At 73.0% G+C, this 55,939-nt stretch carries 58 protein-coding genes (2 of these 58 cut by a window edge); 36 read left to right on the forward strand and 22 right to left on the reverse strand.

Annotation, left to right across the window (positions count from 1 at the left end; all coding sequences use genetic code 11):
- From KBX43_RS16370 to KBX43_RS16385, 4 genes are all read right to left on the reverse strand, one after another.
- On the reverse strand, positions 1 to 1,185 hold the 5' portion of the coding sequence (locus tag KBX43_RS16370; protein ID WP_064446105.1) for an ABC transporter permease. Its footprint begins 1,365 nt before the window's first position; 1,185 of the gene's 2,550 nt are visible here — the first part of the coding sequence; the start codon lies at positions 1,183 to 1,185; the stop codon falls past the left edge of the window.
- Positions 1,185 to 1,949, reverse strand: coding sequence for an ABC transporter ATP-binding protein (locus tag KBX43_RS16375; protein WP_043324396.1), 765 nt, complete (start codon positions 1,947 to 1,949; stop codon positions 1,185 to 1,187). The genes KBX43_RS16370 and KBX43_RS16375 overlap by 1 nt, the downstream gene beginning before the upstream one ends.
- Before the next feature lie 261 nt (positions 1,950 to 2,210).
- Positions 2,211 to 2,894, reverse strand: a complete 684-nt coding sequence (locus KBX43_RS16380) for a response regulator transcription factor (protein ID WP_064446104.1) — start codon at positions 2,892 to 2,894, stop codon at positions 2,211 to 2,213.
- A 338-nt stretch (positions 2,895 to 3,232) separates the two neighbouring features.
- Positions 3,233 to 4,147, reverse strand: coding sequence for a PD-(D/E)XK nuclease family protein (locus KBX43_RS16385; RefSeq protein WP_043324392.1), 915 nt, complete (start codon positions 4,145 to 4,147; stop codon positions 3,233 to 3,235).
- A 202-nt stretch (positions 4,148 to 4,349) separates the two neighbouring features.
- Between KBX43_RS16385 and KBX43_RS16390 the strand changes: the two genes are divergently transcribed.
- The 3 genes from KBX43_RS16390 (at position 4,350) to KBX43_RS16400 (ending at position 7,097) form a co-directional block, all read left to right on the forward strand.
- A complete protein-coding gene (locus KBX43_RS16390) occupies positions 4,350 to 5,408 on the forward strand; it encodes a site-2 protease family protein (RefSeq protein ID WP_231915491.1) in 1,059 nt (352 codons plus the stop codon).
- The gene (locus tag KBX43_RS16395) at positions 5,405 to 6,349 is read left to right on the forward strand and encodes a tRNA (adenine-N1)-methyltransferase (protein ID WP_043324388.1); all 945 of its coding nucleotides are present in this window, start codon (positions 5,405 to 5,407) and stop codon (positions 6,347 to 6,349) included. Before KBX43_RS16390 ends, KBX43_RS16395 begins: the two co-directional genes overlap by 4 nt.
- 175 nt (positions 6,350 to 6,524) lie before the next feature.
- On the forward strand, positions 6,525 to 7,097 hold the full coding sequence (locus KBX43_RS16400) for a hypothetical protein (RefSeq protein ID WP_043330176.1): 573 nt from the start codon (positions 6,525 to 6,527) through the stop codon (positions 7,095 to 7,097).
- 61 nt (positions 7,098 to 7,158) lie between these two features.
- On the opposite strand, the gene KBX43_RS16405 is transcribed toward KBX43_RS16400, so the two are convergent.
- A complete protein-coding gene (locus tag KBX43_RS16405) occupies positions 7,159 to 7,452 on the reverse strand; it encodes a ferredoxin (protein WP_043324386.1) in 294 nt (97 codons plus the stop codon).
- A 177-nt stretch (positions 7,453 to 7,629) separates the two neighbouring features.
- Between KBX43_RS16405 and arc the strand changes: the two genes are divergently transcribed.
- The 8 genes from arc to KBX43_RS16445 all read left to right on the forward strand — a co-directional run bounded on the left by arc (position 7,630) and on the right by KBX43_RS16445 (position 15,562).
- On the forward strand, positions 7,630 to 9,411 hold the full coding sequence (arc, locus tag KBX43_RS16410; RefSeq protein WP_043324384.1) for a proteasome ATPase: 1,782 nt from the start codon (positions 7,630 to 7,632) through the stop codon (positions 9,409 to 9,411).
- Between the two features lie 167 nt (positions 9,412 to 9,578).
- Positions 9,579 to 11,096: a depupylase/deamidase Dop gene (gene dop / locus KBX43_RS16415; RefSeq protein WP_036344014.1), complete on the forward strand. Its 1,518-nt coding sequence runs from the start codon at positions 9,579 to 9,581 to the stop codon at positions 11,094 to 11,096.
- A 107-nt stretch (positions 11,097 to 11,203) separates the two neighbouring features.
- Positions 11,204 to 11,410, forward strand: a complete 207-nt coding sequence (locus tag KBX43_RS16420) for a ubiquitin-like protein Pup (protein ID WP_030504127.1) — start codon at positions 11,204 to 11,206, stop codon at positions 11,408 to 11,410.
- 21 nt (positions 11,411 to 11,431) lie between these two features.
- On the forward strand, positions 11,432 to 12,118 hold the full coding sequence (locus KBX43_RS16425; RefSeq protein WP_210885255.1) for an endonuclease VII domain-containing protein: 687 nt from the start codon (positions 11,432 to 11,434) through the stop codon (positions 12,116 to 12,118).
- Entirely contained in the window at positions 12,037 to 12,876 is an 840-nt protein-coding gene (prcB, locus tag KBX43_RS16430; RefSeq protein WP_030504129.1) for a proteasome subunit beta, read from the forward strand. Before KBX43_RS16425 ends, prcB begins: the two co-directional genes overlap by 82 nt.
- Before the next feature lie 63 nt (positions 12,877 to 12,939).
- On the forward strand, positions 12,940 to 13,773 hold the full coding sequence (gene prcA / locus KBX43_RS16435; RefSeq protein WP_043324381.1) for a proteasome subunit alpha: 834 nt from the start codon (positions 12,940 to 12,942) through the stop codon (positions 13,771 to 13,773).
- Between the two features lie 149 nt (positions 13,774 to 13,922).
- A complete protein-coding gene (gene pafA, locus KBX43_RS16440; protein WP_030504131.1) occupies positions 13,923 to 15,281 on the forward strand; it encodes a Pup--protein ligase in 1,359 nt (452 codons plus the stop codon).
- Between the two features lie 62 nt (positions 15,282 to 15,343).
- The gene (locus tag KBX43_RS16445; protein ID WP_030504132.1) at positions 15,344 to 15,562 is read left to right on the forward strand and encodes a hypothetical protein; all 219 of its coding nucleotides are present in this window, start codon (positions 15,344 to 15,346) and stop codon (positions 15,560 to 15,562) included.
- A gap of 7 nt (positions 15,563 to 15,569) precedes the next feature.
- Here KBX43_RS16445 and KBX43_RS16450 read toward each other — a convergent pair whose 3' ends face one another.
- Positions 15,570 to 16,514 carry a hypothetical protein gene (locus tag KBX43_RS16450; RefSeq protein ID WP_166456048.1) on the reverse strand — a complete coding sequence of 315 codons (945 nt, stop codon included), beginning with the start codon at positions 16,512 to 16,514 and terminating at the stop codon, positions 15,570 to 15,572.
- A 239-nt stretch (positions 16,515 to 16,753) separates the two neighbouring features.
- Here KBX43_RS16450 and KBX43_RS16455 point away from each other — a divergent pair, with 239 nt between their 5' ends.
- Entirely contained in the window at positions 16,754 to 17,302 is a 549-nt protein-coding gene (locus tag KBX43_RS16455; RefSeq protein WP_064446506.1) for a carboxymuconolactone decarboxylase family protein, read from the forward strand.
- A gap of 12 nt (positions 17,303 to 17,314) precedes the next feature.
- Here KBX43_RS16455 and KBX43_RS16460 read toward each other — a convergent pair whose 3' ends face one another.
- Both KBX43_RS16460 and KBX43_RS16465 read right to left on the reverse strand, forming a co-directional pair.
- Positions 17,315 to 18,400 (reverse strand): DUF3866 family protein, encoded by a 1,086-nt coding sequence (locus KBX43_RS16460; RefSeq protein ID WP_043324377.1) that lies wholly within the window; start codon positions 18,398 to 18,400, stop codon positions 17,315 to 17,317.
- A 44-nt stretch (positions 18,401 to 18,444) separates the two neighbouring features.
- Positions 18,445 to 19,434, reverse strand: a complete 990-nt coding sequence (locus tag KBX43_RS16465; protein WP_043324375.1) for a cation diffusion facilitator family transporter — start codon at positions 19,432 to 19,434, stop codon at positions 18,445 to 18,447.
- Positions 19,435 to 19,538: 104 nt separating this feature from the next.
- Here KBX43_RS16465 and KBX43_RS16470 point away from each other — a divergent pair, with 104 nt between their 5' ends.
- The 5 genes from KBX43_RS16470 (at position 19,539) to tatC (ending at position 23,321) form a co-directional block, all read left to right on the forward strand.
- A complete protein-coding gene (locus tag KBX43_RS16470) occupies positions 19,539 to 20,537 on the forward strand; it encodes a YafY family protein (protein WP_069089790.1) in 999 nt (332 codons plus the stop codon).
- Complete coding sequence (locus tag KBX43_RS16475; RefSeq protein WP_043324373.1) at positions 20,534 to 21,541, forward strand: YafY family protein; 1,008 nt, start codon at positions 20,534 to 20,536, stop codon at positions 21,539 to 21,541. Before KBX43_RS16470 ends, KBX43_RS16475 begins: the two co-directional genes overlap by 4 nt.
- A 10-nt stretch (positions 21,542 to 21,551) precedes the next feature.
- On the forward strand, positions 21,552 to 21,800 hold the full coding sequence (locus KBX43_RS16480; RefSeq protein WP_043324371.1) for a hypothetical protein: 249 nt from the start codon (positions 21,552 to 21,554) through the stop codon (positions 21,798 to 21,800).
- Between the two features lie 216 nt (positions 21,801 to 22,016).
- The gene (tatA, locus tag KBX43_RS16485) at positions 22,017 to 22,346 is read left to right on the forward strand and encodes a Sec-independent protein translocase subunit TatA (RefSeq protein ID WP_104112471.1); all 330 of its coding nucleotides are present in this window, start codon (positions 22,017 to 22,019) and stop codon (positions 22,344 to 22,346) included.
- Positions 22,347 to 22,367: 21 nt separating this feature from the next.
- A complete protein-coding gene (gene tatC, locus KBX43_RS16490; RefSeq protein WP_187694586.1) occupies positions 22,368 to 23,321 on the forward strand; it encodes a twin-arginine translocase subunit TatC in 954 nt (317 codons plus the stop codon).
- 248 nt (positions 23,322 to 23,569) lie between these two features.
- Here tatC and KBX43_RS16495 read toward each other — a convergent pair whose 3' ends face one another.
- Positions 23,570 to 24,454 carry an ABC transporter substrate-binding protein gene (locus KBX43_RS16495; RefSeq protein WP_210885258.1) on the reverse strand — a complete coding sequence of 295 codons (885 nt, stop codon included), beginning with the start codon at positions 24,452 to 24,454 and terminating at the stop codon, positions 23,570 to 23,572.
- Positions 24,455 to 24,638: 184 nt separating this feature from the next.
- On the opposite strand from KBX43_RS16495, the gene KBX43_RS16500 reads away from it, so the two are divergent.
- The 3 genes from KBX43_RS16500 to KBX43_RS16510 all read left to right on the forward strand — a co-directional run bounded on the left by KBX43_RS16500 (position 24,639) and on the right by KBX43_RS16510 (position 27,133).
- A complete protein-coding gene (locus tag KBX43_RS16500) occupies positions 24,639 to 25,337 on the forward strand; it encodes a hypothetical protein (protein ID WP_064446096.1) in 699 nt (232 codons plus the stop codon).
- A gap of 111 nt (positions 25,338 to 25,448) precedes the next feature.
- A complete protein-coding gene (locus KBX43_RS16505; RefSeq protein WP_187694154.1) occupies positions 25,449 to 26,099 on the forward strand; it encodes a fasciclin domain-containing protein in 651 nt (216 codons plus the stop codon).
- Between the two features lie 116 nt (positions 26,100 to 26,215).
- Positions 26,216 to 27,133 carry a diacylglycerol kinase gene (locus KBX43_RS16510; protein WP_374226008.1) on the forward strand — a complete coding sequence of 306 codons (918 nt, stop codon included), beginning with the start codon at positions 26,216 to 26,218 and terminating at the stop codon, positions 27,131 to 27,133.
- On the opposite strand, the gene KBX43_RS16515 is transcribed toward KBX43_RS16510, so the two are convergent.
- Both KBX43_RS16515 and KBX43_RS16520 read right to left on the reverse strand, forming a co-directional pair.
- Positions 27,096 to 28,052 carry a DMT family transporter gene (locus KBX43_RS16515; protein ID WP_064446093.1) on the reverse strand — a complete coding sequence of 319 codons (957 nt, stop codon included), beginning with the start codon at positions 28,050 to 28,052 and terminating at the stop codon, positions 27,096 to 27,098. The genes KBX43_RS16510 and KBX43_RS16515 overlap by 38 nt on opposite strands.
- 57 nt (positions 28,053 to 28,109) lie before the next feature.
- Positions 28,110 to 28,874, reverse strand: a complete 765-nt coding sequence (locus KBX43_RS16520; protein ID WP_374226009.1) for an HAD family hydrolase — start codon at positions 28,872 to 28,874, stop codon at positions 28,110 to 28,112.
- Between the two features lie 86 nt (positions 28,875 to 28,960).
- Here KBX43_RS16520 and KBX43_RS16525 point away from each other — a divergent pair, with 86 nt between their 5' ends.
- Complete coding sequence (locus KBX43_RS16525; RefSeq protein ID WP_210885266.1) at positions 28,961 to 31,741, forward strand: RNA helicase; 2,781 nt, start codon at positions 28,961 to 28,963, stop codon at positions 31,739 to 31,741.
- Between the two features lie 166 nt (positions 31,742 to 31,907).
- The gene (locus KBX43_RS16530) at positions 31,908 to 32,795 is read left to right on the forward strand and encodes an MHYT domain-containing protein (RefSeq protein WP_064446091.1); all 888 of its coding nucleotides are present in this window, start codon (positions 31,908 to 31,910) and stop codon (positions 32,793 to 32,795) included.
- An 8-nt stretch (positions 32,796 to 32,803) separates the two neighbouring features.
- On the opposite strand, the gene KBX43_RS16535 is transcribed toward KBX43_RS16530, so the two are convergent.
- Complete coding sequence (locus KBX43_RS16535; protein ID WP_210885268.1) at positions 32,804 to 33,727, reverse strand: 5'-3' exonuclease; 924 nt, start codon at positions 33,725 to 33,727, stop codon at positions 32,804 to 32,806.
- 99 nt (positions 33,728 to 33,826) lie between these two features.
- Here KBX43_RS16535 and KBX43_RS16540 point away from each other — a divergent pair, with 99 nt between their 5' ends.
- The 4 genes from KBX43_RS16540 (at position 33,827) to KBX43_RS16555 (ending at position 37,461) form a co-directional block, all read left to right on the forward strand.
- Entirely contained in the window at positions 33,827 to 34,912 is a 1,086-nt protein-coding gene (locus KBX43_RS16540) for a DUF4037 domain-containing protein (protein ID WP_210885270.1), read from the forward strand.
- A 128-nt stretch (positions 34,913 to 35,040) separates the two neighbouring features.
- On the forward strand, positions 35,041 to 36,405 hold the full coding sequence (locus tag KBX43_RS16545) for a PHB depolymerase family esterase (protein WP_043324356.1): 1,365 nt from the start codon (positions 35,041 to 35,043) through the stop codon (positions 36,403 to 36,405).
- Positions 36,406 to 36,557: 152 nt separating this feature from the next.
- Complete coding sequence (locus KBX43_RS16550; protein ID WP_043324353.1) at positions 36,558 to 36,680, forward strand: ribosomal protein bL36; 123 nt, start codon at positions 36,558 to 36,560, stop codon at positions 36,678 to 36,680.
- 4 nt (positions 36,681 to 36,684) lie between these two features.
- A complete protein-coding gene (locus KBX43_RS16555; protein WP_210885279.1) occupies positions 36,685 to 37,461 on the forward strand; it encodes an SDR family oxidoreductase in 777 nt (258 codons plus the stop codon).
- Here the strand turns inward: KBX43_RS16555 and KBX43_RS16560 are convergent.
- From KBX43_RS16560 to KBX43_RS16575, 4 genes are all read right to left on the reverse strand, one after another.
- Positions 37,421 to 38,176, reverse strand: a complete 756-nt coding sequence (locus KBX43_RS16560) for a glycosyltransferase family 2 protein (protein ID WP_223201081.1) — start codon at positions 38,174 to 38,176, stop codon at positions 37,421 to 37,423. The genes KBX43_RS16555 and KBX43_RS16560 overlap by 41 nt on opposite strands.
- Positions 38,177 to 38,266: 90 nt before the next feature.
- Complete coding sequence (locus KBX43_RS16565) at positions 38,267 to 38,905, reverse strand: YdcF family protein (RefSeq protein ID WP_210885291.1); 639 nt, start codon at positions 38,903 to 38,905, stop codon at positions 38,267 to 38,269.
- Positions 38,906 to 38,921: 16 nt separating this feature from the next.
- On the reverse strand, positions 38,922 to 39,191 hold the full coding sequence (locus KBX43_RS16570; protein WP_069089782.1) for a DUF4873 domain-containing protein: 270 nt from the start codon (positions 39,189 to 39,191) through the stop codon (positions 38,922 to 38,924).
- Complete coding sequence (locus tag KBX43_RS16575) at positions 39,188 to 39,904, reverse strand: TetR family transcriptional regulator (RefSeq protein WP_030504073.1); 717 nt, start codon at positions 39,902 to 39,904, stop codon at positions 39,188 to 39,190. Before KBX43_RS16575 ends, KBX43_RS16570 begins: the two co-directional genes overlap by 4 nt.
- Before the next feature lie 48 nt (positions 39,905 to 39,952).
- Here KBX43_RS16575 and KBX43_RS16580 point away from each other — a divergent pair, with 48 nt between their 5' ends.
- Positions 39,953 to 40,843 carry a diiron oxygenase gene (locus KBX43_RS16580; RefSeq protein ID WP_043324341.1) on the forward strand — a complete coding sequence of 297 codons (891 nt, stop codon included), beginning with the start codon at positions 39,953 to 39,955 and terminating at the stop codon, positions 40,841 to 40,843.
- A 43-nt stretch (positions 40,844 to 40,886) separates the two neighbouring features.
- Here the strand turns inward: KBX43_RS16580 and KBX43_RS16585 are convergent, their stop codons facing one another.
- From KBX43_RS16585 to KBX43_RS16605, 5 genes are all read right to left on the reverse strand, one after another.
- A complete protein-coding gene (locus KBX43_RS16585; protein WP_199496085.1) occupies positions 40,887 to 42,338 on the reverse strand; it encodes a cellulase family glycosylhydrolase in 1,452 nt (483 codons plus the stop codon).
- Positions 42,339 to 42,476: 138 nt separating this feature from the next.
- Entirely contained in the window at positions 42,477 to 42,767 is a 291-nt protein-coding gene (locus KBX43_RS16590) for a BON domain-containing protein (protein WP_043324334.1), read from the reverse strand.
- Positions 42,761 to 43,327, reverse strand: coding sequence for an STAS domain-containing protein (locus tag KBX43_RS16595; protein ID WP_210885294.1), 567 nt, complete (start codon positions 43,325 to 43,327; stop codon positions 42,761 to 42,763). Before KBX43_RS16595 ends, KBX43_RS16590 begins: the two co-directional genes overlap by 7 nt.
- On the reverse strand, positions 43,324 to 43,635 hold the full coding sequence (locus tag KBX43_RS16600; protein ID WP_030504078.1) for a hypothetical protein: 312 nt from the start codon (positions 43,633 to 43,635) through the stop codon (positions 43,324 to 43,326). The genes KBX43_RS16595 and KBX43_RS16600 overlap by 4 nt, the downstream gene beginning before the upstream one ends.
- A gap of 9 nt (positions 43,636 to 43,644) precedes the next feature.
- Entirely contained in the window at positions 43,645 to 44,010 is a 366-nt protein-coding gene (locus KBX43_RS16605; RefSeq protein ID WP_043324327.1) for an STAS domain-containing protein, read from the reverse strand.
- 150 nt (positions 44,011 to 44,160) lie between these two features.
- Here KBX43_RS16605 and KBX43_RS16610 point away from each other — a divergent pair, with 150 nt between their 5' ends.
- The 4 genes from KBX43_RS16610 (at position 44,161) to KBX43_RS16625 (ending at position 47,693) form a co-directional block, all read left to right on the forward strand.
- Positions 44,161 to 44,835: a response regulator transcription factor gene (locus tag KBX43_RS16610; protein ID WP_043324324.1), complete on the forward strand. Its 675-nt coding sequence runs from the start codon at positions 44,161 to 44,163 to the stop codon at positions 44,833 to 44,835.
- Positions 44,832 to 46,181 (forward strand): HAMP domain-containing sensor histidine kinase, encoded by a 1,350-nt coding sequence (locus KBX43_RS16615; protein WP_043324322.1) that lies wholly within the window; start codon positions 44,832 to 44,834, stop codon positions 46,179 to 46,181. The genes KBX43_RS16610 and KBX43_RS16615 overlap by 4 nt, the downstream gene beginning before the upstream one ends.
- Positions 46,178 to 46,741, forward strand: coding sequence for a GerMN domain-containing protein (locus KBX43_RS16620; RefSeq protein ID WP_064446082.1), 564 nt, complete (start codon positions 46,178 to 46,180; stop codon positions 46,739 to 46,741). The genes KBX43_RS16615 and KBX43_RS16620 overlap by 4 nt, the downstream gene beginning before the upstream one ends.
- A gap of 142 nt (positions 46,742 to 46,883) precedes the next feature.
- Entirely contained in the window at positions 46,884 to 47,693 is an 810-nt protein-coding gene (locus KBX43_RS16625) for a SigB/SigF/SigG family RNA polymerase sigma factor (RefSeq protein WP_043324319.1), read from the forward strand.
- 56 nt (positions 47,694 to 47,749) lie between these two features.
- Here the strand turns inward: KBX43_RS16625 and KBX43_RS16630 are convergent, their stop codons facing one another.
- Positions 47,750 to 49,744, reverse strand: coding sequence for a glycosyl hydrolase family 28-related protein (locus tag KBX43_RS16630; protein ID WP_166456038.1), 1,995 nt, complete (start codon positions 49,742 to 49,744; stop codon positions 47,750 to 47,752).
- A gap of 199 nt (positions 49,745 to 49,943) precedes the next feature.
- On the opposite strand from KBX43_RS16630, the gene KBX43_RS16635 reads away from it, so the two are divergent.
- From KBX43_RS16635 to KBX43_RS16655, 5 genes are all read left to right on the forward strand, one after another.
- On the forward strand, positions 49,944 to 50,945 hold the full coding sequence (locus KBX43_RS16635; RefSeq protein ID WP_166456037.1) for a LacI family DNA-binding transcriptional regulator: 1,002 nt from the start codon (positions 49,944 to 49,946) through the stop codon (positions 50,943 to 50,945).
- A gap of 376 nt (positions 50,946 to 51,321) precedes the next feature.
- Complete coding sequence (locus KBX43_RS16640; RefSeq protein WP_043324313.1) at positions 51,322 to 52,698, forward strand: ABC transporter substrate-binding protein; 1,377 nt, start codon at positions 51,322 to 51,324, stop codon at positions 52,696 to 52,698.
- A gap of 60 nt (positions 52,699 to 52,758) precedes the next feature.
- Complete coding sequence (locus KBX43_RS16645; RefSeq protein ID WP_166456036.1) at positions 52,759 to 53,718, forward strand: carbohydrate ABC transporter permease; 960 nt, start codon at positions 52,759 to 52,761, stop codon at positions 53,716 to 53,718.
- 3 nt (positions 53,719 to 53,721) lie between these two features.
- Positions 53,722 to 54,609: a carbohydrate ABC transporter permease gene (locus KBX43_RS16650; RefSeq protein ID WP_210872286.1), complete on the forward strand. Its 888-nt coding sequence runs from the start codon at positions 53,722 to 53,724 to the stop codon at positions 54,607 to 54,609.
- A 75-nt stretch (positions 54,610 to 54,684) separates the two neighbouring features.
- Positions 54,685 to 55,939: the 5' portion of a glycoside hydrolase family 13 protein gene (locus KBX43_RS16655; protein WP_210885347.1), read on the forward strand. The gene runs 371 nt beyond the window's last position; only the first 1,255 of its 1,626 coding nucleotides appear in the window; its start codon is at positions 54,685 to 54,687; the stop codon falls past the right edge of the window.

Genomic DNA, 55,939 nt, shown 5'->3' on the forward strand with positions numbered 1-55,939 from the left:
GATCGGCGGGATGCGCGAGGCGCGCAGCGCCGGCAGCAGCGCGGCGACCACAGTGATCAGCATGCCGACCGCGAACGCGCCGATCACCGCCGAGGCGGGCACGCCCAGCCCGGCCAGGGTGAGACCCCCGGCGAGCTGACCGAACAGGTACGCCAGCAGCGCGCCCACGCCGATGCCGGCGGCGAGCCCCAGCACCGAGGCGATCAGGCCGACCGCGAGCGCCTCCAGCACCACCGAGCCGATGACCTGCTTGCCGCTGGCCCCGATCGCGCGCATCAGGGCCAGCTCACGGGTGCGCTGCGCCACGATGATCGAGAACGTGTTGAGGATCAGGAACGTGCCGACCAGCAGCGCCACCGCGGCGAACCCGAGGAGGATCTTGTTGAAGAACGACAGCCCTTCCTTGAGGCCGGCCGAGGCGTCGGCGGCGAGCTGCTCGCCGGTCTTGACCTGGTAGTCGGCGCCCAGCGTGCGGGCCAGCTCGTCGCGCAGCGCGGCCGGCGTGGTGCCGTCGGCGGCCTGGACGCTGATGTTGCTGAACACGTCCGGCTTGCCCAGCATCAGCTGCTGCGCCACCGGAGTCGTGAAGTAGACCTCGTTCGCGCCACCGATCGAGTCCCGGCCGCCGCTGTAGCCGAACACGCCGACGAGCGTGAACTCCTTCTTCGGTGCGAGGGTCAGCACGCCGACCCGGTCGCCGACCTTGACCTTGCCCGCCTCGGCCAGCGCGGCGTTGATCACGATCTCGTCGTCGGCCTGCGGGCCGCGGCCCTCGCGCAGCTCCAGCAGGTCGCTCTCACCGAGCCAGTTCTGGCCCAGCTGCGGCGGGCCGAACGAGGTGACCACCTTGCCGTTGCTGCCGATCATCCGGGCGCCCTCGGCGGCCACCACGCCCTCGGCGTCGGCGACGCCGGGCACCGCCTTGACCCGGTCCAGCACCGACGCCGGCATCGGGGTGCTCAGCGGCATCCCCTCCGCCGTGGAGACGTCGATCTTCGGCTTCGCCTCGACGCTCACGTCGACCTCGGCGTACGCGTCGGCGAAGACCGCGTCGAAGGAACGCCCGAGCGTGTCGGTGAGCACGAACGCGCCGGAGACGAACATGACGCCGAGCACCACCGCCAGCCCGGACAGCAGCAGGCGCAGCTTGCGCGCCAGCAGGCTCTTGAGCGTTGCCCGCAGCATCAGTTGCCCACCTCGACCGGAGCGTCCAGCTTCTTCATCGTGTCCAGCACCGTCTCGGCGGTCGGCTCGATCAACTCCGAGACGATCTGCCCGTCGGCGAGGAAGACCACCCGGTCGGCATACGCGGCGGCGGTCGGGTCGTGCGTGACCATGACGATGGTCTGGCCGTGCTCGCGTACCGAGTTGCGCAGGAACTTCAGCACCTCGGCGCCGGAGCGGGAGTCCAGGTTGCCGGTCGGCTCGTCCGCGAAGATCACCTCGGGGCGGGCCACGAGCGCCCGGGCGCACGCCACGCGCTGCTGCTGGCCACCGGAGAGCTGCGCCGGGCGGTGCCCGAGCCGCTCCCGCAGGCCGACCGTGTCGATCACGACGTCGTACCAGGCCGGGTCGGGCTTGCGCCCGGCGATCGACAGCGGCAGCAGGATGTTCTCCTGCGCGGTGAGCGTCGGCAGCAGGTTGAACTGCTGGAAGATGAAGCCGACCTTGTCCCGGCGCAGCTTCGTCAGACCGGCGTCGTTGAGACCGGTCACAGTGGTGTCGCCGATCATCACGGTGCCCTTGGTCACCGTGTCCAGACCCGCGAGGCAGTGCATCAGTGTGGACTTCCCGGAGCCCGACGGCCCCATGATCGCGGTGAACCGGCCGCGTTCGAACTCGGCGCTCACCCCCCGTAGCGCGGCGACCTGCGCCTCGCCGCTGCCGTACACCTTCCACACATCGTTCGCCCGGGCCGCGGCCTGCTCTTGGCCTACCGTCGCGGTCACGTCATGTACCTCTTCCGTCTGTCGTTCTCAATGCCGCACCGCCCCCGCTGGTCGGTGCGGCGGAATCCATCCTCGGGGTCGCGAGCCCGAAAGCCCTCCGACCTGGGGTGGAATCCGTGCCGATCTTCCGCTGAGGGTGGACCCCCATCCGGGCTCAGGGTGACCCCTGACCGGCCGGCGGCGCCGACGTTAGGCCCTTACCTGGCGTGATGGTCAACACATCAGCCCCGCCGCTGGTCACGGTAGGTGACCCGCACCACCTCACCGCCCTGGACGAACCAGACCCGTCTCGTACGCGAGCACGACCGCCTGAACCCGGTCGCGCAACCGTAGCTTCGTCAGCACGTGCCCGACATGGGTTTTCACAGTCGTCTCGCTGACCGACAGCACTCGGGCGATCTCCGCGTTGGACAGACCGCGCGCCATGTGGGTGAGCACCTCCCGCTCCCGGTCGGTCAGCGGGTCCAGCGCCCGCGCCGGCGCGGCGGCCGGATCGGGCAGCAGCTCGGCGAAGCGGTCCAGCAGCCGGCGCAGGATGCGCGGAGACATCGCCGCGTCCCCGGCCGCCACCGTGCGGATCGCCGCGACCAGGTCCTCAGCCGGCACATCCTTGGTCAGGAACCCGCTGGCGCCGGCCCGCAGCGCCCCGACGACGTGTTCGTCCTGCTCGAACGTGGTGAGCACCAGCACCCGAACCGGTAGCCGCGCGGACACGATCGCGCGCGTCGCGGTCACCCCGTCCATCCGCGGCATCCGGATGTCCATCAGCACCACGTCGGGCAGCAGCCGCCGCGCCAGGTCCACCGCCTCCGCGCCGTCGCCGGCCTCACCCACCACGTCCAGGTCGTCCTCCGCGCCCAGCACCATCCGGAATCCGGTACGCAGCAGCGGCTGGTCGTCGGCGAGCAGAACCCGCACCGGCCGGGACACGGCGCCGTCGGTCATGCGTCCCCCTCGTCGTCCGGGCGGCGGTCCGGCCGGGACCCGTCGGCGCCGGCACGCGCGCGATCCGCCCGGCGTGAGCCGGGCCGCGGTAACCACCGTAGAGGTCACCGGTCGCGCGGTCGCCGATCAGGCCGCCCCGATCCCGCAGGTTGGCCGGGCTCCGCGCGCTCAGGCCCGCGCGGGATCGCAGGCGCTCTGCGCGCCGCTCCGCGCGGGATAGCGGGCGGTCTGCGCGCCGGTCATGCGCGGAATGGCCCGCCGGTCCGGGGCGGTCCGGCCAGGCGTCAGCCCGGGTGCCCTCCGGCCAGCGCCGAATACTCGACGGCTGGGGCCGGAGGTTACTCGTCGGCGCCGGGCGCCACCGGGCGGGAGCGGGCGTCCACCAGCGGGTCGGGCGCGGCGGCGGCCACCGGGAACGGCGGCGGCGTGCCGCCGTAGCTCGGGCACAGCGCCTGGTGGCTGCACCAGTCGCACAGGCGGCTCGGGCGGGGCCGGAAGTCCTGCCGGGCGGTGGCCTGCTCGATCGCCCGCCACAGCGCCACCACTGTGCGCTCGAAGCGCACCAGCTCGTCGGCGTCGGGGGCGTAGTCGCAGACCTCGGCGTCCTTGAGGTAGAGCAGGCGCAGCACCCGCGGCACCACGCCCCGGGTGCGCCACAGCACCAGGGCGTAGAACTTGAGCTGGAACAGCGCCCGCGCCTCGAACGCCTCGCGCGGCGCGCCGCCGGTCTTGTAGTCGACCACTCGCAGCGCGCCGTCGGGCGCCACGTCGAGCCGGTCGAGGTAGCCCCGGATGAGCAGCTCGTCGTCCACCACCGCGGAGATCAGCGCCTCGCGCTCGGCCGGCTCCAGCCGGCGCGGGTCCTCCACCGCGAAGTAGCCGTCCAGCAGCGCCGTCGCCGACCGGAGGAACTCCTGCGGACCAGCGGTGTCGCCGTCGGCGAACAGCGAGGCCAGCTCCGGCTCCTCGGTGACCAGCCGGTCCCACTGCGGCGCGACCAGATCACCGGCCGACTCCGGGGTGCGCGCGGCGGCCGGAAGGTCGAACAGCCGCTCCAGCACGGCGTGCACGAGCGTGCCCCGGGCCTGCTCGACAGTCGGCCGCTCGGGCAGCCGGTCGATGCTGCGGAACCGGTAGAGCAGCGGGCAGGTCTTGAAGTCGGCCGCCCGGGACGGCGACAGCGACGCCCGCACCGTGACCGGCGCCGGTGCCGTCTGGTCGCCGTGGCTGTCGATCATCGGTTCCGCCGTCATGCCCGGAAGGTTAGGCCACGCCTGTGACACCGCCACCGTCGCCGCACCGGAGCATGATCGGATCTCCCTCTCAGTGACCGCGGCGGCCCGCCGCGCACGCTCACGTAGCATCGGGCCGGTGCAGCAGCGGAGCCGAGGATCCCGCCGGCCGGGGCTCAGCCTCGGCCGGGTGCTCGGGGTGCCGCTGCGCGTCGACGCCTCGATGCTGCTGCTCACCGTCGTCGTCACGGTGCTGTACGCGGCGCTGGCCCGCCGCCAGCTCGACCTCGGCCCGCTCGGCGGCTACCTGGTCGGGTTCGGCTTCGTGGTCTCGCTGCTCGGCTCGGTGCTGCTGCACGAGCTGGGGCACGCGCTGACCGCCCGCCGCTACGGCATCGGTGTGCGCGGGATCACGCTGGAACTGCTCGGCGGGTACACCGAGATGGACCGCGACGCACCCACGCCGCGGATCGAGCTGCTGATCTCGCTGGCCGGGCCGGCCGTGTCCGCCGTACTCGGCGCCGGCGCGGTCGCCGCCACCCTCGCGTTGCCCGCCGGCACTCTCGGCCACCAGCTCGCCTTCCAGCTCGCGGTCAGCAACGTCGTGGTGGCGATCTTCAACAGCCTGCCCGGTCTGCCGCTGGACGGCGGGCGGGCGCTGCGCGCCGCGGTGTGGGCGCTCACCCGCGACCGGCACCGCGGCACCGAGGTGGCCGGCTGGGTCGGCCGGGCCGTCGCGCTGGGCACGCTGGCGCTGGTCGTGGTGCTCACCATGCGCCGGGCGCTGGCCCCGCTGGCCCTGCCGCTGCTGCTGCTCGTCGCGCTGACGCTGTGGCGCGGCGCCGGCCAGTCCATCCGGCTGGCCCGTATCGGCCGCCGGCTGCACCTGGTCGACCTGGCCCGGCTGGCCCGCCCGCTGCTGCCGGTGCCCACCGGCACGCCGTTGGCCGAGGCCCAGCGCCGCCGCGACGAGGTGGCCACCCCGCACGCGGCGCTGGGCGTCGTCGACTCCGCCGGCCGTACCGTCGCCGTGGTCGACCCGGCGCGCGCCGCCGCCGTACCCCCGGAACGGAGGCCGTGGGTCGCGGTGGACGAGGTGGCCCGCGACCTGTCCGCGGTGCCGGCCCTGCCGGTCGGCGCGGACGGCGAGCGGGTCCTGGAGACCGTACGCACCCACCCGGGCGCGCAGTACGTCGTGACGGCAGGCGAAGATGTGGTCGGCGTGCTGCACATCGCGGATCTCGCCCAGCTCCTGGAACCCAAACGGAAGACGAACACGTGACCGTAGAGATCTCCACCGTCCCGGCGTTGCCCCCGGTCCACCGCGGGCCGTTCCGGCCGGGCGACCGGGTCCAGCTGACCGACCCCAAGGGCCGGATGCACACCGTGACGCTGGAGCCCGGCAAGGAGTTCCACACCCACCGGGGGATCCTCAAGCACGACACCCTGATCGGCCTGCCCGACGGCAGCGTGGTCACCACCGCCGGGGGCGGCACCGCGTTCCTGGCGCTGCGGCCGCTGCTGTCGGACTACGTGCTCTCCATGCCGCGCGGAGCCCAGGTGATCTACCCGAAGGACTCGGCGCAGATCGTCGCCATGGGCGACATCTTCCCCGGCGCCAAGGTGCTGGAGGCCGGCGCCGGGTCCGGCGCGCTGTCCTGCTCGCTGCTGCGGGCCGTCGGCACCGAGGGCGAGCTGCACTCGTTCGAGCTGCGCGACGACTTCGCGCAGATCGCCCGCCGCAACGTGGAGGCGTTCTTCAACGGCCCGCACCCGGCCTGGAACCTGCACGTCGGCGACGTCGCCGACTGCGCCGAGACCGGTTTCGACCGGATCATCCTGGACATGCTGACGCCGTGGGAGATGCTCGACATGGTCGAGCGGGCGCTGGTGCCCGGCGGCGTGCTGATCGGCTACGTGGCCACCACGCCGCAGCTGTCCGAGCTGGTCGAGGCGCTGCGCGAGCGTGGCGGCTGGACCGAGCCGCGCGCCTGGGAGTCGCTGGTGCGCGACTGGCACGCCGAAGGGCTGGCGGTCCGCCCGGACCACCGGATGATCGCCCACACCGCGTTCCTGGTCTCCGCCCGCAAACTCGCCCCCGGGGTCACCGCGCCGCCGCGCCGCCGCAAGCCCAGCAAGGGCGCCGAGGCGTACGCGCAGCGCCGCGACGCCCTGCGCGCCGCCGCCGCGGCCCGCGCGGAGCAGGAGCCGCAGGAGTCCTGACCCCCGACGCGCGGGCGCGCGCGTACGGGCGGATCATGTGTGCCGGTGGGCACGACACCTGAGCGGGTGGAGACGGTGGCATGAGCGAGCGGATCGGGGCGCGCGTCGGGCGGCGCGCCCGTGCCGGTGACCTGGACCGGTGGCAGCACGGCGGCGCGGCCCGGTGGGAGGCGGCGTGAGCAACCCCGGTTACGGCAACGGTGACCTGCCCGCCGTCTTCCCGGACTGGTCGCCCTACACCGACCTGGAGTCGGCCGCCCGCGCGTACCTGCGCGACCCGGACATCGCGCTGGAGGCGCTCGACGGCGTGCTGCGCGGCGCCTCCGTGCTCGGCTTCACGCTGGAACGGTTCGTCAACGAGGTGAACGGCGTGTGGCAGGAGGTCGTCGTCTGCGACGGCAGCCGGCTGGTGCTCTGGCACGGCGAGGACGTGCCACCGGGGGAGGGGCCGCCCGGCGCGATGACCTCGTCGCTGCGGGTGGTGCCGCTGTCCACCGTCACCGAGGTCGGCTGCCGGCGGCGGCTCATGCGGGCCGAGAACGGCACCGTACGGGTCGACAGCATCGACGTGTACCTGCTGCTCAGCTCCCTGGACGAGGCGCCGCCCAGCGACGAGGTGGCGGGCGCGCCCCGGCACGACGCGCTGCGTTTCGGCAAGACCCTCGACGACGGCGGGGCGGGGCAGATCGCCCGGCTGGAGGAGTTCGCCCGACTGGTCGCCTCGGTGGTCGGCCGGCCCCTGCTCTGAGGCGGACGAACGGCGGGCCGGGGACGTGTGGTCCCCGGCCCGCCGTGCAGCTGTCCGGGCCTCAGTCGTCGGCCTCCGGGCCGGCCACCTCCACGCCGTCGCTGCCGCGCACCACGTGGATGCACTCGCCCGGGCACTCCTTCGCCGAGTCGATCACCTCGAGGCGCAGGTGCTCCGGCACGTCCACCCGGGCGCCGGGGGCCTGCCGCAGCTCGCCGTCGGGGCCCTTGACGTACGCCAGGCCGTCGACGTCGAACTCGAAGACCTCCGGCGCGTACTGCACGCAGAGCCCGTCACCGGTGCAGAGGTCCTGGTCGACCCAGACCTGCAACTGGTCGGTCGCGACGTCGGTCACGAAGCACCCCCCATGTTCTCCCGTCCCACGCTCCGACGGTACCCGAACGCCCGTACCCACCCCGCGACCAGCCCTTCGCGATCAAGCTTCGGTGACGAGCGCGTTGCTGTGGACCGAATCGGGCTCATAGCGGCTAGTGTTAGGTCAGAACGTTCAAGCCCCCCGGGGAGGTGGGACGTGGCACGCAGCGACGACGCGGACTCGCGCGCCGCACGGTGGGAAAAGGAAGCCCACGATCTCTCCACGCAGGTCGCGTTCCTGCAAGAGGAACTCGCTCTGGTGCGGCGCAAGTTGACCGAAAGCCCTCGACACGTCCGGCAGCTCGAAGAGCGGCTGGCGGCCACCCAGGCCCAGTTGGCGCGGCTGACCGAGAACAACGAACGGCTCGTGAGCACCCTCAAGGAGGCTCGCGCGCAGATCGTGACGCTCAAGGAGGAGATCGACCGGCTCGCCCAGCCACCGAGTGGCTACGGCGTCTTCCTGGCCAAGCACGACGACGGCACGGTGGACGTGTTCACCGGCGGGCGCAAGCTCCGGGTGGCGGTCTCGCCGTCGCTGGAGGCCGACGAGCTGCGCCGTGGCCAGGAGGTCCTGCTCAACGACGCGCTCAACATCGTCGACGCGTTCGGTTTCGAGCGGGTCGGCGAGGTCGTGATGCTCAAGGAGATCCTGGCGGGCCCGGACGGCGCGCCGGGTGACCGGGCGCTCGTGGTGTCGCACTCCGACGAGGAGCGGATCGTGCACCTCGCCGAGACCCTGATCGGCAGCGCGATCCGGGCCGGCGACTCGCTCATGATCGAGCCCCGCTCGGCGTACGCCTACGAGCGGATCCCGAAGAGCGAGGTCGAGGAACTGGTCCTGGAGGAGGTGCCCGACGTCAACTACGAGGACATCGGTGGCCTCCAGGCGCAGATCGAGCAGATCCGCGACGCGGTGGAGCTGCCCTTCCTGCACTCCGACCTGTTCCGTGAGCACCAGCTCCGGCCGCCGAAGGGCATCCTGCTCTACGGTCCGCCCGGCTGCGGTAAGACGCTGATCGCCAAGGCGGTGGCCAACTCGCTGGCCAAGAAGATCGCCGAGCGGGAGGGCAAGGAGCGGCACACCAGCTTCTTCCTCAACATCAAGGGCCCGGAGCTGCTCAACAAGTACGTCGGCGAGACCGAGCGGCACATCCGGCTGATCTTCCAGCGGGCGCGGGAGAAGGCCGGTGAGGGCACTCCGGTGATCGTGTTCTTCGACGAGATGGACTCCGTGTTCCGCACCCGCGGCTCCGGCGTCTCCTCGGACGTGGAGAACACCATCGTCCCGCAGCTGCTCAGCGAGATCGACGGCGTGGAGGGCCTGGAGAACGTCATCGTCATCGGCGCCTCCAACCGGGAAGACATGATCGACCCGGCGATCCTGCGTCCCGGCCGGCTCGACGTGAAGATCAAGATCGAGCGGCCGGACGCCGAGGCGGCGAAGGACATCTTCTCCAAGTACATCCTCGCCGGCCTGCCGCTGCACGCCGACGACCTGGCCGAACACGGCGGCGACGCCCAGGCCACCGTCGCGGCGATGATCGACGCGGTGGTCCTGCGGATGTACTCCGAGACCGAGGAGAACCGCTTCCTCGAGGTCACCTACGCCAACGGCGACAAGGAAGTCCTCTACTTCAAGGACTTCAACTCCGGCGCGATGATCCAGAACATCGTCGACCGGGGCAAGAAGATGGCCATCAAGGAGTTCCTCACCTCCGGCCGCAAGGGGCTGCGCCTGCAGCACCTGCTCGACGCCTGCGTCGACGAGTTCCGGGAGAACGAGGACCTGCCCAACACCACCAACCCCGACGACTGGGCGCGCATCTCCGGCAAGAAGGGCGAGCGGATCGTCTACATCCGCACGCTCGTCTCCGGCGGCAAGGGCGCCGAGGCCGGACGGTCCATCGAGACCGCCAGCAACACCGGCCAGTACCTGTAGTCCGACCCTGCGACGAAGGCCCGCGGCGCACCCGCCACGGGCCTTCGCGCGTACGCAGGGAAGCCGCCACACCGGACCCGGCGCTGCCGCCACGCCCCCTCGGCGCGTCACGCCGACTACGCTCGACATGACGGGGACCGGGACGGCGAGCGGGAGCGGGCAGGTCGATGAGCGTCAGAAGGATCATGGGCACCGAGGTCGAGTACGGCATCTCCGTGCCCGGTCAGGCCGGAGCCAACCCGATGGTCACCTCCTCCCAGGTGGTAAACGCCTACGGGGCGCGGCCGGAACTCAACCGGGGCGGCCGGGCCCGCTGGGACTACGAGGAGGAGTCGCCACTGCGCGACGCGCGCGGGTTCACCTACTCCGGCGCCGCGTACGACCCGGCCGAGGCGCTCGCCGACGAGGACCTCGGCCTCGCCAACGTCATACTCACCAACGGCGCGCGGCTCTACGTCGACCACGCCCACCCGGAATACTCCACGCCCGAGGTGACCAACCCCCTCGACGTGGTCCGGTGGGACAAGGCGGGGGAGCGGGTGATGGCCGAGGCGGCCCGGCGGGCCGCGACCATCCCGGGCACCCAGCCGATCCACCTGTACAAGAACAACACCGACAACAAGGGCGCCAGCTACGGCGCGCACGAGAACTACCTGATGCGCCGGCAGACGCCGTTCGCCGACATCGTGGCGTACCTGACGCCGTTCTTCGTCACCCGGCAGATCGTCTGCGGCGCCGGGCGGGTCGGCATCGGCCAGGACGGCGGCCAGACCGGTTTCCAGATCTCCCAGCGGGCCGACTTCTTCGAGGTCGAGGTGGGGCTGGAGACGACGCTCAAGCGGCCCATCATCAACACCCGCGACGAGCCGCACGCCGACGCCGACAAGTACCGCCGGCTGCACGTCATCATCGGCGACGCCAACCTCTCCGAGATCTCCACGTTCCTCAAGGTCGGCACCACCGCGCTGATCCTCACCATGATCGAGGAGAAGGCGCTCGGCGCGGACCTGGGCATCGCCGACCCGGTGGGGGAGCTGCGCGCGGTCAGCCACGACCCGTCGCTGAAGCACCTGATGCGGATGCGCGACGGCCGCAAGCTCACCGCGCTGGACGTGCAGTGGGCGTACCTGGAACGGGTCAGCTCCTTCGTGGACGACCGCTACGGCAAGGACGTGGACGCGCAGACCGCCGACGTGCTGCGCCGCTGGGAGAGCGTGCTGGACCGGCTCGGCCGCGACGCGTTCGAGTGCGCAGACGAGCTGGACTGGGTGGCGAAGCTGCGGCTGCTGGAGGGCTACCGGGAGCGGGAGAAGCTCGGCTGGGGCTCGCACAAGCTGCAGCTGGTCGACCTGCAGTACTCCGACGTGCGGCCGGAGAAGGGCCTCTACCACCGCCTGGTGCAGCGTGGCTCGATGAAGACGATGCTCAGCGACGAGCAGACCCGCACCGCGATGACCGAGCCGCCGGAGGACACCCGGGCCTACTTCCGGGGCCGCTGCCTGGCGCAGTACGCCTCCGAGGTGGTCGCCGCGAGCTGGGACTCGGTCATCTTCGACGTGGGCCGGGAGTCGCTGGTGCGGGTGCCGATGATGGAACCCGAGCGGGGCACCCGGGCGCACGTCGGTGAGCTGTTCGACCGCTGCGAGAGCGCCAAGGATCTGCTGGAGACGCTCACCGGCGGGTGACCCGGATGCCGGAAGGCCCGTCGGGTGCCGGAACCGGGCGCGCGGCGGGCCTTTCGTCGCTCCCGCGAGGTAAGTTGATCGCAGGCGATCGTGGAGGAGGCACCACCATGGCGACCCAAGAGGGTGGGCAGACCCAGTCCGGCAAGTCCCGCGAGGAGGTCGACGAGGTCACCGCGGAGGCGAACCCCGAGGTGGCCGAGCGGCACGCCGAGATCACCGAGGACGTCGACGACCTGCTCGACGAGATCGACTCCGTCCTGGAGGAGAACGCAGAGGAGTTCGTGAGGGGATACGTACAAAAGGGAGGTCAGTGATCAAATAGGGCTGAAACGGACATGCCGGTTCCCCTTGACGATCAGGATGGCCGACGTTGTTGCCGCGACTGCGGTGACTGGAAGCCGCTCGATGAGTTCTGTGCGAGCAGCAAACGTCCCAGCGGCCGCGGCAGCTACTGCAAGCCCTGCTTCAACGCTCGCTCGAAGGCGAGCTATGCGAAGCGGGTGAAGCAGCGGTACGACCGTGAGGTGAAAACGCCGAGGGAAGTCCCGGACGGCCATCGCTTCTGCGCCGACTGCGGAACCGTCAAGCCCCTAGCCGACTTCCCTCGTAACCGCTCTGACAGCACGGGCTATGCGACCTACTGCAAGCCGTGCCACAACCTCCGGACTCGTGAGACCAAGCAGCGGCTCTACGGTGGCAATCGCGAGTACCACCTGCGCCGCCGCTACGGGGTCGGGGAGAAGGAGTTCCAGGAGCTCCTGGCCGAGCAGGGCGGCGTGTGCGCGATCTGTCGGCGCCCCGATCCGGAACATCTGGACCACGATCATCGCACCGGATGGGTGCGCGGGATACTCTGCTTCAACTGCAACGGTGGTCTTGGCCAGTTCAAGGACAACGCCGACGTCCTGGCCAGGGCGATCACGTACCTGAGAGGAACCACGTGGCAGCGGGTTTTGATCCATCCGGGCGTCTTCCAGATGTGTTCACCAACGCGGGGACGTCCTCCTTCACAGCGTTCCTGAGCAAGGTGGCCCCCGAGATGCTGCCCGGCCGTCGGCCGCTGCCGCCCGGCATGGCCGCCGACATGGCGCCGCACGCGACCACCATCGTGGCCATCTCGGCCGCCGGTGGCGTGGTCATGGCCGGCGACCGGCGCGCCACGATGGGCAACCTGATCGCCCAGCGCGACATCGAGAAGGTGCACCCGGCCGACGCGTACTCGCTGGTCGGCATCGCGGGCACCGCGGGCATCGGCATCGAGCTGATGCGACTGTTCCAGGTGGAGCTGGAGCACTACGAGAAGATCGAGGGCGCGATGCTCTCGCTCGACGGCAAGGCCAACCGGCTCGCCTCGATGATCCGCGGCAACCTGGGCGCGGCCATGCAGGGCCTGGCCGTGGTCCCGCTGTTCGCCGGTTTCGACCTGGCGGCGAGCGACCCGGCGCGGGCCGGGCGGATCTTCAGCTTCGACGTGACCGGCGGCCCGTACGAGGAGACCGGCTACGACGCGATCGGCTCCGGCTCGCTGTTCGCCAAGTCGGCGCTGAAGAAGCGGTTCCGGACCGGCCTGTCGGTCGAGGACGCGACGCGGCTGGCGGTCGAGGCGCTCTACGACGCGGCGGACGACGACACCGCCACCGGCGGTCCGGACCTGACCCGGCGGATCTACCCGGTCGTGATGACCGCTACCGCCGAGGGCACGCACCGGCTCACCGACGCCGAGACGGCGGCGATCGCGGAGAGCGTGGTGGCCGGCCGGATGGAGAACCCCGGCGGCTGATCCCGCTTCCCGTCCACCGACTCAGCAGTCCCGCACCATCAGGTCCGAAGGAGAACCGCCGCCGTGGCCATGCAGTTCTACGCCTCGCCCGAGCAGATCATGCGCGACCGCTCCGAGCTGGCCCGCAAGGGCATCGCCCGGGGCCGCAGCGCGGTGGTCCTGAGCTACGCCGGCGGGGTGCTCTTCGTCGCCGAGAACCTGTCCAGCACGCTGCACAAGGTCAGCGAGATCTACGACCGGATCGGCTTCGCCGCCGTCGGCCGGTACAACGAGTTCGAGAACCTGCGTCGCGCGGGCGTGCGGATGGCCGACCTCAACGGCCTGAGCTACGACCGGCGGGACGTGACCGGCCTGGCGCTCGCGAACGCGTACGCGCAGACGCTTGGCGCGATCTTCACCGAGCAGTCGAAGCCGTTCGAGGTGGAGATCTGCGTGGCCGAGGTGGGCGCCACGCCCGAGGACGACTCCCTCTACCGGGTGACCTACGACGGTTCGGTGAACGACGAGCCGGGCCGGATGGCGATGGGCGGCCAGGCCGAGGCGATCAGCGGGGTGCTGAAGAACGAGCACCGGCCGGAGATGTCGCTGTCGGAGGCGGTCCGCGCCGCCATGAAGGCGCTGAGCAGCGTCGGCGGCGAGGGCGGCGCGGCCCGCACGATCGCCGCGAACCAGCTGGAGGTTGCGGTCCTGGACCGGCGCCGGGTGGGGCGTACGTTCCGGCGGGTCACCGGCGCGGCGCTGACCGCGCTGCTGGACGGTGACGCGGAGGCCGACACCGCGCCCGCGCCGGGCCGGGCGAAGACGCCGACGGTGCCGACGGAGGAGGCGAAGAAGCCGACCACGTCGGCGGGCTCGGCCGATCTGGAGGGCAACGCGGAGGACAAGCCCGCCGAGTGACACCTGCGCGAAATACCCCGTCGCCGCGTCGCGGTGGCGGGGTATTTCGCGTACGGGAGGCCGCCGGCTTTGCGGTCCGCGTGGGGGAGATCGCAAGCGGTGAGCGTCGGCGATGCCCATCGGAGGCTCCGGGCGGCTAATGTCTCATCATGGAGCGGCGAATCTTCGGCCTCGAAACCGAGTACGGCGTCACCTGCACCTATCGCGGGCAACGCCGACTGTCCCCCGACGAGGTCGCGCGGTACCTGTTCCGGCGGGTGGTGTCGTGGGGCCGGTCGAGCAACGTGTTCCTGCGCAACGGCGCCCGTCTCTATCTGGACGTGGGCTCGCACCCGGAGTACGCGACTCCGGAGTGCGACTCGGTGACCGACCTGGTGGCGCACGACCGGGCCGGTGAGCGGATCCTGGAGGGGCTGCTCGTCGACGCGGAGAAGCGGCTGCACGACGAGGGCATCGCGGGTGAGATCTACCTGTTCAAGAACAACACCGACTCGGCCGGCAACTCGTACGGCTGCCACGAGAACTACCTGGTGTCCCGGCACGGCGAGTTCGGCCGGCTCGCCGACGTGCTCATCCCGTTCCTGGTCACCCGGCAGTTGATCTGCGGCGCGGGCAAGGTGCTGCAGACGCCGCGCGGCGCGGTCTACTGCCTGTCGCAGCGGGCCGAGCACATCTGGGAGGGCGTCTCGTCGGCGACCACCCGCAGCCGGCCGATCATCAACACCCGGGACGAGCCGCACGCGGACGCGGAGCGGTACCGCCGGCTGCACGTGATCGTCGGCGACTCGAACATGAACGAGGTCACCACGCTGCTGAAGGTCGGCACCGCCGACATCGTGCTGCGGATGATCGAGGCGGGCGTGGTGATGCGGGACCTCACGCTGGAGAACCCGATCCGGGCGATCCGCGAGGTGTCGCACGACATCACCGGCCGGCGCAAGGTGCGGCTGGCCGCCGGCAAGGAGGTCTCGGCGCTGGAGATCCAGCAGGAATACCTGGCCAAGGCGACGGAGTTCGTGGAGCGCCGGGGCGGTGACCAGACCGCGAAGCGGGTGGTCGACCTATGGGGGCGGGTGCTGCGCGCGGTCGAGACCGGCGACCTGGACCCGGTGGCCCGGGAGATCGACTGGGTCACGAAGCTGAAGCTGATCGAGCGGTACCAGCGCAAGCACGACCTGCCGCTGTCGCACCCGCGGGTGGCGCAGATGGATCTGGCGTACCACGACCTGCGGCGTGGGCGCGGCCTGTACGGGCTGCTGGAGCGTCGCCGCGAGGTGGACCGGGTGGCCACGGACCCGGAGATCTTCGAGGCGAAGGAGACGCCGCCGCAGACCACCCGGGCGCGGCTGCGCGGCGAGTTCATCCGGCACGCCCAGGAGAAGCGGCGTGACTTCACGGTGGACTGGGTGCACCTGAAGCTGAACGACCAGGCGCAGCGCACGGTGCTGTGCAAGGACCCGTTCCGGGCCTACGACGAGCGGGTGGAGCGCCTGATCGCCAGCATGTGACCGCCCACGGGCGGCCGGTGCCCGGCACCGGCCGCCCGTGGCACGGGTAGGCTGTCGTCGCGATGAACACTTCCGAATCCGCCGGTCGCCCCGACCGTGAGACGTCCTCCGGCCGCGACGGCGGCGAGAAGCTCAACTGGATCGATCGCCGCCGGGAGAAGATCCGGGCCGAGATCGAGCGCAACCGGCGCGGTGACTACACGGTCCCGACGTGGGTGCTGGCGGCGGCGCTGGTGCTGATCGTCGGCGGGTGGCTGGCGTTGATCCTGCTGCTCGGCTGAGTTCGGCTCAGTTGTACGGCATCCGGGGGAACCAGCCGAAGCCGAACATGGCCGGCACTCGGATGTCCCAGTAGATGACGGTGAAGACGCCGAGCGCGACGAGCAGCGCTCCGGTGACGGCGGCGGCGCGGCGGGGGTCCGCCATCCAGGCGAGGAAGCGTCCGCGGCTGATCGCCACGGCCAGGGCGAAGACGGCCGTGACGAGCAGGATGTTCCCGAGGGACTGCAGCGTGAACGCCAGCGCCCCGTAGAGCGGGTTGCCGGTGTCGACGGCCCAGTGGAACAGCTTGTTGAACATCGGGTAGGGGCGGCCGACGAGGAACCCGCCGACGAGCGCGCCGATGGTGATCACCCGGGCGACGGGCCGGTGCGCGAAGATGTCCGGCACGAGCTTGAGCGCGGCGAGCCCGAGGTAGGTGAGGGCGAGTCCGATGACGCCGAAGACGACCGAGGACTGGATGAGGCGTACCGGGACGGTGCCGACCGTCTCGGTGGACAGCTGGGGCAGCCGGTCGCCGAGCAGGACGCCGATGATGCCGTAGGCGGCCGAGACGACGACCATGCCGAGCGCGAGCCAGCCGACCGGGCGCAGCAGGGCGCGCAGCGCGGACCGGGTGCCGCCGGCGGGGTCGGCGCCGGAGACCTGGCTCATCGGCCCGACCGAGGCCGCCACGGCGATGTTGCAGGCGGTGAAGGTGCCGGCGAAGCCGGAGACGAAGGCGAAGAGCATCCCGGCGACGGCGCCGGTGATGGCGGTCTCCTTGGCGTCGTGGCCGAGCACGGTGTTGGCGACGTTGTCGCCGATGACCTTGTCGACGAGCTCGAAGGACCACAGGACGGCCAGCAGCACGCCGGCTGCCGCGCTGATCAGGGCGAGTCGGAGGGGATGCGGCGGGCGGTGGGTGGAGATCCTGGCGTCGGGGGCCGCGTTCGGGAGTTGTCGCAGTGCCATGGGGGGTCGCCTCCTAACGGCGGCCAGCCGCGTTTCCCGCGCGGCTGCCTGGCGCGGACGGCGGTGACGGGATGGCCGGAGTCGATTTCCCGGACAGTATGGGGAGGCCGCGTGGGGCCCTGGTTCTTCGATCATGCTGACCTGTCTCCGGTGTCTGGCCCGGGCGGCGGGGGTGGCGGCACTCTGGACGGCGGGCCGCCGGCGTGACCGGGCCGGCACGGACAGGGGAGCGTGACGTCATCGCACACATCGATCTCGGGCTGGACGAGAAGGCCTATCCGGGCATCCAGGGGCCGCTGCGGTTCCGTCCGGAGACGGCGAAGCCGCTGGGCGAGCTGGCGGAGGTGCTGTTGCGCGCTCCGCATCCCACCTTGACGCCGGGGGAGCGGGAGCTGATCGCGGCGTACGTCTCCGGCCTCAACGACTGCGACTTCTGCTGTTCGTCACACGCGGCGTTCGCCGCCGCGCAGCTGCCCACGGGGATGGAGTTCGTCGACCGGGTGCGCGCGGACGTGGCGACCGCGCCGGTCGGCGCGAAGCTGCGGGCGCTGCTGCACATCGCCGCCGCGGTCCGGCGCAGCGGCCGGGAGGTCACCACCGAGCTGGTGGAGGCGGCCCGCGCGGCGGGCGCCACCGACCTGGAGATCCACGACACGGTGCTGATCGCGGCGGCGTTCTGCATGTTCAACCGCTACGTCGACGGGCTGGGCACGTGGACGCCGCAGGATCCCGAGGTGTTCGCGCGGGCCGCCGACCACCTGGTCGCGAACGGCTATCTGGCGATCTGAGGGCGGCGGGGCTCAGCCCAGCAGGCGGGCCGCGTGGCGGCCGGCGGCAGCGGCGGCCAGGAAGTAGGCGTGGTCGGCGTCCAGGCCCCGGCCCATCGTGGACAGGCCGACCGGGCCGGCCCGCAGCGCCGCGTCGAGGCCGTCGGTGGGCACTGTGACGATCGTGTGCCGGTCGGCCAGCGGCGCGAGCGCCGCGGCGACCTCCGCCGCGAGGGCGGGGTCGAGGCCGTCCGGCACCACCAGCTCCGCGGGGGCCAGCGCGACCCGGCCGTACGCGGTCAGGCTGTGGTGGGAGACGCCACGGTGCCGGGGCCGGGCGTCGGCGTCGGAGATGCGCAGCGAGCCGACCGGGCGCCCGCCCAGCGTGGCGACCGCGTTGACGGCCTCGCCGACGGCGACGCCGGAGAAGCCCCAGCGGGTTCCGGTGCCGAGGTTGCCGGGGCCCTGGGCGACGATCGTCAGGTCCGCGCCGAGTACGTGCCGGGCGGCGAGCAGGCCGCTGTGCAGTGTGCTCGCCTCCAGGTCGCCGCCGAACGCCTGGCCCACGCTCACCGTGCCCACGAGGTGACCGGCCAGGCCGGCCAGGGTGCGGGAGAACCAGGCGGGCAGCGCCCCGCCGTCGGTGAGCACGTACGCGACCCGGGCGTCGGGCGCGTCGGCGCGTACCCCGGCCAGGATCGCCGGCAGCGCGGAGTGCAGGTCGGCGGTGACCACCGGCATGCCGTCGACCGACTCGGCGGCGGCGAGCAGTTCGTGGTGCGGCGACGCCTCCTCGTCCACGCCCAGCAGGATCGGCTGCAGCGGCGTGTAGCGGGCCTTGACCAGGTGGCCGGCGTCGCGGCTGTCGCCGGCCTGCGGCGGGTCGGCGGGCAGCCGGTCGGGCAGCGCGACGACCAGCGCGTAGCCGCCGGTGCCGAGGCCCATCAGCAGCGCCCCGGCGTTGAGCAGCACCCGGTCGCCGGGCTCGGGCTCGCCGACCAGCGCCGGGTAGGCCAGGGCGCGCATCCGGACGCCGTCGGGCAGGTCGACGTCGAGTTCGACGGCGCCGGACCACCGTCGCCGTACCGCCGTGACCGTGCCGGACCGCCATCGCACCATGCGGTGCACGGTATCGGCCGGGGTGCGGGCGGGCCGGGGGCGGGTCAGGTGTCGCCGTCGAGCGGGCGACCCGTCTCGTCCTGGGTGGTGCGGGCGGGCCGCCCGGCCGTGCGGGAGCGGGTGGGGTCGAGGAAGACGTACGCGATCTCCGGGAAGCGCCCGGTGAGCCGGCGTTCGGCCTCGTCGGCGGCGGCCTCGATGTCGGCGCCGGTGGCGTCGTCGTGGAAGTCGACCTTGGCGGCGACGAGGATGTCGTCGGGGCCGAGGAACATGGTCATCAGCGTGTCGATCCGGTCCACCGTCGGCACGTCCGCGAGCTCCCGTTCGATGCGCCGGTGCAGCCGGTCGGAGACCGAACGGCCGACCAGCAGCGAGATGTTGCTGCGGGCCAGCACGACGGCGACCACGAGCAGCAGCACGCCGATGAGGATCGAGGCGATCCCGTCGTACAACTCGTCGCCGGTGAGGTGGGACAGGGTGAGCCCGGCGGCGGCGATCAGCAGGCCGACCAGCGCGGCGCTGTCCTCCAGGAAGACCGCCTTGACCGTGGTGTCGGCGGTCAGGCGCAGGTAGCGGCGCGGGGTGGTGCCCCAGCGGCGCGACTCGCCGCGCACCTGCCGCACCGCCCGGGCCAGCGACACCGACTCGATCGCGAACGAGACCGCCAGCACCACGTACGCGACGAGGTACTCGCCGCTGTGCTCGTGCACCAGGATGGTGGTGACGCCGTGGGTGATGGCGAAGCCGGCCCCGGCGACGAAGGTGAACAGCGCGGCGAGGAACGCCCAGACGTAGCTCTCCTTGCCGTACCCGAAGGGGTGCCGGGTGTCGGCGGGCCGCGCGCCCCGGCGCAGCGCCAGATAGAGCAGCACCTCGGTGGTGGTGTCGGCGAGCGAGTGGGCGGCCTCGGAGAGCATCGCCGCGGAGCCGGAGATCAGGCCCGCGACCAGCTTGGCGACGGCGATGGCGAGGTTCGCCGCGCCGGCCACCACGACCGTGCCGACGCTCTCGGTCTTGACCTCCGCTTCCACCATGCGCTCACCCTATGACCGGTCGATGCCCGTCGCCGGTCGGGAAGACCTCCGCGCCGCGCCGCGCGGGTGCCCGCGCGCCATGCGCGGGCTGCTAGCGTTTGCACGTGTCCCGGACCCGTACCGAACGCCTGGTCAACCTGGTGATCTGCCTGCTGTCGACGCGACGCTTCCTGACCGCCGCGCAGATCGCCGCGACCGTGCCCGGCTACGAGCACGACCCGGACGACGCCAAGGACCACGAGGCGTTCCAGCGCAAGTTCGAGCGCGACAAGGCCGAGCTGCGTGAGCTGGGCGTGCCGTTGGAGACCGGCACGGCGAGCGTCTTCGACGCCGAGCCGGGTTACCGGATCGCGCCGCGCGCGTACGCGCTGCCCGACATTCCGCTCGAACCGGACGAGGCCGCGGCGGTGGGCATCGCCGCGCGGCTGTGGCAGCACGCCGGGCTGGCCGCCGCCGCGTCGTCCGGGCTGGCGAAGCTGCGCGCCGCCGGCATCGACGTGGACCCGCAGGCCACGCTCGGCCTGGAGCCCATGGTCACGGTCGACCCGGCGTTCGCGCCGCTGACCGCCGCCGCGCGGGACCGCCGCGAGGTCAGCTTCGACTACCGGGTGCCGGACCGGGACGCGCCGACCCGGCGCCGCCTCCAGCCGTGGGGTGTGGTCTGCTGGCGTGGCCGGTGGTACGTGGTCGGTCACGACCTGGACCGAGCGGCGACCCGCTGCTTCCGGCTGTCCCGGGTGGTCGGCACGGTCCGGGCGACCGGCGAGCCGGGCGCCTACGAGCCGCCCGTCGGCGTCGACCTGATCAGCCACGTGGCCCGCTGGTCCGGGCCGGTGGAGCGCACCGGCCGGGCCACGGTGCTGGCCACTCCGGGCCGCGCCGCCGGGCTGCGCCGCTGGGCGGTGGAGTGCCAGGCCGGCCCGGACGGCGACCGGCTGGTGCTGCCGTACGCCGACGCCGACTACCTGGCCGGCCAGATCGTCGGGTACGGCCCGGACGTGCGGGTCCTGGAGCCACCGGAGGTACGGGAGGCGGTCATCCAGCGGCTGAAGGAGGTCGCCGCCCGGCACGACGAGCTGGCGACCGCCGGGGGTGCCCGGTGACCCGCCCGGCGGCCCGCGCCGGCCGTGCCTCCGCCGACCGGCTGGCCCGGCTGCTCAACCTGGTGCCCTACCTGCTGGCCCGCCCCGGCATCGAGATCGCCGAGGCGGCGCACGACCTCGGGGTGACCGAGAAGCAGCTCCGGGAGGACCTGGAACTGCTCTGGGTGTGCGGGCTGCCCGGCTACGGCCCCGGTGACCTGATCGACATGGCGTTCGACGGCGACCGGGTCACCATCACCTACGACGCCGGCATCGACCGGCCGCTGCGGCTCACCCCCGACGAGGCGCTGGCCCTGGTGGTGGCGTTGCGGATGATCGCCGAGACGCCCGGGGTGGCCAACCGGGAGGCGGTCGAGCGGGCGCTCGCCAAGATCGAGAACGCGGCCGGTGACCTGGCCGGCGCGCCGGTGGAGGTCCGCCTGCCCGGCGACAGCGCCCGGGTACGCGAGCTGCGCGCCGCCGTCGAGCGCGGCCGGGCGCTGCGGATCACCTACTACACCGCGGCGCGGGACGAGACCACCGAGCGCACCATCGACCCGCTGCGGATGCTGATGGTCGGCGGCCGGGCGTACGTGGAGGCGTGGTGCCGCCGTGCCGAGGCGGTGCGGCTGTTCCGGGCCGACCGGATCGACGCGGTGGCCGAGCTGCCGGAGCAGGCGGTCGTGCCGCCGCAGGCCCGCCCGCACGACCTCAGTGACGGCGTGTTCCGCCCGTCGGCCGACCTGCCGCTGATCACGCTGCGGATCGGTCGGGGCGAGCGGTGGATCACCGAATACTATCCGTGCGAGCGCGTCGAGGCCGACGGCGAGCAGTGGCTGGTGTCGCTGCGCGTCACCGACCTCGGGTGGGCCCGGCGGTTCGTGCTCGGGCTGGGCCCGGAGGTGACGGTGGTCGCCCCGGCCGAGCTGGCCGAGCAGGTACGCGCCCAGGCCGTGGCCGCGCTCGACGCGTACGCGACCCCGGCCGGCACCGCCGACCCGGCGGCCGCCGGCGTCACCCGATAGGCTGACCGCCGTGGTGAAGTGGATCGTGCTCGGAGTCGTGCTGTTCGCGCTTGTCGTCCTGGCGCTGGCGGTCCGTCCGGTGGTGAGCCGCCTGTCCGGGCTGCGCCGTTCCGCGCTGGCGTTGCAGCGCCGGGCGGCCGAGGCGGAGTCGCTGCGGACCGCCGCCGAACAGCTGCAGGCGCGGGCCGAGTCGCTCCAGGAACGGATCGTCGTCGCGCAGGAGCGGATGACGTTGATCAAGGCCAAGCGCGGCGACTGATCGACGGCCCCCGGCCCGGTGAGCGTCGTTTGCGCGTAACCGGGCGGTTGCGCGCAGAAATGCGCGGACCTGGACGGTTGACGGGACACTTCGGGTTGGTCGAAACTTCACCGATCGGGCCCGCACCAGCAGGCCCACCGGGGTGGCAAGCCGCTGCGACGCACGTACGATGGGCGGCGACCCACCCTCACCGACACAGAGCGACTGGAGCTTCCCATGGGTGCCCTCAAGCCGTGGCACATCGCCGTACTCGTGGTCGTGCTGATCCTGCTGTTCGGCGCGAAGCGGCTCCCCGACGCGGCCCGCTCGCTGGGCCGATCCCTGCGGATCATCAAGGCCGAGACCAAGAGCCTGCAGGACGACGACCGTAACCTCGCCGAGAAGGCGGACGCGCAGGCCGGCTACCAGCCGCTCCCGCCGCAGCAGCCGGTGCAGGGGCAGCCGTACGCGCAGCAGCAGCCGTACACGCAGCAGCCGTACGCGCCGCAGCCGCAGCAGCCGGTCGCGCCGCCGGCCGACCCGGTGCAGCGCGTCCGCGAGAACTGATCCGAGAGGGCCCCAACCACCGTGGCCTTCGGGTTGAAGAAGCGCGGCCCGAGCAACTTCGCGCGGGCCGCCGACGGCTCGATGACGCTCATGGAGCACATCCGTGAGCTGCGCAACCGGCTGTTCCGCGCGTCGCTGGCGATCCTGGTCGGTTTCGGCTTCGGCATCTGGCTGGCCGAGCCGGTCCGGGAATTGCTGTCGAAGCCCTACTGTGAGCTGCCGCAGTCGCTCGACCCCGACACCGGCAAGTGCAACTTCGTGCAGCTCGGTGTCGCCGACGTCTTCCTGCTGAACCTCAAGATCGGTCTCTGGGTCGGTCTGATCATCGCGGCGCCGATCTGGCTCTACCAGCTCTGGGCGTTCATCGCGCCCGGCCTGCACCGGCACGAGCGGCGGTACGCGTACGTCTTCACCGCCCTGGCGGCACCGCTGTTCGCGGCCGGCGCGGTGCTGGCGTTCTTCGTCACCACCAAGGGACTCGAGTTCCTGCTCGACATCTCCGGCGACGACATCGCGACCACCCTCGAGGTGACCCGCTACATCTCGTTCGTCACGAACCTGATCATGCTGTTCGGGGTGGCGTTCGAGTTCCCGCTGATCGTGCTGATGCTCAACTTCGTCGGCCTGGCCAGCGCCAAGCGGCTGCTCAGCTGGTGGCGGGTGGCGGTGTTCGTGTTCTTCGCGTTCTCCGCCGTAGTCACGCCGACGCCCGACCCGTTCGGCATGACCGCGCTGGCGATCTGCCTCTGCGCGCTCTACTTCGCCGCGGTGGGGGTGGCGTTCATCAACGACAAGCGGCGCGGTCGCGGGCGTGAGGTGTACGCCGGCATCGCCGACGACGAGGTGTCACCGCTGGACCTGTCGACCGAGCCGGTGCCCGCCGGGGGCCGGATCGAGGCGTCCGAGCCGATCGGCGCGCCCGAGCCCGTCGTCGCCCCGAAGCCGATCGAACGCCGCTACGACGACATGACCTGACCGACCCCGCTCACCCGGACGCCGTCCCCACCTCACGGGGGCGGCGTCCGCGTTTCCGCAGCCGCCCCTCGCCGCCGCGCCGAGTGCCCTCCGCCGACCTTGAACTCGATGCCCGCGCGACGGCCCGCCCTTACGTTGATCATGGACTTGCTGCCCCTCGGATGACCGGTTTCCGCACTTTGCCCGGGCAGGAAGTGCAAGATCGCCGGGGCCGGGGCCGGGGCCGGGGCCGGGCCGGGGCCGGGGGGTCAGGTGATGCGGCGGGCTGCGTTGGGAGCGGCGGCGGGGAGCGCGTCGGGGTGGAGGATGGCGGCTATGGTCTCGGTGCCGTCGACCAGGCGCGGGCCGGCGCGCACGATCAGGCCGTCCGCGTCCAGCGCCCACACCTGCGCGCCGGGGAAGTGCCCGGCCACGCCGGCAGCCTGCACGGCCGCGCCGTCGAGACGGAAGCCGCACGGCGCGACCAGCACCACGTCGGGTCGGGCGGCCCGCAGGGCGTCCCAGGTGGTCGGGCCGGAGCGGGCGCCGCGGTGGGTGCCCACCGGCTCGCCGCCGGCCACGTCGACCAGGTCGGGAATCCAGTGTCCCGCGCCGAACGGCGGGTCCACCCACTCGACCACCGCGACCCGGGGCCGGGGCCGGCCCGCCACCGCCGCGCGGACCGCCGCGAGCCGGGCGCGCAGGCCGTCGACAAGGGCCTCGGCGCGCTCCGGCACCCGGGCCGCCGCGCCCACCGCGCGGATCGACTCCAGCACGTCGTCCAGGGTGTACGGGTCCAGCGACAGCACCTCGGACCGGCACCCGAGGTGGTCCACCGCGTCGGCGACCCGGCCCGAGGGCAGCGCGCAGACCCGGCACAGGTCCTGGGTGAGGATCAGGTCCGGGTCCAGCCCGGCCAGCGCCCCGGCGTGCAGCGTGTACAGGTCGGCTCCGGCCGCGACCTGCGCCCTGACGTAGGCGTCGATGTCGCCGGGACTCATGCCCCGGGTGTCCCGGCCGCCGACGACCACAGTGGTGCCCGCCCGGTACGACGCGGGCACCTCGCACTCGAACGTGACGCCGACCAGGTCGTCGCCGAGACCCAGCGCGTACACGATCTCGGTGGCGGAGGGAAGCAGGGAGACCAGCCGCATGCCGCCATCATGCCGGTCCCGCGGACCGCCCGGTGCGCGGGCACATCGGGTCGCCCTCGGGCCTTGCCGCCACGCCGTACGCGCTTAGACTCTGCTGACTCCGCCGAGCCCCCCGGGCGGTGTGCCGGGGTGCGTCGGCGCCCCGTTCCGGTCAGTCCGTCTGACCTGCGCTCCGGAGAACCCGATGAAGAGCCGTACCGCCGCCGTCCTGACCGTCCTCTGCGCGGCCACCGCGCTCACCGCCTGCGGTGACGACGAGCCCGCGCCGAAGGGCCAGCAGGTGCCGGTGACCGCCACCGACACCAGTTGTGAGGTCACCACCACGCTGTTCACGCCGGGCACCGTCACGTTCACCGTGACCAACCGGGGTCAGCAGGCCACCGGGGTCTACGTCTACGGCCGCGAGGGCGACGCCTTCACCAAGGTGATCGCCGAGGTGGCGGACGTGCCGGCGGGCCGCACCGGCGACCTGCGGGCCTCGCTGCAGACCGGCACGTACGAGGTGGCCTGCAAGCCCGGCCGGCAGGGCGACGGCGTGCGTACGAAGATCACCGTGTCCGACGACGGCAACCTGGCCAGCGCCGCAGCCGAGGTGGCCTACGACCGGTCGGTGACGATCGAGCTGACCGACGACGCGATGACCGGGGTGGACGCCCTGATCGCCGAGCCCGGCGAGAAGCTGGCGTTCAAGGTGACGAACAAGACCGCCGGGGCCCGGACGCTGTACGTGCTCAACCCCGACGGCAAGCGGGTCGCGGAGATGAAGGCGGAGGCCAACGGCACCGCCGAGACGGTGGTGACGCTCGGCGCGGCGGGGGACTGGTCGCTGAAGGTCAAGGGCGACGGCGTGCCGTCGGTGAGCAAGCGGCTGGTGGTGCGCTGAGGCGGCCGCGAAAACACCATCGATCCGGCTGCATCCACCGGGGACGGTGCGGGCGAAGCATTGGTCGTGACGACAGTCACGGACCTGGTCGCTTCGACGAAAGGCTCCCCGATGAACATCGCTCGTCTCGCCGCCCGGCTGGCCGTGGGCGCCACCGCGGCGGCGGTGGCCACCACCGCCGTCGCCGTGCCCGCCCAGGCCGGCGCCAAGCAGCCGGGCACGCGGTCGCTGGCCGCCGTGCTCACCGCGGACAAGAGCGGCTTCGACCGCAACTCGCGGGACTTCGACGTGCTCACCAAGGCGGTCCTGACGGTGCTGCAGGCCAAGCCGGACTCGCCGGTGAAGGTGCTCACCGACGGTACCGTCGCGCTGACCGCGTTCGTGCCGAACGACTACGCGTTCCGCGAGCTGGTCCGGGACATCACCGCCGCGAAGAAGCTGCCCGGGGAGAAGGCCGCGTTCGACGCGGTCGCCGGCCTGGGCGTGGACACGGTGGAGGACGTCCTGCTCTACCACGTCGTGCCGGGCGCGACGATCGACCGGAAGGCGGCGCTGAAGGCGGACGGCGCGGACCTGACCACCGCGCTCGGCGCCACCGTCGAGGTGGACGTGAAGCGCTGCTGGTACGGCCGCGAGGTGCGCCTGGTCGACGCCGACACCAGCGACCGCAACGCCAAGGTGGTGCGGTACGACATCAACAAGGGCAACAAGCAGATCGCGCACGCGGTGGACCGGGTGCTGCGCCCGATCGACCTTCCCTGAACCACCCCCGCCACGGCGCCCGGCACCCCCTGCCGGGCGCCGTCGGCGTGTGCCGCCCACCCGCCGTGTGACCTGGCTCTGGTGGGCGGCGCGAGCGGTGCCGTACGGTGCTCGCCGTGACCGCGCACGATCATGTCCCGCCCGGCCCCGTCGCCGTGCTCGCCAACCCGACCGCCGGCCGGGGGCGGCACCGCGGTCTGCTGCCCGGGATCCTGGAGCGCCTCGCCGGAGCGGGCCGCCCGGTCGAGCTGCTGCGCGCGCGTACCCCCGAGGAGGCGGAGGCGGCGTGCCACGCCGCGGTCGCCGGCGGCGCCGGGGCGCTTGTCGCGGTGGGCGGCGACGGCACGATGCACCGCGCGTTGCAGGCGGTCGCCGGCACCGATGTGCCGTTCGGGCCGGTACCGGCGGGCACCGGCAACGACTTCGCGGTGGACACCGGCTTCCCGGCCGACCCGGTGGCCGCGGTCGAGGTGATCGCCGACGCGCTCGCCGCCGGCCGTGCCCGGTCGGTGGACCTGGCGCGGCTGTCCCGGCGCGGCGAGGCCGACCGCTGGTTCGGCGCGGTGCTCGCGGCGGGCTTCGACGCGATCGTCAACGAACGCGCCAACCGGATGCGCTGGCCGCGCGGCCCGCGCCGGTACGACCTGGCGATAGTGGTCGAGCTGGCCCGGCTGCGGCCACGTCGCTACCGGCTGGTTCTCGACGGGGTGGCGCAGGAGGTCGACGCGGTGCTGGTCGCGGTGGGAAACACGGCCAGCTACGGCGGCGGCATGCGGATCTGCCCGGACGCCGACCCGCACGACGGCCTGCTGGACGTGGTGGTGGGCGGGCGGTTCGACAGGCGCACGCTGATGCGGGTCAAGCCGCAGATCTACCGGGGCACCCATGTCACGCACCCGCTGGCGCGCGTCTACCGGGCGCGGACGGTGGAGCTGGCCGCCGAGGGGATCACCTCGTACGCCGACGGGGAACGCTCCCTCGACCTGCCGGTGACCGTCACGGCCGTGCCGGCGGCGCTGCGGCTGCTGCGCTGACCGCCGCCACGCCCTCGGCGTCCGGTGGGCCGGGAACGGGCGGCGGCGCGGTGGACGGGGCGGCGGCGCGGACCGCGCCGGCGCTCGCGGCGACCACCAGCCCGATCGCGAGCACCTCGACCGGGTGCAGCGCCTGGCCGAGCACCAGCCAGCCGGCCACCGCGGCGATCGCCGGGCCGAGGCTCATCATGACCGCGAACGTCGCGGTGGGCAGCCGCCGCAGCGCCGCCAGCTCCAGGCTGTACGGCAGCACGGAGGCGAGCAGCGCCAGCCCGGTACCGAGCCCCAGCACCACCGGGTCGGCGAGGCGACCGCCGCCGTCGGCCAGCCCGAACGGCAGCGTCAGCAGCGCCGCGACGGTCAGCGAGAGGGCCAACCCGTCCGCGCCGGGGAACCGCGCGCCGATCCGCGCCGAGCAGACGATGTACGCGGCCCACATCGCGCCCGCCGTCAGCGCCAGCGCCGCGCCGACCGGGTCGAGCCGGTCGAACCCGCCCTGCCCGAGCAGCGCCACCCCGCCCAGCGCCAGCGCGGCCCAGAACCAGGCCGCCGCCCGGCGCGCGCCGAACACCGACAGCGCCAGCGGGCCGAGCACCTCCAGCGTCACCGCCGGACCGAGCGGGATCCGCTCGATCGCCTGGTAGAAGATCGAGTTCATGCCGGCCAGGGCCAGCCCGAACGCGACCACTGCGGCCCAGTCCCGGCGCCCGTACCCGCGCACCCGGGGGCGGCACACCACGAGCATCACCAGCGCGCCGATGGTCAGCCGCAGCGTCACCGCCCCGGCCACCCCGGTACGCGGGAACAGCAGCGCCGCCAGCGCGGAGCCGAACTGCACCGACAGCGCCCCGCCGAGCACCAGCGCGACGCCGCCGAGCCGGCCCGGCGCACGCGGCGGCAAGGGGTGAACACCGGTCATGCACCTGACCGTAGCCGGTGCGCCGGGACGGGTTCGCGCCGCTGGCGGGGTGTGCGCTCAGCCGCCCCCGGCCAGGTCGAGCACCGCGCCGAGCCCGTTCGGGCGGCCGGCGTCGGCGCACGGCAGCACCAGCACCCCGCACCCGGCCGCGACCGCGCCCGCGTCGGCCGGGGTGTCGCCCACCATGAGCGTGCGCTCCGGGTCGACGCCGAGCATCCCGCAGGCGCGCAGGAAGATGCCCGGGTCCGGCTTGCAGCGCCCCACCTCGTACGACAGCGCGTACGCGTCGACCAGCCCGTCGAGATCCCAGGCGGCGAACAGCGGTCGCAGGTCGAAGCCGATGTTGCTGACCACCGCCACCTTCACCCCGGCGGACCGCAGCGCCCCGAGCACCGGCGCGGTGTCCGGGTACGGCACCCAGCCCTCGGGCACCAGCACCCGCTCGTAGAGCGCGTCGGCGAACCCGTCGATGCCGGTGTCCACCGTCTCGGCCAGCCCGGTGTACGCGCCCCGGTGGGCCTGCGGGTAGAGATCGCGGTCGGCCCACAGCTCGGCCAGCCGGGGCGGCACCCGGGCCGGCAGCGGGCCACCCGCGCGCCCGGCGGTGAGCAGCCGGTCGGCCAGCGACGTGGCCCGGATCCGGTCCAGCTCGACGCCGCAGGCGGACGCCGCGGCGAGCACCCAGGTCAGCGGCTCCTCCACCTGGGCGAGCGTGCCGTGGAAGTCGAAGAGCACCGCCTCCACCGGCCGGCGGGACGGGCGCGGGCCCACGACGTCGTCGGCGCCGCTGGCGGCATGGGGCAGTTCGGTACGGTCCGGCACGTCGTGCACCCTACCGACCCGCTCCGACCGTCCTGCCGGATGGCCTTGACCGGTACTCGTCGGCCGTACCGATTAATCTTGGATCCATGTCGAGCCCCGCCGAGCGGTACGCCGCGGCGCGCCGCCGGGCCGCGCAGGCCTCCGCCTTCCCGGCCCTGGACGAATTCTCCCTGGATCTCGGGTTCGATCTCGACGACTTCCAGCGCGAGGCGTGCGAGGCGCTGGAGCGGGGCAGCGGCGTGCTGGTCTGTGCGCCCACCGGCGCCGGCAAGACCGTGGTGGGCGAGTTCGCGGTGCACCTGGCGCTGCGCGGACGGCCCGGCGGCGACGCGCCGGCCGCCCGCCGCAAGTGCTTCTACACCACGCCGATCAAGGCGCTGTCCAACCAGAAGTACCACGACCTGGTGGACCGCTACGGCGCCGAGCAGGTCGGCCTGCTCACCGGCGACAACGCGATAAACGGCGACGCGCCGGTGGTGGTGATGACCACCGAGGTGCTGCGCAACATGCTCTACGCCGGCTCGGCCACCCTGGAGGGCCTGGCGTATGTGGTGATGGACGAGGTCCACTACCTGGCCGACCGGTTCCGCGGCGGGGTCTGGGAAGAGGTGATCATCCACCTGCCCGAGTCGGTCACGCTGGTGTCGCTGTCGGCCACCGTCTCCAACGCCGAGGAGTTCGCCGACTGGCTGGTCACCGTACGCGGCGAGACCGCCGTGGTGGTCTCCGAGCACCGCCCGGTGCCGCTGTGGCAGCACATGCTCGTCGGCAAGCGGATGTTCGACCTGTTCCACGACGCCGACGCGGCCCGCAAGCACGACGTGCACCCGGAGCTGCTGCGCTACACCCGGGACACGATGCGCCGGCTGGAGCTGGGCGAGGGCCGCAGCGCCGGCCACGGTGGCGGCCGGCGCGGCCCGCGTTGGCGCGGTCCGATGCGCCCGGACATCGTCGACCGGCTCGACCGGGAGGGGCTGCTGCCGGCGATCCTGTTCATCTTCAGCCGGGCCGGCTGCGACGCCGCAGTGCAGCAGTGCCTGGCCGCCGGGCTGCGCCTGACCTCCCCTGAGGAACGCGCCGAGATCCGCCGGGTGGTCGAGTCCCGGGTCACCGCCATCCCCGGCGAGGACCTGTCGGTGCTCGGCTACTGGGAGTGGCTCGACGGGCTGGAGCGCGGGCTGGCCGCCCACCACGCCGGCATGCTCCCCGCGTTCAAGGAGGTCGTCGAGGAGCTGTTCGTCCGCGGGCTGGTCAAGGCCGTCTTCGCCACCGAGACGCTGGCGCTGGGCATCAACATGCCGGCACGCTGCGTGGTGCTGGAACGCCTGGTCAAGTTCAACGGCGAGGCGCACGTCGACCTCACCCCGGGCGAGTACACCCAGCTCACCGGCCGGGCCGGCCGCCGGGGCATCGACGTCGAGGGCCACGCCGTGGTGGTCTGGTCGCCGGAGACCGACCCCCGGCACGTGGCCGGGCTCGCCTCCACCCGCACCTACCCGCTGCGCTCCAGCTTCCGGCCGTCGTACAACATGGCCGTCAACCTGGTCGGCAGCGTCGGCGCGGCGCCGGCCCGCGAGCTGCTGGAGTCCTCGTTCGCGCAGTTCCAGGCCGACCGGTCGGTGGTCGGTCTGGCCCGGCAGGTGCAGCGCAACACCGAGACCATCGAGGCGTACGGCGCGGAGGCCGCCTGCCACCACGGCGACTTCGACGAGTACTTCGCGCTGCGGGTGGCGATCGCCGACCGGGAACGGGCCATCGCCCGGCAGGGGCAGAGCCAGCGCAAGGCGGCGGCTGTCGCCTCGCTGGAGCGGCTGCGGGTCGGTGACGTGATCCGGGTGCCGTCCGGGCGGCGGGCCGGCCTGGCGGTGGTGCTGGACCCGGCCACCGGCGGGTTCGGTGAGCCCCGGCCGCTGGTGCTCACCCAGGACCGCTGGGCCGGGCGGGTCACCCCCGGTGACTTCACCACCCCGGCGGAGGTGCTGACCCGCATCCGGGTGCCGAAGCACTTCAACCACCGTTCGCCTGCGGCCCGGCGGGACCTGGCCGCGGCGGTCAGCGGCACCGGCCTGGACCGGCACGGCGGCCGGCGGGGCGGCCGGTCCCGTCAGGCGGCGGGGGAGGACCACCGCCTCAGCCAGCTCCGCGTCGAGCTGCGCGCGCACCCGTGTCACGCCTGCCCGGATCGGGAGGAACACGCCCGCTGGGCGGAGCGGCGGCGCCGGCTGGAACGCGACACCGAGGAGCTGCGTCAGCGGGTGTCCGGGCGGACCGGCTCGCTGGCCCGTACCTTCGACCGGATCGTGGCGTTGCTGACCGCGCGCGGCTACCTGGCCGCCGACGGTGAGGTCACCGACGCCGGCCGGATGCTGGCCCGGATCTGGACCGAGGCGGACCTGCTGGTGGCCGAGTGCCTGCGCCGACGGGTGTGGGACGGCCTGTCCCCGGCCGAGCTGGCCGCCGCCGTGTCGGTGGTGGTCTTCGAGGCCCGGCGGGACGTCGACGAGCGGGCGTCGTTGCCGCGTGGCGGGGTCGCCGACGCGGTCGACGAGACGCTCAAGCTGTGGGGCGACATCGAGGCCGACGAGGCGGCGCGCGGCCTGGCGGTGACCCGCGAGCCGGATCTCGGGTTCGCCTGGCCGATCTACCGGTGGGCGCGCGGCGAGGCGCTGGCCAAGGTGCTCGCCAGCGGGCACCAGATCGACGGGGAGATGCCGGCCGGCGACTTCGTCAGGTGGGCGCGACAGGTGGTCGACCTGCTCGGGCAGGTCGCCGACTCGGGTGGCGCTTCGGCCGAGCTGCGCGGCACCGCACGGCAGGCCATCGCGGCGGTCAACCGGGGCGTGCTGGCCTACCACGCCTCCGCCTAACGGTCACTTTCGGTCACCGGTCGCCGGGAATCGACGCATCGCTGCGTCACCGCGCTGACACCCCGCGAATTGTCGGGGGGTCGATGCATGCCCTGGTCAGGGCCTATCCCATCATTGCCCCGGGGCGCCGTGGGTCGCGCTGCGTCGATGGTGAGGGAAGGGCGTCGTGGGCGAGATCAATCACTTCGAGTACGGGTGGATCACACCCGCGCTCAGCTACGCGTTGTCAGTGCTCGGCTCGGCGCTCGGACTGGTCTGCGCCGGGCGGATCCGGACCGCCACCAGCGGCGGCCAGCGCGCCTGGTGGGGCCTGCTCGCCGCGTGGGCGCTGGGTGGCACCGCGATCTGGGCCATGCACTTCATGGCGATGCTCGGGTTCGCCGTCTCCGGCACCCGGATCCGCTACGACGTGCCGCTGACGGCCGCCAGCACCGCGATCGCGGTGGCGTCGGTCGGCATCGGGCTGGCGATCGTGGGCACCGGCCGGCTCGCCGCGCCGCGTCTGCTGGCCGGCGGGTTCTTCACCGGCGCCGGGGTGGCCGCCATGCACTACACCGGCATGGCCGCGATGCGCCTGGACGGCTCGTTCGGCTACGACCCGCTGCGGGTGACGCTGTCGGTGGTCATCGCGATCGTGGCCGCCACCGTCGCGCTCTGGCTGGCGATGACCGTCCGGCGTGGGCTCGCCATCGCCGCCTCGGCGCTGGTCATGGGCATCGCTGTCAACGGCATGCACTTCACCGGCATGAGCGCGCTGTCGGTGCACCTGCACGAGAGCCGCGGCCCGGCCTCCGGCACCGAGGTGAGCGGACTGCTGGTGCCGATCGTGCTGGCGGTGGTCTTCGGCGTGGTGGGGCTCGTCTACGCGCTGCTCGCCGCGCCGTCGGACGACGACCGGGCCGGGGCCGCGTACGTCAGCTCGCGGCTCGGTGACGCGCCGCGGACGGTCGCCGCCGAGCCCGCGCCGGACCCGGTGGGCCTGCGTGCCCGGTCGACGCTGGCGCAGCCCGGCGCCCAGTTCCCGAGCCGCCGGAGCACCGACCGCCCTTCGTGATCAACTGATCACGATCGGTCGCCCGCCAGCGCGTCGACCAGGCGGCGGCAGGACCCGGCCAGGTTCCAGCGCTGCGCCAGCTCCAGCAGCCGCTCCGGGTCGGCGGGCGACGTCGGCAGCGCCGGGTCCAGCTCGGGCAGCGGCACGTCGGTGGCGACCCGGACCACCTTCGGCGCCACCGCCAGGTAGTCGCGGGCGGCGTCGAGCTTGGCCCGCAGCCCCGGGGCGAAGCCGGAGCGGGGGTCGTCGAGCGCGGCCAGGATGCCGTCGAGCCCGCCGTAACGGTCGATCAGCCGGGCGGCGGTCTTCTCACCCACCCCGGCCACGCCGGGCAGGCCGTCGCTGGGGTCGCCGCGCAGCGCCGCGAAGTCGGCGTACCGGTCGGCGGGCACGCCGTAGCGGGCCCGCACCGCCGCGTCGTCGCAGTCGTCCAGCTTGGCCACGCCCCGCCCGACGTAGAGCAGCCGCACCGGGCGCGCGTCGTCGACGAGCTGGAACAGGTCGCGGTCGCCGGAGACCACCTCGACCGGGCCGGACTGGGTCACCGAGAGCGTGCCGAGCACGTCGTCGGCCTCGTAGCCGGTGGCGCCCACAACCGGGATGCCGAGCGCGTCGAGGACCTCGAGGATCATCGGCACCTGCGGGGACAGCGTGTCCGGCACGACCTCGCCGCCCTCGGGCGCGACCCGGTGCGCCTTGTAGGACGGCAGCAGCTCGACCCGCCACGCCGGCCGCCAGTCGTGGTCCATCGCGCAGATCATGCGGTCGGGACGGCGGGTGCGGACGAGCTGGGCGAGCATGTCGAGGAAGCCGCGCACGGCGTTGACGGGCTGGCCGTCGCCGGTCTTCGCGGCCGACTCGGGAATGCCGAAGTAGGCGCGGAAGTAGAGGCTGGGGGAGTCGATCAGGAGGATCGGCTGTCGGTGTGCCACGGCGACAAGCCTTCCACAGCCCTCTGACGAGATGGGGGAGGCGACCGCGGGACCGGAAACCCGGGCGCGCGCGGGTCCCCGGATGCGCAGACTGGCGGGGTGAGCTTCGTACCCGGCCTGACCCTGGCCCGCCGGTTCCACGACGAGGTGGTGGGTCCGCTGCTGGCGCGGCGGCTGCCCGGCCTGCGGTACTCCGCCGGTCTGCTCGACGGCGGCTCCGAGCTGCTCGGCCTCGACACGCCCCGCTCCACCGACCACGACTGGGGTCCGCGTACCCAGGTCTTCGTGGGCAGCGCGCACGACGTGGCGCCGGTACGGGCGGCGCTGGACGCGGACCTGCCGGCGCGCTTCCTCGGCTGGCCGACCCGGTACGCCGGTGGCCCGGCGGTACGGCTCGGCACGGTGCACGCCGACGGCGACCGGCACGGCGTGAGCGTGGACGAGCTGGGCGCGTGGTGGCGGGACCGGCTGGGCGCCGACCCGCGCGCCGGCATGTCGGTGGCGGACTGGCTGGCGACACCGACGCAGCGGCTGGCGGAGCTGACCGGGGGAGCGGTGTTCCACGACGGGCTCGACGGGGCGCTCACCGCCGCCCGCGCCGCGCTGGCCTGGTATCCGGACGACGTGTGGCGGCACGTGCTGGCGGCCGGGTGGCAGCGGGTCGCGCAGGCCGAGCACCTGGCGGGCCGGTGCGCCGAGGTCGGCGACGAGCTGGGCAGCCGGGTGGTGGCCGCCGGGCTGGCCCGGGACCTGATGCGCCTCGGGCTGCTGCTGCGTCGCCGCTGGCCCCCGTACGCGAAATGGCTCGGCACGGTGTTCGCGACGCTGCCGGGCGCGGCGCCGGTGGTGGACGGGCTCGCCGCCGCGCTCGGTCCGGGCGAGTGGGCGGTCCGCGAGCCGGGCCTGGTCCGGGCGCTGGAGACGGCGGCCGGCTGGACCAACGACGTCGCGCTGGCGCCACCGGTGGACCCGGCCGCCCGGCCCTTCCACGACCGGCCGTTCCTGGTGCTCGACGCGGGCCGCTTCGTCGAGGCGCTCCGCGCCGCGATCACCGACCCGCGGCTGCGCGACCGGCCGCCGATCGGCGCGGTGGACCAGTACGTCGACAGCGTGGACGTGCTCACCCACCCGGACCGCGCCCGCCGGGTGGCCGCGGCGGTTGTCCGTCCGCCGGGCGCGGCCTAGACTCCGATTCGAGTCGCATCGATCCGCGACTGTCTATCTCGTCTCCGAGGGTCCGGGCCGCCCGTCGCAGGCGCCTCGCCGGCGAGGACGCCGCTCCGTGCGGCGTTCCCACCACCGAGGAGAACAGCATGCTGTCCAGAATGAGCAGACTCCGGCTGCTCGGCGCGGCGCTCGCCGCCGCCGGGCTCGCCGTCGGAGCGGCGCTCGCCGTCCCCGGGCCGGCCTCGGCCGCCGCGCTGACCGAGGTGACGAACTTCGGCACCAACCCGAGCAACCTGCGCATGTACCTGTACGTCCCGGACACCGTCGCGGCCCGTCCCGGCCTGCTCGTGGTGAACCACTACTGCACCGGCAGCGGCCCGGCCATGTACTCCGGCACCCAGTTCGCGTCGCTGGCCGACCGGTACGGCTACATCGTCGTCTACCCGTCGGTGACCCGCAGCAGCAAGTGCTTCGACGTGTCCTCACCGCAGGCGCTGCGCCGCGACGGCGGCAGCGACCCGGTGGGCATCAAGTCCATGGTGGACTACGTGCGGCAGCGCTACCCGGTCGACTCGCAGCGGATCTTCACCACCGGCACCTCGTCCGGCGCGATGATGACGAACGTGCTGCTCGGCGACTACCCGGACGTGTTCCGCGCCGGGGCGGCCTTCGCCGGGGTGCCGTTCGGCTGCTTCGCCACCACGAACGGCTCGGAGTGGAACAGCGAGTGCGCCAACGGCCAGGTGCTGAAGACCCCGCAGCAGTGGGGCGACCTGGTGCGCAACGCCTACCCGGGCTACACCGGCCCGCGTCCGCGGATGCAGATCTGGCACGGCACCAACGACGAGACGCTGCGCTACCCGAACTTCGGCGAGCAGATCGACCAGTGGACGAACGTGCACGGGCTGAGCCAGACGCCCGACTACACGGACAGCCCGCAGTCCGGCTACACCCGGACCCGCTACGGCGGCACCGGCGGCACCGCGACCGTCGAGGCGATCAGCATGCAGGGCGTCACGCACAACCTGCCGGTGGACGCGGCCCAGGCGATCCGCTTCTTCGGCCTGGACACCGTGCCGCCGACCAGCCCGCCGCCCACCACGGCCGTCCCCACCACGCCGCCACCCACCACGCCCCCGCCGACGACGCCCCCGCCCACCACGGCGCCGCCGCCCACGACGCCGCCGCCGTCGGGGGCCTGCCGGGTCGGGTACGTGGTGAACGCCTGGAACAACGGCCTCACCGCCTCGGTGACGATCACCAACACGTCCACCACGGCGATAAACGGCTGGAGCCTCGCGTTCACGCTGCCGGGCGGCCAGACGATCACCGGCGGCTGGAACGCCACCTACAGCCCCACCAGCGGCGCGGTGACTGCCCGCAACGTCTCCTACAACCCGGTGATCGCACCGGGCGGCTCGGTGGACATCGGCTTCCAGGCCACCCACACCGGCAACGCCGGTAAACCCGGCTCGTTCACGCTCAACGGAAGCCCCTGCACGGCCGCCTGATCCGCACGCCAGTACGCCGAGGTGGCGGCATCCCGGACACGGTGATGCCGCCACCTCGGCGAAGCGGTGGCGATCACGCGGGACCGGGCATGAGCACCGCCGCGGCGGGTACCCGTCCCGGACGGACACCGGCGGGAACCGAAGGAGCGGATATGAAGGTCCGAAGCTCCCTGCGCGCACTCAAGCGCAAGGCCGACTCGATAGTGGTCCGGCGCCGGGGCAAGCTGTTCGTGCTGAACAAGTCCGACCGGCGGCAGAAGGCCCGGCAGGGCTGAGCCGGTGGCGGACATCCTGATCACCGGGGCCGGCAGCGGGCTCGGCCGGGGCACGGCGCTCGGGCTGGCCCGCACCGGCCACCACGTGATCGCCGCGGCACAGATCTGGCCGCAGGTCCGCGAGCTGCGCGCCGAGGCCGAACGGGCCGGCGTCGCGCTGGACGCGATCAAGCTGGACGTCACCGACCCGGCCGACCGGGCCGCGGCCGCCCGCCACCGTGTCGACATCCTGGTGCTCAACGCGGGCCTGCAGGAGGCCGGCGCGGTGGTGGAGATCCCGATGGAGCGGGTCCGCCGCTCGTTCGACGTGAACGTCTTCGGCCACCTGCACCTGGCACAGGACCTCGTGCCGCCGATGCTGGCCCGGGGCGCCGGCAAGGTGGTCTGGGTGTCCTCGGCGGTCGGCGTACGAACCCGGCCGTTCATCGGCGTCTACGCCGCCACCAAACACGCGATCGAGGCGCTCGCCTGGGCCATGAAGGGCGAGCTGGAACCGCGCGGCGTCCGCGTTGCGGTGATCAACCCCGGCCCGTACCGGACCGGCTACAACGACACCGGCGTGGAGACCATGTCCCAGTGGTGGGACGAGTCCACCGCGCTGCTGCCGCGCCCTGACTTCGGCGACTACCTGGGCCACCAGCGCGACCCCCAGGAGATGACCGACGAGATGGTCCGCGCGGTGCCCGCCGACGACGGTCACCCGTACCGCACCACGTGCCCGCCGTCGCTGCGCGAGCAGCTCAGGGAGTTCGAGTCGCAGGTGTGGGACGCGACGTCGTGACGGCGGTGTCCGGGATGCGCTCCGGGTGGGCACCGCCGGTCAGCCGGGCCGCGGCGAAGCCGACCAGCGGGCGGTAGATGCGCACCGAGTCGGCGAGCGCGGAGAAGTGCGAACCCGCGTTGCCCGCGTGGTAGCGGGTGGCGATGTCCACCTGCTCGACCGGCAGCCCGGCGCCCACCGCGCGCAGCAGCACGTCCATCTCGTACTCGAAGCGGTCGCCGGGGACGGTGACCAGCCAGTCCAGCAGCCCGGCCGGGTACGCCCGCAGCCCGGTCTGGGTGTCCCGCACGTCCCGCCCGGTCGCCAGCCGGAACGCGACCCGGGTCGCGGCGTTGCCGAACCGGCTGCGGGCCGGCACCTCGCCGTCGAAGCGGCGCACGCCGAGTGTCATCGCGCCGGTGGCGCGCATCCGCCCGGCCACCCGGCACACGTCCTCCACGCGGTGCTGACCGTCGGCGTCCACACAGGTCACATCGTGTCCCGGGTGGCGCGTGGCGGCGTACCGGAAACCGGTGCGCAGCACCACGCCCTTGCCCCGGTTGACCCGGCGGCGCAGCACCTCGGCGCCCCGGTCGCGGGCCGCGCGCAGCACCCCGGCGGCGGCCGGGCCGCTGCCGTCGTCCACGACCAGCACCCGCGCCCCGGGCAGCGCGGCCCGCAGGTCGGTGACCAGCGGCGGAAGCCGGTCACCCGGCCGGTACACGGGCACGAGCACGATCACTGGACCTCCCGGGGTGGACTCGCCCGCCGGCACGGTCCGCCGGGTCGATCGAGGAGCGTCGTACCCCGGGCCCGCGACCGCGAATCACCGCCGGGGCGTGAGGCGTCCGATCCGGTCGGCCGCGCGGCTCAGCGCGCGCTCGCGGCGCAGCGACGCCTCCGGGGTACGCACGCCGAGATAGCCGAGCCGGCTGAGCGCCCGGACGGCCCGCTCACGCCGGGCCGGCACCGGGTCGGGCGCGGTCACCGGCACGTCGGCCAGCGCCGGGCCGGTCAGGCCGAGCACGCGCGCGGCGAGCAGCCGGACGCGGGGCAGGTGCCACGGGTGCGTGACCAGCCCGAGCGGGCGCCGCGCGGTGAACTCGGCCGCGCCGAGCAGCCCGTCCTGCACGGTGTGCGCCAGGTTCTGCAGCGTGGTGCGGGACCGGGTCTCGGCCGCCGACCGGGCGTACGCGTCGAGGCCGGCCTCGCGCGCCAGCGCCCGCATCAGCTCGCCCTCCCGGAATCCGGGCGGCGGACCGGGCGCCCCGGCCGGGCCGTGCGGCCAGCCGCCGGTGAACACGACCCGGGCGCCGGGCGCGCGGCGGAACTCGTCGGCGTGCGCGCGGACGTACGCCACAGCGGCCTCGGTGCGCGCGACGCTCTCGGCGGTGAGCCGGTAGCCGTCGTCGCCGGCCACCACGCCACGGCCGAAGACCAGCAGCACGGTGGCGGTCGGTGTCATCCCCTCACCGTACGTGTCACTCCTCCTCGGGGGGCCAGGGAGGCGTGCCGACGCCGGTGATGCGCACCCCGCCCCACGGGTCCACCTCGGTGAGCCGGGCCCGGGTGACGCGCTCGCCGATGCGGATCTCCACGTCGCGGCGGCCGGAGCGCAGCAGCCGCACCAGGCGTGGCTCCGGCTCGACGCGCCCGGCCCAGTGGTAGCGGCCGTCGACCGGCTCGAACCGGCCGCCGGCGTGCAGCCGTACCCGGGTGCCGGCGATCTCGGCCGTGCCCTGCCAGGTCACCTGTCGATCCGTTCGTGCGCGCGGGTCAGCTCCGGCGGCAGGTCCGCGCCCCGGCGGACCCCCTCGATGCCGCTCCACAGCAGCGTGGTCAGGTACTCGGTGAGCGCGGACCGGTGGATCGGCTGCCCGTGCGTGGTCCACCAGTCGCCGACCGCCTGCACGAACCCGACCAGCCCGTACGCCCAAGGCTCGGCCGGCCCGGCGTCGAGGCCGAGCGCGCGCAGCCGGTCGCCGATGACCCGGGCCAGCCCGGTGGCCACCTGCCGGCTGGTGCCGGCGACCACCTGCTGGATGCCGGGATGGCCGGACTCGTGCACCAGGAACCGGTAGAGCGAGGGCTCGAACTCCACCACGCTCAGGTACGCGTCGATCGTCGCCTCGACCAGCGCCCGCTCCTCGCGGACCTGCTCCACGGCGGGCGCGACGGCGGCCACCACGCGCGCCGCGACCACCTCGCTGACCGCGAGCCAGAGCTGCGCCTTGTCGGCGAAGTAGCGGTAGAGCACCGGTTTGCTGACCCCGGCGGTGGCCGCGACCTGGTCCATGTCGACGTTCGGGCCGTGCCGCAGCAGCGCCTGCACGGCGGCGGCGATCAGTTCCTGGCGGCGCTGTTCGCGGTGCTCCGCCCAGCGGTCACGCCGCCCTCCGGACCGTGGCGGGGACGGCTCCGGCGAGGGGTCGGGGCCATTGACATCGGTGGTGGTGCGTCGCATGCTACCACTCGTAACAGTTACTGGAAGTTACGTCAATATGGAGGGGCCATGGCCGGATTCCCGCGCGAGGCGGTAGCCGCCCGCCTCCTCACCGCCTCCGTGCGTACCAGCTACGACCCCCTGGTGGACGTCGACTGGTCGGCGCCGCCAGTGCCCGGCGCGTACTGGCTGCCGCCGTCGCGCAGCAGCCTCTACGGCACGCCACTGTGGGACGGGCTGACCGAGGAGCAGCGGGTCGAGCTGACCAAGCACGAGGTGGCCAGCGCCGCCAGCGCCGGGATCTGGTTCGAGACGATCCTCATGCAGATGCTGATCCGGCACTACTACGACGCGGATCCGACCAGCCGGCACGCCCAGTACGCGCTGACCGAGGTCGCCGACGAGTGCCGGCACTCCATCATGTTCGGCCGGCTCATCGAGGCCACCGGCGCGCCCGTCTACCGCGCCGAGCCCGTCGACCACCTGCTCGGGCGCTGGCTCAAGGCCACCGCCACCGGCCCGCAGATGTACGCGGCCATCCTGATCGCCGAGGAGATCCTCGACTCGTTCCAGCGCGAGATCATGGCCGACGAGTCGTTGCAGCCGCTGATCCGGATGGTGTCGCGCATCCACGTGGTGGAGGAGGCCCGGCACGTGCGCTTCGCCCGCGACGAGCTGGCCCGGCAGGTGGAGGCGGCCGGGCCGGTCGCGCTCACGTACGCGCGGCTGGTGATCGGGCGGGCCGCGTACTCGATCACGCGGCGGCTGGTGCACCCGCGGGCTTACGCGTCGGTCGGGATCGACCCGGCGGCCGGTCACGCCGCGGCGCGGGCCAACCCGCACTGGCGGGCCACGCTGCGCTGGTCGGCGCAGCGGATCGCCGAGCATCTGACCGAACTGGGTCTGGTGGCCGGGCCGGGCCGGCTGCTGTGGCGCCGGGCCGGGTTGATCGAGGGCTGACCGGCGGCGACCCGAAGGGGAAGGATCGCCGCCGGCCGCCCGGTCAGGAGGTCGGGAAGTTGTCGGGGGTGCGGATCCGGTCGCGCATGTACGCGCCGGACTGCGTCAGCACCGACGTCCCGCTGAACGAGCCGGACGCGCACGTGCCCGGCCGCAGCGCGGCCGAACCCTCGGGGGCGTCGGAGAACGTCCAGTTGGCGTAGCTGATCTTCAGCCGGTCGAGCAGGTCGAGCCAGGCGTTGCTGCTGGCGACGTCGACGGCGCCGTCGCCGGTGTAGGTGACGGTGCCGAACTCGGTGACGAACAGCGGCAGCCGGGAGGCGGCCCGCTGCACCTCGTTGCGGTAGTTGTCCTGGTGCGAGGCGGCGTAGAAGTGGAACGTGTACATGATGTTCTGCGCCCGCACCGGGTTGTTCACGATCTCGTCGGAGTTGCTGCCGTCGGACACGCCCAGCGAGGACCAGCCGCGGGTGCCGACGATGATCACCGCGTCCGGGTCGTTGGCCCGGATCACCGGGATGACCTGCTCGGCGTAGTTGCGGATGGTGGACCAGCTGACCCCGTTGGGCTCGTTGGTGATCTCGTAGATCACGTTCTTCTTGGCCGCGTTGCGCGCGGACACGTTGGCGAAGAACGTCTTGGCCCGGTCCAGGTTGTACATCGGGTCACCGGGGGTCAGCGTGTGGAAGTCGATGAGCGCGTACATGCCGCGGGCCTCGGCCTTGTCCACGAGCGTGTTCACCTGGGCGGTGAAGCCGGCCGGGTTGGTCTCGTAGCCCTGCTCCTGCACGTACATCGAGATGCGCAGCAGGTCCGACTGCCACTCGTCGGCCAGCACGTCGAGCGAGGTGTCGGTGTAGCAGTTGGCGAACCACTGCAGGCCGTGGGTGCTCATGCCGCGCAGCTGGATCGGCCGCCCGTACTGGTTGCAGAGGTTGACCCCGCAGACCTGGAGCTGGCCGTTGATCGCGACCGGGGTGGTGCCGGTCGGCGGCGGCGTCGTGGGCGGGGGAGTGGTCGGCGGCGGGGGCGTGCTGGGCGGCGGGGTGCTCGGCGGGGGCGTGCCGGTGCCGCCGGTGCAGACCGTGCCGTTGAGCGTGAACGAGGTGGGGCTCGGGTTCGACCCGGTCCAGGAGCCGTTGAAGCCCACAGTGGTGCTCGCGCCGGTGCCGAGCGCGCCGTTGTAGTCCGCGCTGCGCGCGGTGACCGAGGAGCCGCTCTGCTGCCAGGTGGCCGACCAGCCCTGCACCACGCGCTGGCCCCCGTCGGGGAAGGTGAAGCCCAGCGTCCAGTTGCTCACCGGGTCGCCGAGGTTCGTCACCGCGACGGTGGCGGTGAAGCCCCCGGGCCACGAGTTGGTGGTGTAGGTGACGGCACAGCCGGTCGCGGCCATCGCGTTCGGCGACGGCAGGACGGCCGTCGCGGCCAGGGCGAGCGCGCCGACCGCGCCGCCGACGAGCAGGTGCCGCCGGGACGGGCGGGGAATCGAGAACATACGGGAAGGTCCCATCGCTTGATGGTGATCGGACGGTGCCCGTCGTGAACCTGCCCGGAAAGCCCGACGCGGCGGCCTGGGGGAGCGCTCCCAGGGCGAGCGTAGAGGCGGATGTCGATCCGTGCAACAGCCGGTGGCTCAGCGGCCGCCGCGCCGCCCACCGTAGAGCCGCAGCGCGTTGCAGACGTCGAACACGCCCGGCACGTCCCAGGCCAGCTCGGCGGCGACCAGGCGGGTTTCCGGATCGGCCACCAGGCCGGCGAGGATCACCACCCGGTTCTGCACCGTGACGGTGATCTGCTGCCGCCGGGTGGTCCAGTCGGCGCTGAGCCGCTGGGCGACGAGCGAGGCGAGCCGGGTGTCCGCGTCGTCGGGCTCCGGCTCACGGCCGGTGTACGGGAACTCGGGGTACGGCCAGGGCATCACCACGGGGAGGGCTCCTTCTGTTCGGTCTTTACCGCGCGCCGGGACGCGGGCCCCGGCGCCGGGGCGCGGCCGTCGACGACTGTGAAGACGCCGTCGAGCCGCATCGTGTGCAGCACGGTGAGCACGAAGCGCGACGGCGACAGCAGGCACAGCCGCCGTCCGTCGCGCCGGGCGTCCTGGTGCGCGCGCACCAGCAGGCCGAGCCCGGCCGAGTCGATCACCTCGAGCGCGGACAGGTCGACCAGTTCGCGGTCGCCGCGCACGGAGCGTTCCGCGAGCGCCCGGCGTACCGCCTCGGCGGGATCGACGTCGGCGGCGGCCGGGGTGCCGGCCACCTGCTCCAGGTCCTCGGTGCCCAGGCCGTCCTCGGCGACCGTGGCCCGGACGCTGCACCGGGGGCAGTGGTGCGGGCCGGACGCGAAGGGCGAGCCGACCCAGTCGTGCTCGAACACGAGCGTCCACACCACCTCGGCGTCGGGCAGCGTCGCGCCCGCGCCGGTGACGCTGTCGCCGCAGCCGTCGCAGATGAGCATCATCAGGTGGTCCGCGGGGACGACTGTCACACCTCCTCCTTCCGTCGGGCGCCCGGATCGGGCGCCTGCCGGTCCGCGCCCGTGCCGCCCGCCGTCACCACCGCCAGCACGACCGCCACGGCCGCGAACGCGGTCTGCGTCACCAGGGACAGCAGCGGCGAGGCGTCGGGGCGGCGGTCCACCAGCCCGACCACGATCGCGCCGAGCAGCGCGGCGGCCACGCCGAGCGCCAGCGTCAGCCAGACCGGGACGGCCTTGCGTCCCGGCACGACGAGCCGGCCCACGCCACCGACGGCGAGACCCACCACGAGTGCTCCGACGAGCGTGCTTCCGGTCACGGCCCCTCCTCAGCGGGGTGCGGACGCGACCCGGGCCCGGCCGCGCGCGGCCGGACGGGGCGTGTCGACGACGGGTACGGCGCCCAGCCCGGAGGTCTGCAGGATGCGCCGGATCCGTGGGTGCGGGTTGCTCAGCGTGAGCACGCCGTCCTGCCGCGCCAGCCGCCGGTGCACGTCCAGCAGCAGCGCGACCGCGGCGGCGTCCACATGTCGGCACCCGGCGAGGTCGATCGTCAGCTCGCGGGGGCGCAGCGCGAGGATGCGGTCCAGCACGTGCGCGACCTCGGGCAGCCCGGCGAGGTCCAGTTCGTCGGTGATGTCCACCCGCACGTGCGGCACGGCGGACTCCGGCGGGGACGGCAGGGTAGCGGGCATCAGGTCGCTTCCGTGGCGGGTTCAGTGTCGATCCCCACTCTGCGCAGCGATCTTGGAGGTCCCCGGACGGTTGTATGACGGTTCGATGACAAAAACCACGAACGGCCCACGCGGTTGGGCTACCCGTGCCGGGCCGGTCATGATGCCCATATGACGGCCGTACTGGTGATCGAGGACGACGACCGCATCCGGCTCGCGCTGCAGCTCGCCCTGGAGGAGGAGGGCTACGAGGCGTACGGCGCCCCGACCGCGGAGGACGGGCTGCGACGGCAGCGGGAGAAGCCGTCCGACTACGTGCTCGTCGACCTGATGCTGCCCGGCATGAACGGGTTCGACTGCATCCGCCAGCTGCGCCGCGACGACGACGTGCCGGTCGTGGTGATCAGCGCCCGCGACGACACCCACGACATCGTCGCCGCGCTGGAGGCCGGCGCCGACGACTACGTGGTGAAGCCGGTCGCGATCAAGGAGCTGTCGGCCCGGCTGCGGGCGCTGCGCCGGCGGGTCCGCACCGTGTCCGGGCCCGCCCCCGCCCAGTTCTTCGGCGAGCTGGAGATCAGCGCCGAGGCCGGCGAGGTGCGCCGCTCCGGACGGCCGGTCCCGGTCACCCGCACCGAGTTCCGGCTGCTCTGCGAGCTGGCCGAGCACGCCGGCCGGGTGCTGTCCCGCCAGCAGCTGCTCAGCCGGGTCTGGGGCTACGAGACCGGCGACGAGCGGCTCGTCGACGTGCACGTCGGCCGGCTGCGGCAGAAGATCGAGTCGGACCCGGCGAACCCCCGCCACCTGGTCACCCTCCGCGGCCTCGGCTACAAGCTGCAGCGATGACCCGTCCCGGACTGCGCGCCCGCGTCACCGCGGCGTTCGCCGTCGGCGCGTTGCTGCTGTCCGCGCTGATGGCCCTCTTCTCGTACGACCTGACCCGGCGCTCGCTGCTCGACGAGCGGGAGCGCACCGCGGTGCGGGCCGCCTACTACGACGCGGCGGTGGTCCGCTCCGGCCTGGACACCGGCACGCCGGACGTGGTGGCGGTGCTGCGCTCGCTCGACACCGGCAGCGCCCGCCGCCCGCTGCTGCACCTGCCCGACGGCTGGTACGCCCGCACCGCCGACGTGGGCGCCAGCTCCGTGCCGGTGGAGTTGCAGCGCATGGTCGCCGACGGCAAGCCCGCGGTGCAGCGGATCCGCCTCGACGGGCAGCCCGCGCTGCTGGTCGGCGTGCCGCTGCCCGGCGCGCTCGGCTACTACGAGCTGACCTCGCTGCGGGAGGTCGAGGAGACGTTCCAGGTGGTGGGCCTGGCGCTGATCGCCGTGGCGATCATGGTGGCCGGGGCGGGCGCGGCGCTCGGCTGGTACGCCACCCGGCACAGCCTGCGGCCACTGACAGCGGTCGCCGACGCGGCGGAACGGATCGCGGGCGGGGACTTCGCCACCCGGCTCGATCCGACCACCGACCCCGACCTCACCCGCCTGTCCAGCTCGTTCAACGAGATGGTCGACAAGCTGGTGCACCGCATCGAGCGGGACCGGCGCTTCGCCGCCGACGTGAGCCACGAGCTGCGCTCGCCGTTGCAGACGCTGGCCGCGGCGGCGAGCGTGCTGCACCGCCGCCGCGAGCACCAGGACGAACGCACCGCCACCGCCGCCGGCCTGGTGGCCGACGAGGTGACCCGGTTCCAGCGCCTCGTCGACGACCTGATCCAGTTGGCCCGCACCGAGCAGCCGGCGCACCGCGAGACGGTCGACGTGGTGGAGCTGGCCCGGGCCGCCTGCCGGGAACGATCGCTGCCGGAGAGCCTGGTGCAGGTGGCAGGCGACGTCCCGCACGAGTGGTGGGTCGACCGGCGCCGGTTCGCGCAGACGCTGCTGAACCTGGTGGAGAACGCCGAGCGCTACGGCGGCGGCCCGGTCGCCGTACGCCTGGGCGGGGGCGACGGCGTGGGCGTGCTGGAGGTCGACGACGACGGACCGGGCGTGCCGCCGGGCGACCGGGAGATCATCTTCGACCGGTTCGTGCGGGGCCGGGCGGCGCACGACCGCGCCGGCACCGACGGCACCGGACTCGGCCTCGCCCTGGTGGCGCAGCACGCCGACGCGCACGGCGGGTCGGCGCGGGTGCTGGACCGCGCGCCCGGCGCCCGTTTCCGGGTCGAGCTGCCCGGAGCGCTCCGGTGAGCCGGCGGCGGCTCGCGCCCGCCCTGCTCGCCGTGGCGCTGCTCGCCGGCTGCGGGGTGCCGGTGGACGACGAGCCCCGGCTCGTGCAGACGCCGCCCGGGGCCTTCCCGACGCCTGCGGTGTCCTCGACCGCCGACGGGGACGGGCGGGTGGACGAGCCGTTCTGCTTCGTCCGGGACGACGGCCTGGTCGTGGTCAACCGCCGGGTGGACGGGCTGCCCGGGGTGGACACGCACCTTCAGCACCTGCTGGCCGGTCCCGGTCCGGGGGAGCGCCGCCAGGGGCTGTCCACGGCGCTGCCGGGCACGGTGGCGGTGGCCGGGGCCACGCTGGCCGGCACCGTGGCGACAGTCGACGTGCGCCAGGCCGGTGAGGAGACCGGCCGCAACGACGAGGTGCTGGCCTTCGGGCAGATCGTGTGCAGCCTCACGCAGCGACCGGACGTGTACAGCGTCGCGTTCCGCCGCGGCGGGCAGCCGCTGGAGGTGCCGCGCGCGGACGGAAGCCTCTCGGTGCTGCCGCTCACGGCTGCCGACTACCGCCCGTTGATGCCACGCTGATCGCCGTTGCTCGCCCCTATGTCCGGATATGACACTAAATCTCCATCGTCCGTTCGGTTGATTTGGCGATGGCCTTTGGTCTAGTGTGGCTGGCACGACCGGTGTGGGAGGCCACCCGTTCTCCGAGGACAGGAAGGGCAGCATGACCACGATGACCATGGCATCGACCGCGACCGAGGTGCAGCGCGCGCCGCAGACCGGTGAGGAGTCCCGTGCCAGCGAGCTGATCGCGGCGCTCGCCGCGCTGCCCGCCGGCCACCCGCAGCGGGCCGCCCTGCGCAACCAGGTCATCGAGGCGTGGCTGCCGCTGGCGAACCACCTGGCCGCCCGCTACAGCGGGCGCGGCGAGCCGGCCGGCGACCTGGCACAGACCGCGGCGCTGGGCCTGATCAAGGCGGTGGACCGGTTCGACGCCTCGCGCGGCGTCGACTTCGCCGGCTTCGCCATCCCGACGATCCTCGGCGAGATCAAGCGGCACTTCCGCGACCGCACCTGGAACATCCGGGTTCCGCGCCGCCTGCAGGAGCTGCGGCTGCGCATCTCCGAGGCCAACAGCACGCTGACCCAGACGCTCAACCGGGCCCCGACCGTCGCCGACATCGCCGCCCACCTCGACGTCACCGAGGAAGAGGTGCTCGAAGGCCTGGAAGGCGCCCGCGCCTACAACGCGGTCTCGCTGTCCACCCCGATCGGCGACGGCGACAGCGCCACCGAGCTGGGCGACACCCTCGGCGCCGAGGACAACGAGTACGAGCTGGCCGAGCTGCGCGCCTCCCTGGGCCCGGCGCTCGCCACGCTCGACGAGCGGGAGCAGAAGATCCTCACGCTGCGCTTCTACGGCAACCTGACCCAGAGCGAGATCGCGGCCCGCGTCGGTGTCTCCCAGATGCACGTGTCCCGGCTGCTCGCCCGCGCCCTGACCAAGCTGCGCGGCCAGCTCACCGAGGCCTGAGCCACACACGTACCGCGACCCCCGCCGGCCCGTGACGGCGGGGGTCGCGTCGTGTGTCACCAGCGCGACGGCGGTGGCGGCGGCACCAGCGGCGGACGGTCGTCGCAGGTGATGGTGTTCGGCAGCAGCCACGGGGCCAGCCAGCCGCCGTCGTTGCCGCCGAGGTCGGTCAGGGCGAACTCCGACCCGGCCGGGGTGAAGTGGAACGACCCGCAGTTGTTCACGCCGACCGCGCCCACGTTGCGGGCGTCCACGTTCGCGAAGCTCGCCCCGCCCGCCGTACGCGCGCTGACCACCGACGTCCCGGCGCCGTCGACCCGGATGTCCCGGAAGCGGACGTTGTCGATACGGACGCTGTCCTTCACCGGCCAGTCGCTGACCAGCATGATCGCGTTGTAGGTGCTGTCCAGGTACGCGTCGCCGCTGACCAGGATGTCCGCGTCGATGCTGCGGTCCAGCGCGTAGAACCAGATCGCGCCGAGGCCGATGTTCCAGTTCAGGTCGTACGTGCCGGCCCGGACCGTGGTGTTGCCGGTGATCCGCAGGCGGCCGGTGAACGGCTCCGCCCCGAAGCGGGAGCCCACCTGGATCGCGCTGCCCTCGCGTACCGGGTCGGCGACCAGGTTGTGCGCGACGGTCAGGTCCGCGCCGCCGTACAGCGCGATGCCGTTGGCGAGCACCGGCGACTGCACCGTGTTGTACGCGAACGTGTTCGACGCGTTCGCCGTGCCCTCCGACCACATGGCGAGGGCGTCGTCGCCGCTGTTGCGGACCACCGAGTTCGTCACCGAGGAGCGGGTGACGCCGGTGTGGAAGTTCAGCCCGTCGGCGATCTGGTCGGCGATCACGGTGTTGGTGACCCGCAGCCCGGTCATCGGCCCGTCGAACCACATGCCGACCTTCGTGTGGTGCAGGTAGAGGCCGTCGATCGTGCTGTGGTTGAGCGCCCCGCCGATGGCGTTGACCTGGTCGGTGTCGATCCGTTCGCGTACGTCGCCCTCGATCGCGAAGCCGGACAGGTGCACCTCGCTGCTGCCGCCGTCGGCGGCGTCGCGGCCGTAGAAGCCGACGCCGGTGTGCCGGGAGCCGTCGGGCGCGGGCGTGTCCAGCGTGACCTCGCGTCCCCGCACGATCGTGTACCAGCTGCCCGCACCGGCGATCGTCACGTCGTCCACGACGATGTGCCGGTCGACCTGGTAGGTGCCGGGCGGCAGGTAGAGCGGGCGGTCCACCCGCCGGGCGTACGCGACGGCCCGGTCGAGGGCGTCTGCGGACTCCCGCCGGCCGGTCGGGTCGGCGCCGAAGGACAGCGCGTTCACCGCGCGGGGGACCACGCGCGGCGGCGCGACCAGGTGCGCGTCCACCAGGTCGATCACCGTCCACGCGGCGGCGGTGCCGCGCGGCGCGGTCAGCCGGACCACCTCACCGGCCCGATGGGTACGGCCGAGCAGCAGCCGCTGCTCGTCGTAGAAGTGGTGCGGCCGGAACGGCTTGCTGATCACCGGCGCGGGCGTGGTGGCCGCCGGGACGCAGGAGCACTCGGTGATCCACCAGTCCGGGTGCAGCAGGTCGGCGCCGGGGTCGTTGGTGAACGGGTACTGGTTGTAGAGCCAGGCGTACTGCGAGGTCAGCGTCATGGTGCGGGCGGGCGCGTGCCCGACGGACACCCGCAGCGGCGCGGTGATCCCGCCGCCGCCCGGCGCGTCCGGGATGCTGTAGCGCACGGTCAGCGCGTTCGTGGGCCGGGGGAGCGTGAGTTCGACGTGCTGGCCGGGCAGCAGGCGCACGGCGCGGCGGCCGGACGCCTCACCGGCGAGTGTGTACGCCGACCGGTCCGGCCCGATCACGGTGCCGGTGGTCCGGCCGTGTTCCGCCTCCTGCTCGACGTAGTCCACAGTCGCACCGCGACCGGCGACGAGCGCGGGGTCCAGCCCGGCGCGCGTCACCACGGGGGCCGGTCCGCGCGGCGGGCCGGCCGTGGCAGCGCCGGGCGGTACGAGCAGGGCGGCGGCGAGCGCCGCCGCGAGGATCCTCGGCACGCTCCGCGACATCGGAGCACCCACTTTCTCGGGGGACGGGTGGCCTCGGCGGCGCAGGCCATCGACAAGGGCCCTCATGTTATTCCGGTGTTCTGCTGCCTTTCAAGCATCAATCTGCTCGTATCTTTCGGACCTCCTGTCGCCTGTCTTGGCAAGAACCGACCTGTCCGGCTGTTCATTTCTTGCAAGAATCCGACGTACGATTGCCGCCGTGACGAAGCGCCTGACCGAGGTGGCCCGCAAGGCGGGCGTCAGCGAGGCGACGGTGAGCCGGGTGCTCAACGGCCGCGGTGGCGTGTCCGAGGCGACCCGGACCGCCGTGCTGACCGCCCTCGACGTGCTCGGCTACGAGCGCCCGAGCAAGCTGCGCGGCGAACGCGCCCGCCTGGTCGGCCTGGTGCTGCCGGAGCTGCAGAACCCGATCTTCCCGGCGCTGGCCGAGGTGGTCACCGGCAGCCTCGCGCAGCGCGGCTTCACCCCGGCGTTGTGCGCCCGCACCATCGGCGGCGTACCGGAGTCCGGGTACGTGGAGATGCTGCTCGACCACCAGGTCAGCGGCGTCATCTTCGCCGGTGGCTCGTACGCGCTCGCCGACGCCTCGCACGAGCACTACCGGCGCCTCACCGACCGGGGCCTGCCGGTGGTGCTGGTGAACGCCGGCGTCGAGGAGCTGGGTTTCCCGCGCGTGTCCACCGACGACGCGGTCGCCGTCGAGCAGGCGTACGGCCACCTGCGCTCGCTCGGCCACGACCGGATCGGCATGGTGCTCGGCCCGGCCGACCACGTGCCCTCGCGCCGCAAGCTCGACGCCATGGTCCGGGCCGCCGGCTGGGGCGAGGACCGGTCCATGGTGGAGCGGTCCAGCTTCTCCATGGAGGGCGCGCGGGTCGCCGCCACGAAGCTGATCGAACGCGGCGCGACCGGCATCGTCTGCGCCAGCGACGTGCTCGCGCTGGGCACCATCCGGGCCGCCCGGCGTCTGGGCTGCGCGGTGCCGGCCGACGTCTCGGTGGTCGGCTTCGACGACTCGGCGTTCATGACCTGCACCGACCCGCCGCTGACCACGGTGCGCCAGCCGATCGAGACCATGGGCCAGGCCGCCGTGGACCTGCTGGTGACCCAGATCGAGGGCGCCGGGGTGCTGCACGACGAGCTGCTGTTCGAGCCCGAGCTGGTGGTACGCGGCTCCACCGCCCCCGCCCCCCGCCGCTGACCCCGGGGCCCACGCCGCCCCCACGCCGCTCCCCCACGCCGCCTCACCCCACCCCACCGCATCCGTCGATCTTGGAGTTGTGGTGCCCGGAATGCGGCACTGATGCCGGTATGTGAGGCGCCACAACTCCAAGATCGATGGTCCGGCCGACTGGAGCCGCGTACTTCCGAGGTCAAGTCGAATTCTTGCGTTTGCCAGTCGGCATCTTGCTGGATTCGGTTCGCGTCGCTACAGTGACTCCACTCACACCTGACCCGGGGCGCGGTTTCCGGAGGCAGGGCGCGTGCCGGCTGCCGTTCCACCACCAGAGGCAGCCGCGCGGTCACCGCACATCAGTGAAGGCCATGGATACACCCGTTCCCGAAGGGATGGACAGATGTCCGTACCGCAGTATCGGAAGGTCGCGGCGCTCGCGCTCGCGACCGGCCTCGGGCTCAGCCTTGCGGCGTGCTCCACCAAGAGCGACGACAGCGGCGACGCCGGCGGCAAGGTCACCATCACCGTCGACTGCCAGCCGGTCGGCGCGCAGAAGGAGCTGCTGAAGAACTGGAACGACGACGTCGCCGAGTTCCAGCGGCAGAACCCGGACATCGTCGTGAAGAGCGTGAGCGTCGGCGAGCAGTGCAACAACCCGCCGGACTTCACCGCCCGCCTGGCCGGCGGCACCGTCACCGACGTGTTCTACGGCTACATGACCGACCTGCAGCAGGTGCTGGACTCCGGCCAGGCGATGGACATCGGCCAGTACGCCACGAAGGACACGATCCCCACCTGGGACAGCGTCGACCCGGCGCTCAAGGAGGTCTTCACCGACGGCGGCAAGCTCTACGCCGTACCGGTGAAGAACTACTCGATGGGCCTGATCTACAACAAGGCGCTGTTCCAGCGGGCCGGGCTCGACGTGAACAACCCGCCGAAGACCTGGCCGGAGGTGCGGGCCGCGGCCAAGAAGATCTCCGCGCTCGGCGACGGCATCGCCGGGTACGCCGAGTACAGCGCGGGCAACACCGGCGGCTGGCACTTCACGTCGCTGCTCTACTCGCAGGGCGGGCAGGTGCTCAGCGCCGACGGCAAGAAGGCCGACTTCAACAACGCGATGGGCAAGCAGGTCCTGCAGAACCTCAAGGACATGCGCTACGGCGACAACAGCATGGGTGCCCGGCAGCTGCTCCAGTGGGGTGACCTGCTCACCAACGCCGGCGCCGGCAAGGTCGGCATGTTCATCGGCGCGCCGGACGCGACCCAGGCGATCGTCAGCCAGTTCCAGGGCAAGTACCAGGACTGGGCGATGGGCCCGCTGCCCGGCCAGGACGGCCCGGCCAAGGCCACGCTGGGTGGCGGCGAGGGCTACTTCTTCAAGAAGGGCCTCAGCCCCGAGCAGGTCAAGGCCGGCCTGAAGTGGCTCGCCTACCAGAAGCTCACCCCGGGTAAGGGCCAGTTCGACTACGTGCGCGCCAAGCCGCAGAACTACCCGGTCGGCCTGCCCCAGCCGCTGCTGTTCACGAACGGCAGCGACGCGCAGAAGCAGGAACTGGAGCTGCGCAAGGCGAACGCCAACGTGGACACCACGAACTTCGCGGTCTTCGAGGCCAACCCGGTGCCGATCAAGGGTGAGCCGCGCAACGCGCAGGCGATCTACGCGGTGCTCGACGCGGCGATGTCCGGGGTGCTGACCAACCCGAACGCGAACATCGACGCGCTGCTCAAGACCGCCGAGGACAAGGTCAACCAGCTGCTGGCCGCCGACAGCTGACCCGACCGGAGGTGGGGCCGGCGCACCGGCCCCACCTCCCCGAGCACCGCAGGAGTCGCCTTGGCGCTCACCACCGCCCCCGGCGCCACCCGCCGTACCGGTCCTGCCGCGTCGACGCCGTCGCGTACCGCCGGACGCCGCGCCGGTCTCGGCCGCAAGGTCCGGGACAACCTCACCGGGCACACGTTCCTGATCGGCGCCGTCATCTGCTTCGCCGTCTTCTCCTGGTACCCGATGGTCCGCGGCGTCGTGATGAGCTTCCAGCGCACCCGTCGCGGCGAGACCACCTGGGTCGGCTGGGACAACTACAGCCGGATCATCGCCGATCCGAGCTTCTGGACCGCCTGGAAGAACACGTTCGTCTTCACCGGCCTGGCGCTCGTCCTCGGCTACCTGGTGCCGTTCTTCGTGGCGATCCTGCTCAACGAGCTGCGCCACGCCAAGGGCTACCTGCGGGTGCTCGTCTACCTGCCGGTGATGCTGCCGCCGGCCTCAGCGCTGTTCCTGTTCAAGTTCTACGCCTACGACCCGAGCGAGGCGGGGCTGTTCAACGCGGTCCTCACCGCGCTGGGACTGCCCACGTCGGAGTGGATGCAGTCGCCCACCATGACGATGCCGGCCATGGTGATCGCGTCGACCTGGATGAACATGGGCGGCGCCGTGCTGATCTACCTGGCCGCGCTGCAGAACATCCCCGGCGAGCTGTACGAGGCCGCCGAGATCGACGGCGCCGGGGTGTGGCGGCGCATCGTGCACGTGACGGTCCCGCAGACCCGGCTGATCCTGGCGCTGCTGGCGATGCTCCAGATCGTCGCCACCATGCAGCTGTTCATCGAGCCGCTGATCCTCGCCAACGGCGCCGGTACGCAGGACTCGGCGACCTCCGTGGCGTACCTGATCTACCAGCACGGGTTCTTCCAGAACGACCTCAACGGCGCCGCCGCGCTCGGCGTGATCATGCTGGTGGTGCTGGCCGGGTTCTCCGCCGTCTACCTGCGACTGACCGCGAGACAGGACTAGGACATGGCCGCCGACAGCACCACCCGTACCCTCATCTCCCACGCCCAGCTGCGCCGCGGTCGCGGCCGCGTCCTCTACTGGGCCGTGCTCACCGTGGTCGTGGCCGGGTTCACGCTGGTGTTCCTCGGCCCGCTGTACTGGATGGTCACCGGCGCGCTGAAGTCCGGCCAGGAGATCGCCCAGACCCCGCCGACGCTGTTCCCCCGCGACCCGCAGCCGGGCAACTACGTCGACGCCTGGACCAACCTGGATCTCGCGAAACTGCTGTTCAACACGTTCTACTACGCCACCGGCGCGGTGGTGTTCCAGCTCGTGTTCGACACCGCCGCCGCGTACGCGCTGTCGAAGCTGCGTCCGGTGCTGGGCGGGCTGATCCTCGGCATGATGCTGGCGACGCTGATGATCCCGGCGATGGTGCTGATCGTCCCGCAGTACGTGACGGTGATCGACCTGCCGATCGTGCACGTCAACCTGCTCGACTCGCCGTTCGCGATCTGGCTGCCGCTGGTGGCGAACGCGTTCAACATCTTCCTGCTGAAACGGTTCTTCGACTCGATCCCGGAGGACCTGATGGCCGCCGCCGTGATGGACGGCGCCACCCCGCTGCGCACGCTCTGGTCCATCGTCCTGCCGATGTCCCGCCCGATCCTCGGCGTGGTGGCGATCTTCGCGGTGACGGCGGTCTGGAAGGACTTCCTCTGGCCGAAGCTGGTCATGCCGTCGCCGGAGACGCGGACCGTCAGCGTCGGCATCTACGCCTTCGCCGGCGGCACCCCGATGAACGTGGTCATCGCCGCGTCGGTGATCGCCGCCATTCCCACCGTCGTGCTGTTCCTGATCTTCCAGCGCAACATCATGTCCGGCCTGACCACCGGCGGCCTCAAGGGCTGACCGGGCGCCGCCCGCCGCCGGCCGTACCGCCCGCCGCCGCAGAACCGACCCCGCAGAAAGCAGGTGCCCGTGTCCATGGCCGACAACAGCCCGTGGTGGCGCTCCGCGGTGATCTACCAGGTCTACCCGCGCAGTTTCGCCGACGGCAACGGCGACGGGATCGGCGACGTCGCCGGCATCCGGTCCCGCCTGGATCACCTCGCCGCGCTCGGCGTCGACGCCGTCTGGTTCAGCCCCTGGTACCCGTCGCCGATGGCCGACGCCGGCTACGACGTGTCCGACTACCGCGACATCGACCCGGTCTTCGGCACGCTCGCCGAGGTGGAGGCGCTGATCGCCGAGGCGCACGCGCTCGGCATCCGCAGCATCGTCGACGTGGTGCCCAACCACTGCTCCGACGCGCACCAGTGGTTCCGGGCCGCGCTCGCGGGCGGGCCGGGCGCGCCCGAACGGGACCTGTTCTGGTTCCGCCCCGGCCGGGGGCCCGGCGGCGACCTGCCGCCCACCGACTGGACCGGCGAGTTCGGCGGCCCGACCTGGACCCGCACCACCGACCCGGACGGCACTCCCGGCGACTGGTACCTGCACCTGTTCGCCCCGCAGCAACCCGACTTCAACTGGGACCACCCCCGCGTCCGCGAAGAGTTCGAGGACATCCTGCGGTTCTGGTTCGAGCGGGGCGTGGACGGCATCCGCATCGACTCGGCCGGGCTGCTCGTCAAGGACGGCACGCTGCCGGAGGTCCACCCGGACCGGCCGCACCCGTTCCGCGACCAGGACGGCGTGCACGACGTGTACCGCGCGTGGCGGCGCATCGCCGACTCGTACCCGGGCGGGCGGGCGCTGGTCGGCGAGGTGTGGCTGCCCGACCGGCAGCGGTTCGCGAACTACCTGCGCCCGGACGAGCTGCACACCGCGTTCAACTTCGACTTCCTCGGCTGCGCCTGGGACGCCACCGCGCTGCGGGAGAGCATCGACGGCACGCTGGCCGCGCACGCCCCGGTCGGCGCGCCCGCCACCTGGGTGCTGTCCAACCACGACGTCACCCGGCACGTCACCCGGTACGGCCGCGCCGACACCCGGTTCAGCTTCGCCGCCAAGCGCGAGGGCATCCCCACCGACCTGGAACTGGGCACCCGCCGGGCCCGCGCCGCCGCGTTGCTGTCCCTCGCGCTGCCCGGCGCCGCCTACGTCTACCAGGGCGAGGAGCTGGGCCTCTGGGAGGTCGAGGACATCCCGTACGAGCTTCGGCAGGACCCGATGTGGGAGCGGTCCGGACGGGTCGACCCGGGCCGCGACGGCTGCCGGGTGCCGCTGCCCTGGCAGGGCG

The organism is Micromonospora sp. C41, assembly GCF_018070485.1.
GTDB lineage: Bacteria > Actinomycetota > Actinomycetes > Mycobacteriales > Micromonosporaceae > Micromonospora > Micromonospora chalcea.

What these genes read in the sequence shown, in the direction of transcription:
- KBX43_RS16380 (WP_064446104.1), bottom strand. Translation starts at nt 2,894, where the DNA reads ATGACCGACGGCGCCGTGTCCCGGCCGGTGCGGGTTCTGCTCGCCGAC.
- KBX43_RS16385 (WP_043324392.1), bottom strand. Translation starts at nt 4,147, where the DNA reads ATGACGGCGGAACCGATGATCGACAGCCACGGCGACCAGACGGCACCG.
- KBX43_RS16390 (WP_231915491.1), top strand. Translation starts at nt 4,350, where the DNA reads ATGCTGCTGCTCACCGTCGTCGTCACGGTGCTGTACGCGGCGCTGGCC.
- dop (WP_036344014.1), top strand. Translation starts at nt 9,579, where the DNA reads ATGAGCGTCAGAAGGATCATGGGCACCGAGGTCGAGTACGGCATCTCC.
- KBX43_RS16420 (WP_030504127.1), top strand. Translation starts at nt 11,204, where the DNA reads ATGGCGACCCAAGAGGGTGGGCAGACCCAGTCCGGCAAGTCCCGCGAG.
- KBX43_RS16425 (WP_210885255.1), top strand. Translation starts at nt 11,432, where the DNA reads ATGCCGGTTCCCCTTGACGATCAGGATGGCCGACGTTGTTGCCGCGAC.
- pafA (WP_030504131.1), top strand. Translation starts at nt 13,923, where the DNA reads ATGGAGCGGCGAATCTTCGGCCTCGAAACCGAGTACGGCGTCACCTGC.
- KBX43_RS16445 (WP_030504132.1), top strand. Translation starts at nt 15,344, where the DNA reads ATGAACACTTCCGAATCCGCCGGTCGCCCCGACCGTGAGACGTCCTCC.
- KBX43_RS16450 (WP_166456048.1), bottom strand. Translation starts at nt 16,514, where the DNA reads ATGGCACTGCGACAACTCCCGAACGCGGCCCCCGACGCCAGGATCTCC.
- KBX43_RS16460 (WP_043324377.1), bottom strand. Translation starts at nt 18,400, where the DNA reads ATGGTGCGATGGCGGTCCGGCACGGTCACGGCGGTACGGCGACGGTGG.
- KBX43_RS16465 (WP_043324375.1), bottom strand. Translation starts at nt 19,434, where the DNA reads ATGGTGGAAGCGGAGGTCAAGACCGAGAGCGTCGGCACGGTCGTGGTG.
- tatA (WP_104112471.1), top strand. Translation starts at nt 22,017, where the DNA reads ATGGGTGCCCTCAAGCCGTGGCACATCGCCGTACTCGTGGTCGTGCTG.
- KBX43_RS16495 (WP_210885258.1), bottom strand. Translation starts at nt 24,454, where the DNA reads ATGCGGCTGGTCTCCCTGCTTCCCTCCGCCACCGAGATCGTGTACGCG.
- KBX43_RS16500 (WP_064446096.1), top strand. Translation starts at nt 24,639, where the DNA reads ATGAAGAGCCGTACCGCCGCCGTCCTGACCGTCCTCTGCGCGGCCACC.
- KBX43_RS16505 (WP_187694154.1), top strand. Translation starts at nt 25,449, where the DNA reads ATGAACATCGCTCGTCTCGCCGCCCGGCTGGCCGTGGGCGCCACCGCG.
- KBX43_RS16515 (WP_064446093.1), bottom strand. Translation starts at nt 28,052, where the DNA reads ATGACCGGTGTTCACCCCTTGCCGCCGCGTGCGCCGGGCCGGCTCGGC.
- KBX43_RS16525 (WP_210885266.1), top strand. Translation starts at nt 28,961, where the DNA reads ATGTCGAGCCCCGCCGAGCGGTACGCCGCGGCGCGCCGCCGGGCCGCG.
- KBX43_RS16545 (WP_043324356.1), top strand. Translation starts at nt 35,041, where the DNA reads ATGCTGTCCAGAATGAGCAGACTCCGGCTGCTCGGCGCGGCGCTCGCC.
- KBX43_RS16550 (WP_043324353.1), top strand. Translation starts at nt 36,558, where the DNA reads ATGAAGGTCCGAAGCTCCCTGCGCGCACTCAAGCGCAAGGCCGACTCG.
- KBX43_RS16565 (WP_210885291.1), bottom strand. Translation starts at nt 38,905, where the DNA reads ATGACACCGACCGCCACCGTGCTGCTGGTCTTCGGCCGTGGCGTGGTG.
- KBX43_RS16575 (WP_030504073.1), bottom strand. Translation starts at nt 39,904, where the DNA reads ATGCGACGCACCACCACCGATGTCAATGGCCCCGACCCCTCGCCGGAG.
- KBX43_RS16580 (WP_043324341.1), top strand. Translation starts at nt 39,953, where the DNA reads ATGGCCGGATTCCCGCGCGAGGCGGTAGCCGCCCGCCTCCTCACCGCC.
- KBX43_RS16585 (WP_199496085.1), bottom strand. Translation starts at nt 42,338, where the DNA reads ATGTTCTCGATTCCCCGCCCGTCCCGGCGGCACCTGCTCGTCGGCGGC.
- KBX43_RS16605 (WP_043324327.1), bottom strand. Translation starts at nt 44,010, where the DNA reads ATGCCCGCTACCCTGCCGTCCCCGCCGGAGTCCGCCGTGCCGCACGTG.
- KBX43_RS16610 (WP_043324324.1), top strand. Translation starts at nt 44,161, where the DNA reads ATGACGGCCGTACTGGTGATCGAGGACGACGACCGCATCCGGCTCGCG.
- KBX43_RS16615 (WP_043324322.1), top strand. Translation starts at nt 44,832, where the DNA reads ATGACCCGTCCCGGACTGCGCGCCCGCGTCACCGCGGCGTTCGCCGTC.
- KBX43_RS16625 (WP_043324319.1), top strand. Translation starts at nt 46,884, where the DNA reads ATGACCACGATGACCATGGCATCGACCGCGACCGAGGTGCAGCGCGCG.
- KBX43_RS16630 (WP_166456038.1), bottom strand. Translation starts at nt 49,744, where the DNA reads ATGTCGCGGAGCGTGCCGAGGATCCTCGCGGCGGCGCTCGCCGCCGCC.
- KBX43_RS16640 (WP_043324313.1), top strand. Translation starts at nt 51,322, where the DNA reads ATGTCCGTACCGCAGTATCGGAAGGTCGCGGCGCTCGCGCTCGCGACC.
- KBX43_RS16650 (WP_210872286.1), top strand. Translation starts at nt 53,722, where the DNA reads ATGGCCGCCGACAGCACCACCCGTACCCTCATCTCCCACGCCCAGCTG.